The organism is Acinetobacter sp. NBRC 100985 (assembly GCF_000241225.1).
Classification (GTDB): domain Bacteria; phylum Pseudomonadota; class Gammaproteobacteria; order Pseudomonadales; family Moraxellaceae; genus Acinetobacter; species Acinetobacter venetianus.
The window spans coordinates 56,759-100,533 of sequence record NZ_BAEB01000004.1 but is presented as its reverse complement, the minus strand read 5'-3'; the positions used below and the strand labels follow the sequence as shown (position 1 = coordinate 100,533).

45 protein-coding genes, 2 tRNA genes and 1 riboswitch (1 of these 48 cut by a window edge) are annotated in these 43,775 nt (G+C 40.3%); of the genes, 26 read left to right on the top strand and 21 right to left on the bottom strand.

Translation table 11 applies throughout. The features are described 5' to 3' along the window. Positions 1 to 563 (bottom strand): NAD(P)/FAD-dependent oxidoreductase (locus ACT4_RS01495; RefSeq protein ID WP_007479176.1); only part of this gene is annotated, 563 nt, incomplete at its 3' end. 188 nt (positions 564 to 751) lie between these two features. Between ACT4_RS01495 and ACT4_RS01490 the strand changes: the two genes are divergently transcribed. The 5 genes from ACT4_RS01490 to ACT4_RS01470 all read left to right on the top strand — a co-directional run bounded on the left by ACT4_RS01490 (position 752) and on the right by ACT4_RS01470 (position 5,192). Then, positions 752 to 1,375, top strand: a complete 624-nt coding sequence (locus ACT4_RS01490) for a DUF1285 domain-containing protein (RefSeq protein ID WP_007479174.1) — start codon at positions 752 to 754, stop codon at positions 1,373 to 1,375. 47 nt (positions 1,376 to 1,422) lie between these two features. Beyond that, positions 1,423 to 2,295 carry a glutamate racemase gene (gene murI, locus ACT4_RS01485; protein WP_034604431.1) on the top strand — a complete coding sequence of 291 codons (873 nt, stop codon included), beginning with the start codon at positions 1,423 to 1,425 and terminating at the stop codon, positions 2,293 to 2,295. 110 nt (positions 2,296 to 2,405) lie between these two features. Then, entirely contained in the window at positions 2,406 to 3,434 is a 1,029-nt protein-coding gene (locus ACT4_RS01480; protein ID WP_007479170.1) for a DUF4062 domain-containing protein, read from the top strand. Positions 3,435 to 3,502: 68 nt separating this feature from the next. After that, positions 3,503 to 4,519 (top strand): ferrochelatase, encoded by a 1,017-nt coding sequence (gene hemH, locus ACT4_RS01475; RefSeq protein WP_007479168.1) that lies wholly within the window; start codon positions 3,503 to 3,505, stop codon positions 4,517 to 4,519. Positions 4,520 to 4,547: 28 nt separating this feature from the next. After that, on the top strand, positions 4,548 to 5,192 hold the full coding sequence (locus ACT4_RS01470) for an MBL fold metallo-hydrolase (protein WP_004876592.1): 645 nt from the start codon (positions 4,548 to 4,550) through the stop codon (positions 5,190 to 5,192). On the opposite strand, the gene ACT4_RS01465 is transcribed toward ACT4_RS01470, so the two are convergent. Beyond that, a complete protein-coding gene (locus tag ACT4_RS01465) occupies positions 5,189 to 5,380 on the bottom strand; it encodes a DNA gyrase inhibitor YacG (RefSeq protein ID WP_007479167.1) in 192 nt (63 codons plus the stop codon). The two genes, ACT4_RS01470 and ACT4_RS01465, sit on opposite strands and share 4 nt — an antisense overlap. Positions 5,381 to 5,465: 85 nt before the next feature. Between ACT4_RS01465 and ACT4_RS01460 the strand changes: the two genes are divergently transcribed. From ACT4_RS01460 to ACT4_RS01440, 5 genes are all read left to right on the top strand, one after another. Then, positions 5,466 to 6,119, top strand: coding sequence for an SAM-dependent methyltransferase (locus tag ACT4_RS01460; protein ID WP_171054753.1), 654 nt, complete (start codon positions 5,466 to 5,468; stop codon positions 6,117 to 6,119). Next, on the top strand, positions 6,109 to 7,302 hold the full coding sequence (locus ACT4_RS01455; RefSeq protein ID WP_007479163.1) for a TIGR03862 family flavoprotein: 1,194 nt from the start codon (positions 6,109 to 6,111) through the stop codon (positions 7,300 to 7,302). The genes ACT4_RS01460 and ACT4_RS01455 overlap by 11 nt, the downstream gene beginning before the upstream one ends. A 71-nt stretch (positions 7,303 to 7,373) precedes the next feature. Next, a complete protein-coding gene (locus ACT4_RS01450; RefSeq protein WP_007479161.1) occupies positions 7,374 to 8,033 on the top strand; it encodes a hypothetical protein in 660 nt (219 codons plus the stop codon). 131 nt (positions 8,034 to 8,164) lie between these two features. After that, on the top strand, positions 8,165 to 8,575 hold the full coding sequence (locus ACT4_RS01445; protein WP_004876599.1) for a GFA family protein: 411 nt from the start codon (positions 8,165 to 8,167) through the stop codon (positions 8,573 to 8,575). 67 nt (positions 8,576 to 8,642) lie between these two features. Then, on the top strand, positions 8,643 to 9,245 hold the full coding sequence (locus tag ACT4_RS01440) for a flavin reductase family protein (RefSeq protein ID WP_007479158.1): 603 nt from the start codon (positions 8,643 to 8,645) through the stop codon (positions 9,243 to 9,245). Between the two features lie 48 nt (positions 9,246 to 9,293). Here ACT4_RS01440 and ACT4_RS01435 read toward each other — a convergent pair whose 3' ends face one another. Then, positions 9,294 to 10,541: a winged helix-turn-helix domain-containing protein gene (locus tag ACT4_RS01435; RefSeq protein WP_007479156.1), complete on the bottom strand. Its 1,248-nt coding sequence runs from the start codon at positions 10,539 to 10,541 to the stop codon at positions 9,294 to 9,296. A gap of 126 nt (positions 10,542 to 10,667) precedes the next feature. Beyond that, positions 10,668 to 11,000, bottom strand: coding sequence for a HopJ type III effector protein (locus ACT4_RS01430; RefSeq protein WP_034604442.1), 333 nt, complete (start codon positions 10,998 to 11,000; stop codon positions 10,668 to 10,670). A 137-nt stretch (positions 11,001 to 11,137) separates the two neighbouring features. On the opposite strand from ACT4_RS01430, the gene ACT4_RS01425 reads away from it, so the two are divergent. The 3 genes from ACT4_RS01425 to ACT4_RS01415 all read left to right on the top strand — a co-directional run bounded on the left by ACT4_RS01425 (position 11,138) and on the right by ACT4_RS01415 (position 12,988). Further along, on the top strand, positions 11,138 to 11,995 hold the full coding sequence (locus ACT4_RS01425) for a DUF2071 domain-containing protein (protein WP_034604440.1): 858 nt from the start codon (positions 11,138 to 11,140) through the stop codon (positions 11,993 to 11,995). Positions 11,996 to 12,053: 58 nt separating this feature from the next. After that, positions 12,054 to 12,134: riboswitch (Fluoride riboswitch) on the top strand. Between the two features lie 126 nt (positions 12,135 to 12,260). Continuing rightward, positions 12,261 to 12,641 carry a fluoride efflux transporter CrcB gene (gene crcB, locus ACT4_RS01420; RefSeq protein WP_007479149.1) on the top strand — a complete coding sequence of 127 codons (381 nt, stop codon included), beginning with the start codon at positions 12,261 to 12,263 and terminating at the stop codon, positions 12,639 to 12,641. A gap of 17 nt (positions 12,642 to 12,658) precedes the next feature. Next, positions 12,659 to 12,988, top strand: coding sequence for a DUF190 domain-containing protein (locus ACT4_RS01415; RefSeq protein WP_034604429.1), 330 nt, complete (start codon positions 12,659 to 12,661; stop codon positions 12,986 to 12,988). An 89-nt stretch (positions 12,989 to 13,077) separates the two neighbouring features. Here the strand turns inward: ACT4_RS01415 and ACT4_RS01410 are convergent, their stop codons facing one another. The 4 genes from ACT4_RS01410 to ACT4_RS01395 all read right to left on the bottom strand — a co-directional run bounded on the left by ACT4_RS01410 (position 13,078) and on the right by ACT4_RS01395 (position 16,873). Continuing rightward, entirely contained in the window at positions 13,078 to 13,332 is a 255-nt protein-coding gene (locus ACT4_RS01410) for a type B 50S ribosomal protein L31 (RefSeq protein ID WP_007479144.1), read from the bottom strand. 139 nt (positions 13,333 to 13,471) lie between these two features. Continuing rightward, the gene (locus tag ACT4_RS01405) at positions 13,472 to 14,767 is read right to left on the bottom strand and encodes an AarF/ABC1/UbiB kinase family protein (RefSeq protein WP_007479141.1); all 1,296 of its coding nucleotides are present in this window, start codon (positions 14,765 to 14,767) and stop codon (positions 13,472 to 13,474) included. 249 nt (positions 14,768 to 15,016) lie between these two features. Next, a complete protein-coding gene (locus ACT4_RS01400) occupies positions 15,017 to 16,366 on the bottom strand; it encodes an MATE family efflux transporter (RefSeq protein WP_007479139.1) in 1,350 nt (449 codons plus the stop codon). A gap of 45 nt (positions 16,367 to 16,411) precedes the next feature. After that, positions 16,412 to 16,873, bottom strand: a complete 462-nt coding sequence (locus tag ACT4_RS01395; RefSeq protein ID WP_007479137.1) for a DMT family transporter — start codon at positions 16,871 to 16,873, stop codon at positions 16,412 to 16,414. A 116-nt stretch (positions 16,874 to 16,989) separates the two neighbouring features. On the opposite strand from ACT4_RS01395, the gene hemW reads away from it, so the two are divergent. After that, positions 16,990 to 18,144 (top strand): radical SAM family heme chaperone HemW, encoded by a 1,155-nt coding sequence (gene hemW, locus ACT4_RS01390; protein ID WP_007479135.1) that lies wholly within the window; start codon positions 16,990 to 16,992, stop codon positions 18,142 to 18,144. A gap of 124 nt (positions 18,145 to 18,268) precedes the next feature. On the opposite strand, the gene ACT4_RS01385 is transcribed toward hemW, so the two are convergent. The 5 genes from ACT4_RS01385 to ACT4_RS16850 form a co-directional block, all read right to left on the bottom strand. Next, a tRNA-Lys gene (locus ACT4_RS01385) sits at positions 18,269 to 18,344 on the bottom strand. A 121-nt stretch (positions 18,345 to 18,465) separates the two neighbouring features. Further along, positions 18,466 to 18,541: transfer RNA gene (locus tag ACT4_RS01380), tRNA-Lys, on the bottom strand. A 120-nt stretch (positions 18,542 to 18,661) separates the two neighbouring features. After that, positions 18,662 to 20,503, bottom strand: a complete 1,842-nt coding sequence (locus ACT4_RS01375; protein WP_007479134.1) for a long-chain-acyl-CoA synthetase — start codon at positions 20,501 to 20,503, stop codon at positions 18,662 to 18,664. A gap of 192 nt (positions 20,504 to 20,695) precedes the next feature. Next, positions 20,696 to 24,049, bottom strand: a complete 3,354-nt coding sequence (locus tag ACT4_RS01370) for an Rne/Rng family ribonuclease (RefSeq protein ID WP_034604427.1) — start codon at positions 24,047 to 24,049, stop codon at positions 20,696 to 20,698. 161 nt (positions 24,050 to 24,210) lie between these two features. Further along, positions 24,211 to 24,378 carry a hypothetical protein gene (locus ACT4_RS16850; protein ID WP_227502882.1) on the bottom strand — a complete coding sequence of 56 codons (168 nt, stop codon included), beginning with the start codon at positions 24,376 to 24,378 and terminating at the stop codon, positions 24,211 to 24,213. Between the two features lie 460 nt (positions 24,379 to 24,838). On the opposite strand from ACT4_RS16850, the gene ACT4_RS01365 reads away from it, so the two are divergent. The 4 genes from ACT4_RS01365 (at position 24,839) to ACT4_RS01350 (ending at position 27,925) form a co-directional block, all read left to right on the top strand. After that, positions 24,839 to 25,771, top strand: coding sequence for an RluA family pseudouridine synthase (locus ACT4_RS01365; RefSeq protein ID WP_007479130.1), 933 nt, complete (start codon positions 24,839 to 24,841; stop codon positions 25,769 to 25,771). After that, positions 25,768 to 26,442 carry an HAD-IA family hydrolase gene (locus tag ACT4_RS01360; protein ID WP_007479127.1) on the top strand — a complete coding sequence of 225 codons (675 nt, stop codon included), beginning with the start codon at positions 25,768 to 25,770 and terminating at the stop codon, positions 26,440 to 26,442. Before ACT4_RS01365 ends, ACT4_RS01360 begins: the two co-directional genes overlap by 4 nt. Positions 26,443 to 26,566: 124 nt before the next feature. Beyond that, complete coding sequence (locus tag ACT4_RS01355) at positions 26,567 to 27,265, top strand: YafY family protein (RefSeq protein WP_007479125.1); 699 nt, start codon at positions 26,567 to 26,569, stop codon at positions 27,263 to 27,265. Between the two features lie 51 nt (positions 27,266 to 27,316). Continuing rightward, a complete protein-coding gene (locus ACT4_RS01350) occupies positions 27,317 to 27,925 on the top strand; it encodes a glutathione S-transferase family protein (RefSeq protein ID WP_007479123.1) in 609 nt (202 codons plus the stop codon). A gap of 37 nt (positions 27,926 to 27,962) precedes the next feature. Here ACT4_RS01350 and ACT4_RS01345 read toward each other — a convergent pair whose 3' ends face one another. Next, positions 27,963 to 28,871 carry a LysR substrate-binding domain-containing protein gene (locus ACT4_RS01345; RefSeq protein WP_007479121.1) on the bottom strand — a complete coding sequence of 303 codons (909 nt, stop codon included), beginning with the start codon at positions 28,869 to 28,871 and terminating at the stop codon, positions 27,963 to 27,965. 388 nt (positions 28,872 to 29,259) lie between these two features. On the opposite strand from ACT4_RS01345, the gene ACT4_RS01340 reads away from it, so the two are divergent. Continuing rightward, complete coding sequence (locus ACT4_RS01340; protein WP_007479119.1) at positions 29,260 to 30,312, top strand: MBL fold metallo-hydrolase; 1,053 nt, start codon at positions 29,260 to 29,262, stop codon at positions 30,310 to 30,312. Here the strand turns inward: ACT4_RS01340 and ACT4_RS01335 are convergent. The 3 genes from ACT4_RS01335 to katG all read right to left on the bottom strand — a co-directional run bounded on the left by ACT4_RS01335 (position 30,299) and on the right by katG (position 33,435). Beyond that, positions 30,299 to 30,703, bottom strand: coding sequence for a DoxX-like family protein (locus ACT4_RS01335; protein WP_007479117.1), 405 nt, complete (start codon positions 30,701 to 30,703; stop codon positions 30,299 to 30,301). The genes ACT4_RS01340 and ACT4_RS01335 overlap by 14 nt on opposite strands. Further along, complete coding sequence (locus tag ACT4_RS01330) at positions 30,700 to 31,140, bottom strand: thiol-disulfide oxidoreductase DCC family protein (RefSeq protein ID WP_007479116.1); 441 nt, start codon at positions 31,138 to 31,140, stop codon at positions 30,700 to 30,702. The genes ACT4_RS01335 and ACT4_RS01330 overlap by 4 nt, the downstream gene beginning before the upstream one ends. A gap of 90 nt (positions 31,141 to 31,230) precedes the next feature. After that, on the bottom strand, positions 31,231 to 33,435 hold the full coding sequence (katG, locus tag ACT4_RS01325) for a catalase/peroxidase HPI (protein ID WP_007479114.1): 2,205 nt from the start codon (positions 33,433 to 33,435) through the stop codon (positions 31,231 to 31,233). Positions 33,436 to 34,039: 604 nt separating this feature from the next. Between katG and ACT4_RS01320 the strand changes: the two genes are divergently transcribed. Next, positions 34,040 to 34,498, top strand: coding sequence for a hypothetical protein (locus ACT4_RS01320; protein WP_007479113.1), 459 nt, complete (start codon positions 34,040 to 34,042; stop codon positions 34,496 to 34,498). Positions 34,499 to 34,571: 73 nt separating this feature from the next. Here ACT4_RS01320 and ptsP read toward each other — a convergent pair whose 3' ends face one another. After that, a complete protein-coding gene (gene ptsP, locus ACT4_RS01315) occupies positions 34,572 to 36,866 on the bottom strand; it encodes a phosphoenolpyruvate--protein phosphotransferase (protein ID WP_007479111.1) in 2,295 nt (764 codons plus the stop codon). A 93-nt stretch (positions 36,867 to 36,959) separates the two neighbouring features. Continuing rightward, the gene (locus ACT4_RS01310; RefSeq protein ID WP_004876647.1) at positions 36,960 to 37,436 is read right to left on the bottom strand and encodes an RNA pyrophosphohydrolase; all 477 of its coding nucleotides are present in this window, start codon (positions 37,434 to 37,436) and stop codon (positions 36,960 to 36,962) included. A gap of 183 nt (positions 37,437 to 37,619) precedes the next feature. Here ACT4_RS01310 and ACT4_RS01305 point away from each other — a divergent pair, with 183 nt between their 5' ends. After that, positions 37,620 to 38,270 carry an HAD family phosphatase gene (locus ACT4_RS01305; protein WP_007479109.1) on the top strand — a complete coding sequence of 217 codons (651 nt, stop codon included), beginning with the start codon at positions 37,620 to 37,622 and terminating at the stop codon, positions 38,268 to 38,270. A gap of 98 nt (positions 38,271 to 38,368) precedes the next feature. Beyond that, positions 38,369 to 39,118 (top strand): hypothetical protein, encoded by a 750-nt coding sequence (locus ACT4_RS01300; RefSeq protein ID WP_007479108.1) that lies wholly within the window; start codon positions 38,369 to 38,371, stop codon positions 39,116 to 39,118. Here ACT4_RS01300 and ACT4_RS01295 read toward each other — a convergent pair. After that, positions 39,115 to 39,978, bottom strand: a complete 864-nt coding sequence (locus ACT4_RS01295) for a LysR family transcriptional regulator (protein WP_007479106.1) — start codon at positions 39,976 to 39,978, stop codon at positions 39,115 to 39,117. The two genes, ACT4_RS01300 and ACT4_RS01295, sit on opposite strands and share 4 nt — an antisense overlap. Before the next feature lie 117 nt (positions 39,979 to 40,095). After that, entirely contained in the window at positions 40,096 to 40,314 is a 219-nt protein-coding gene (locus tag ACT4_RS01290) for a DUF2061 domain-containing protein (protein ID WP_029424871.1), read from the bottom strand. Between the two features lie 77 nt (positions 40,315 to 40,391). On the opposite strand from ACT4_RS01290, the gene ACT4_RS01285 reads away from it, so the two are divergent. The 4 genes from ACT4_RS01285 to ACT4_RS01270 form a co-directional block, all read left to right on the top strand. Next, entirely contained in the window at positions 40,392 to 41,066 is a 675-nt protein-coding gene (locus ACT4_RS01285) for a hypothetical protein (RefSeq protein ID WP_007479103.1), read from the top strand. 122 nt (positions 41,067 to 41,188) lie between these two features. Then, the gene (gene leuC, locus ACT4_RS01280; RefSeq protein WP_007479101.1) at positions 41,189 to 42,607 is read left to right on the top strand and encodes a 3-isopropylmalate dehydratase large subunit; all 1,419 of its coding nucleotides are present in this window, start codon (positions 41,189 to 41,191) and stop codon (positions 42,605 to 42,607) included. A 12-nt stretch (positions 42,608 to 42,619) separates the two neighbouring features. After that, positions 42,620 to 43,267, top strand: a complete 648-nt coding sequence (gene leuD, locus ACT4_RS01275) for a 3-isopropylmalate dehydratase small subunit (RefSeq protein ID WP_007479099.1) — start codon at positions 42,620 to 42,622, stop codon at positions 43,265 to 43,267. 149 nt (positions 43,268 to 43,416) lie between these two features. After that, positions 43,417 to 43,775, top strand: partial view of a hypothetical protein gene (locus ACT4_RS01270; protein WP_007479098.1) — the 5' portion only. Its footprint extends 217 nt past the window's final position; the window shows 359 of its 576 coding nt (coding positions 1-359); the start codon lies at positions 43,417 to 43,419; its stop codon lies off the right edge, out of view.

The following is a 43,775-nucleotide window of genomic DNA, read 5'->3' as shown; positions in this document are numbered from 1 at the left end:
AATGTATATTTAGCGTGAAGTTCATAACCCGGCGTGAAGTTATGTGTTGGCTCACCATTTTTACCAATCCCCATATCACCTGTTTGAATGCCTTTAACGGTACCATCTTCATGGTAAAGCACTTCAGCAGCAGCAAAGCCTGGGAAGATAGAAACTTCTAATTCTTCAGCCTTTTGACCTAACCAACGCACGACATTACCAAGAGAAATGACATAGTTCCCTTCGTTGTGCATTGATTTAGGAACCATCCAATACGGCATCTTTTGTGCTTTGGTATCAGACAATAAGAAATAAGTTTCGTCGCCCGTAACAGGAACATTCAGCGGAGCGCCTTCTTCTTTCCAGTTCGGGAACAATTCATTCATGGCACGCGGTTCAAGTACAGCACCAGAAAGGATATGCGCACCAACTTCAGAGCCTTTTTCAACCACACAAACAGAAAGATCTGGTAGGTTGTTTTCAATCGCTAATTGACGAATTTTAATCGCAGCAGATAAACCCGCAGGTCCAGCGCCTACGATCACTACGTCAAACTCCATCGCTTCGCGTTCGATGTGTTCCATGTAGGACTCCTCATATTTTAAGGGTGGCAACCGTAATCATTGCTATTCGGTGCTGCCATGAGTGTTCTTAATTGCCAAGCACAAAAACTAGCTATTGCGCTTGCAAACGTTTGGGATAGTATAGTTTTAAACCTTGATCTCGCCAATTGGCTGAGCGGTCATATTTTCTCGTCAGCAAGGCATAAACTATGATAAATGAAAATGATTCTCCACAAAACTCTTTAGAAAATCAGGGAAAAACCGTGTTGTCTGATGATAAAAACTTAATGAACATTACACAATACTTAAAAGATGTACAGCAAAGTCACAAAAGGTCAATTCCACCTTTAGACCAATGGCATCCAAAGCATTGTGGCAAAATGGATCTACGCGTAAAAGCTAACGGAGAATGGTGGCACGAAGGTCAATTGGTCAAACGCCAAGCACTGTTAGATCTGTTTAGCAAAGTGCTTTGGAAAGAAGATGGAAAATTCTACTTAAAAACCCCTGTTGAGCAGATCGAAATTGAGGTAGAGGATGAACCTTTATTGATCAATCAGGCTGATCAAGTTGAGATTGAGGGTAAGCTTTATTTACAGTTGACCACAACCAATCAAGATGTCGTGATCGTAGATGAGGAACATCCGATTTTTATGCGGGAATATCAAGGGGAATTGCGTCCATATGTGCATGTACGCTTTGGTATAAATGCATTAATTCAACGACAAAGTTTTTATCATCTCGTGAATTATGGCTGTCTGTCAGAAACTGAAAATGGTGAAGCTGTTTTAACGTTAAAAAGTGGTGATTTGGTATTGCATTTGAGCACCTGAGGTTTAAGCTAAAAAGAGTGAATTAATCATTGTGTCAATATATCTGTATGACTGCCGTTCAACCTATTACTGAAGTACTTCATCCTATGCCACATGCATCATCAGATGCACCAATTGGGGTTTTTGATTCAGGAATAGGAGGGCTTTCGATAGCACAGGAAATTGCACGACATCTGCCAAATGAGCGCATCATTTATTATGCAGATACGGCGCACGTTCCTTATGGTGCACGTTCTGACCAAGAAATTCGTGAATTAACGGCACATGCAATTGAATGGTTATATCGGCAAGGCTGTAAGATTGCTGTAGTTGCTTGTAATACCGCATCTGCGTTTAGTTTGGATTATTTGCGCGAACATTATGGGGAAAATTTTCCTATTGTTGGATTAGTACCAGCGCTAAAGCCAGCTGTATTGCAAACACAATCTAAGGTTGTCGCTGTGTTAGCAACCCCTGCAACGTTTCGTGGTCGATTGATCAAAGATGTGATGACCAAGTTTGCTGAACCTGCAGGGGTAAAGGTGTTAACCGTGACCAGTTTAGAGCTTGTTCCGTTTGTAGAAGCTGGGCAGCAGATGAGTGATGGTTGTTTAAGCGTATTACGACAGATATTAGAACCTGTTGTACACCAAGGCGCAGATTTTCTCGTACTTGGTTGTACGCACTATCCATTCTTGAAAGATGCTATTCATCAAATTTTTGCTGAAAAGCTGAAATTAATTGATTCAGGACAGGCAGTTGCGCGACAAACAGCATATATTTTGATAAAAAATAGGTTATTATGTGACAAAATAAGTCATAATATTACACGTATTGAATGTTTTGTTAGCGGTCAAAATGCGGTTGAGTTGGAGCCAGTACTCCAACATTTGATACCAGAACAACTGACATGGACGATTCAAGATCTGGTTGAAGTTTAGTTTTTGGATTCTGAATTTCTAACCATAATTAAGATTTTATGGGGTTATCTGTTCATAAATTACAGGCTCAAGGGCTTGGGTTTATAGATAAGTAAAATGAGGCTCAGCCTATGCAAGATACTCGTTATCAAGTTTTTATTTCTACGTCTGGCAATGAAATGCAACCAGAGCGGGCAGTATTAACTCAAACTTTGGTTGGAATGGGGTTCTTTTCGTGGGGCTTGGAACAGCGCACACCTTTAAGTACCTCGATTGCACGTCGTCAGATTGATGACTGTGATTATGTCGTGATCCTGCTGGGTAGTCAGTACGGTGAGCAGTCAGTCTCAGGTGTTGGCTATATGCATCTAGAATATATCTATGCAATGACCAAACAAAAACCAGTGATTGTTTTCATGCATGAAGATCCTGATTCACGTGAAACTAGTTTGCATGATAATAAACCTGAGCTGAAAGAAAAATTTAAAGAGTTTAGAAAGCAACTTCAGCATGAGGTTGATCAAGTTTTCTGTTATCGGACATTGAGAGATTTAGAGCTTGCTGTGCGTTCGAGCATGCCACAAATGTTGGAGCGCTATCCGGTTGTGGGTTGGGTTCGTCCTCAAAATACTCAAGTCTTACAAGACGAAATTGATGCATTACGTACCAAAGTCAAACAACTCGAAGCAGAAGTTGGTGGGCGTGAAGCTGATCCAATTGCTTCCGTACCAAAAGTTTCTATGCATGAACTGTATTCATTTGAATATCGTATGCATGCTTACCAAGATGGCAATTTCAAAGAAATAAAAACCTTTCGTAAAATAACTTGGGCACAACTACTCAATGTCTTAGGTGCGTCGTTTATTATTCCAACACCAGAAGAATATTTTTCAAAACGTATGAATGAATACTTAAATGAAACTGGTTTGGATGATGCTCGAAAAGAGATGCCACGAGCGCATGCTGTATCTCGCGCGCAGATTAATATCCGTGCTTTGCATGAGATCAAATTGCAGATGCGACAAAATGAGTGGATTGTTCCTGCTGGGCGTGATGATCGTCAACGGATGTTATGGCAGCTGACGCACAAAGGCCAGAAGCTATTGGAAAGTAATATGTTGGATAGTAATCGGGTTTTTCAGTTTAAGACCATGCATTAAACCCATTTAAAAAAAATCCTAAAACTGCTAAAGTAATGAGAGAAATTTACTTATAGCGGAAGCGGTTAATGTCAGCGATACAAAAACCAAAAGTCACTGTGGTTTTGGCTAATTTAGGTACGCCAGATGAAGCCACTGTGCCAGCAGTGCGTCGTTTCTTAAAACAATTCTTATCTGATACGCGAGTGATCGAAATTCCCAAACCAATTTGGTGGGTGATCTTGCATTTATTCGTTCTGACGTTTCGCCCAAAGCGAGTGGCTGAAGCCTACGCCTCAGTATGGTCAAAAGATTCACCGATGCGGGAAATTGTGCTTGAGCAAGCGCAGTTGGTCAAACAACGCTTACAAGATGAAAATCATCAGTTTGATTTAACGGTTGTACCTGCCATGACTTATGGTCAACCGAGTATTTATGGCGTACTGGATCAATTAGAAAAAGATCCACAAGAACATGTCATTTTATTACCATTATTTCCGCAATATTCAGCAACGTCGACAGCACCACTTTATGATGCTTTTGCAAAATGGATTCCTAAACAACGCCATTTACCTGGCTTGACGTTGATTAAAGATTATTATCAGCATCCACTATTTATTCAGGCACTTGCTGAAAGTGTTCTTGAATATCAAACGCATCATGGCAAAGCGCAGAAACTACTCATGTCTTTTCATGGTATTCCTCAGCCTTATGCTGATAAAGGCGACCCGTATGCGGATCGTTGTCGAACTACAGCACGTTTAGTCGCTGAAGCGTTGCATTTAAATGATGATGAGTGGGCGATTAGCTTCCAATCGCGATTTGGTAAGCAAGAGTGGGTAAAGCCTTATACAGATCAATTGCTGCAACAATGGGGTGAGCAAAAAGTAAAATCTGTACAGGTACTTAGTCCAGCATTCTCAGCAGATTGTTTGGAAACACTTGAAGAATTAGCCATGCAGAATAAAGAAATTTTCCAACATGCAGGTGGTGGAGAATATGCATACATTCCTGCCTTGAATGCGCAACAGTCGCATATAGATTTGCTTGCGAGCCTTGTTCAAGCTAATCTTGATGCTCTTACTCATACCTTAGCCCATCGTTAAATCGACGCTTATTTCGCCAGAGGTTTTTATGCTGCAAGTCAAAATTGTGCCCGTAACTGCATTTGCTCAAAACTGTTCCATTGTTTGGGATAGTGAGAGTAAAGAAGCTGTTTTGATTGATGCGGGCGGTGATGCAGCGGTACTCAAAAAAGAGGTGGAAGCATTAGGTTTAAAGGTCAAGGCACTTTGGCTAACACATGGGCATCTTGATCATGCAGGTGCGGTGGGTGAGTTGGCTGAGACATGGAAAATTCCTGTGATTGGGCCGCATAAAGAAGATCAGTTTTGGTTAGATATGATCCAAGAAGTATCGGCACGTTATGGCTTCCCGATTCCTCAACCTGTCAAAGTTGATCAGTGGTTGGAGGGTGGAGAAGTCCTTAAACTGGGTGATGATGAATTTGAGGTTCGCTTTGCACCAGGGCATACTCCTGGTCATGTGATGTTCTATAACGCTCAACATGGTTTGCTTTGGACAGGAGATGTACTGTTTAAGGGTTCGATTGGACGTACAGACTTTCCGAAAGGCAATCATCAACAGTTACTTGATTCGATTCAACGTGAGTGCTTTAGCTTGCCTGATGAAACGCAGTTTATTTCAGGTCATGGCCCAATCAGTACCATCGGTTATGAAAAGCAATTTAACCCGTTTGTTGCGAGCAAAGCGGGCTAATCCTCATAGTCATCTTCGTGACGCTGTAAGCCTGCTTGAGGTGCATCTTGAGTAGGCAATTTATATTCTTCACTTGCCCAAGCACCTAGATCGATTAATTTGCAGCGCTCAGAACAAAATGGGCGAAATTCATTGCCTTCCCAAGTACTAGCTTCACCACAACGTGGACATGGAAATGTACGAGGCATAGAAAATTCCTACAGCAAAACTAAATACATTAGGCAAAAGCAAAGTGACTTGTTAGACTTATGCCCGATTTATAGATAGTTTGATGTGATTATGTCGATTCGTCAATTTCAAGCGCATAGAATGCAAGCTCCACGAGATTTTCAGCAAATTCCAAATACACCAATTTGCGTTGAAATTGGTGCTGGTAAAGGTAAGCATGCCTTACTTTTTACAGGACAAAATCCTCAAACCACGTTATATGCAATTGAGCGTACTAAAGAAAAATTTTTGGCGATGCAAAAACAGCATCAACTTGAAGTGCGTGAATATTTAAACCCGATTCATGCGGATGCATTACCGTGGATCGTCCATGCTTTATTTCCAGCACAAGTTGGACATTTCTTTATTCTCTATCCCAACCCAGAACCTCATAATCCAGCACAACGCTGGTTAAATATGCCTTTTTTTGAGTTTCTAATTTCGCGCTTAAAGCCGAATGGCACGATTACACTTGCCAGTAACATTCCCGAATATATTGATGAAGCGGAACAGCAACTGATTGAAATATGGAAGCTGCCATATGAAAAACAAAAAATTGCTAGTGATTCGGCACGTACACATTTTGAAATTAAGTACTTAGAACGCGGTGAATTATGCCAGCAATTGCTAATGACTAAGCCTCAGGAATATGTCACGCGTTTTGATGATTTCATGCCATTACAAGGGCAGATCAGGTCTGAGAGCAGTGATGCCGAATAAGCGCATTGCCATTATTGGCGCTGGCCCAGCAGGTTTGATGGCAGCCGAAGTACTCAGTCAATATGACTATACGATTGATGTGTTTGAACAAAAACCTTCTGCTGCACGTAAGTTTTTGATGGCAGGTAAAACAGGACTGAATATTTCCCATAATGAGCCTGTCACGGATTTTATTCAACGCTATGATCAAGCGGAATGGCTTGCGCCTTGGATCAAACAGTGGGATGCAGCGTGGATTCAAAATTGGATGCATGGTTTAGGCATCGAATCCTATATTGGCAGCTCTGGACGAGTTTTCCCCGTTGAAATGAAAGCAGCGCCTTTACTTCGCGCTTGGCTAAAACGTTTGATGACAGCGATGGTAAAATTTCACTATCGCCATCGCTGTGTAGAATTATCTAAAAATGAACTCACGATTGAAAATCAGACTCAGCGTTTTACGGCAAGTTATGATGCGATAGTTTTGGCCTGTGGTGCGGTGTCTTGGGCACAGTTGGGCAGTGATGGCTTATGGCAAGATTGGTTAGCACAGGACGAAATTGAAACTTTTCAACCCAGCAATGTTGGAGTACTGAAAACATGGTCGCCATTCATGCAAGATTGTTTTGGGCAACCCCTTAAACGCGTTGATGCATGGGTGAATGCAGAAAACAAAACGCATGGTGATATTGTGATTACACACTATGGTTTGGAAAGTGGTGTGATCTATAAGTTAGGGCGTGATTTAAGAGACTTAAATGCCAACCATCAAGTCTTACAACTTTATTTGGATTTGCTGCCCGATGTCAGTTTGGCGCAGTTAGAAAATAAGTTACAAGGCAATAAAAAGCAGTCTTTAACTAATATTTGGCGTAAAGCGGGCTTAGATCAAGTCAAAATCAATTTAATTCGTGAAGTCATTACTAAAGCACAGTGGTCTGATGCTAGACGAATGGCGCAACATATCAAACAGTTATGTATTCCTTTGGATGGATTCCGTCCTATTCAAGAAGCCATTAGTTGTGCAGGCGGCGTGAAGCAAGAGGCACTGTCTCCGCAGTTTCAATTGCGATCTAATCCTTATATCTTTTGTTGTGGTGAAATGTTGGATTGGGATGCACCTACAGGTGGCTATTTGCTGACAGCCTGTTTTGCAACGGGGCGAGCAGTAGGACAAGGTGTTCATCAACTTTTGAGTGACTGAAACAGCTCACTTTTTTACGCTATATCCGATATTATTTTGATTAAAAATATTCTAATTTATGACGAGCCGATATGAATACTGAACACACTTTAGAAGAGCAAAACATAGAAATTATTCAACCATTTCAGCCAAAAAATTTATTCAATTTATTTTTTAAACCGAAGACATTTTTTTCTCAATCGAATCACTATCACCATAAAAGTATTATGCTGATGGCTTATTTGATTGGTGTTGTCGCTGTAATGGATCGCATTGATCAGAAGCTATTAAGTTCTGAGCTTGGTCAATCTTCATCGTTTACAGATTCCTTGACAGAGACATGGTTCGCATACTGGCTTTGGGTGCTGGGGATGGGCATTTTGTCGGCTGCATTGGCTTGGGTCATACAAGGCTGGTGGTATAAAAAGCGTCTGCAATTTTCTGGTGTTCAGGATGCTGATCCGCAACTTGCTCGACATGTGTTTGTTTTGCAGGCATTAGTTTATGTATTGCCGATCATTGTTGTCACTTTGATTCAAACATTTCTCTATAAAAATTATGTCGATGCCTATAATAATTCGACGTTTTTAGCTGTCATAACAATTCCATTTTTATTGCTTTCATGTTGGGTAAGTTATCGTGGAGCGACACAGGTTTTTAACACCAATGCTTGGGCTAAATTTTGGTTCTTGGGCATGCCTGTCGTTTTCTACATTACGATTGGTGGTTTATTTGCAGCATTAGTCAATTAATTTAAAACGTAATGCTTTTCAAAGTTCTAAACATAGCATTCAAATTTTCAATACTTTTGTTTTTACCATTTGCTTGTTATTTTAATTTTATTAATGCTAATTTTTAGAAAACTTTGATTTGGATAATAACTATGTCTTTAGCTGCGCCGATTTTTCAAGGAAGCTGTTTGTGTGGTGGTATTCATTATGAAATCCACGGGGAGATCGGTGATGTTATACAGTGCCATTGCCAGCGCTGTCGTAAAGCTAATGGCACAGCTTTTGCGACCAATGCACCGATCAGCAGCACAGCATTTAAAATTACTCAAGGCGAAAATTTAGTTAAAAAATTTGCAACATCAGGTGTATATCGTTGGTTCTGTAGTGAGTGTGGTTCACCCTTGATTAGTTCTCGAGATGCACAACCTGAGTTATATCGTTTAAGAATAGGGACCTTGGATACACCTTTGCAGCAAAAGCCTCAGATGCATATTTTTGTTGGCTCTAAAGCAGAATGGGACTGTATTGCAGATGATTTACCTCAGTTTGAGGAGCGCCCATAAAGCAAGCATTGCTTTTTGATGATTTGGCAATGTATTTGATTTCTTGGTCCTTGTTTTGGGTATAAATATGATTTTTGATACGGCATCACTTTCGCCAACAGAAGTTTATCGGTTATTGGTTGGAGGCATCACACCAAGACCCATTGCGTGGATTAGTACCTTATCTACTGAGGGTGTAGCCAATATTGCCCCTTATTCTTTTTTCAATGTTGCAAGCTGTAATCCTCCGATTCTGTGGTATTCACAAGTCAATCCACAAAGTGGTCAAGATAAAGATACTTTGAGAAATTTAATCGCAACGAAGCAATGTGTGATTCATATTGCCAATACTGAATTATTGGAAAAGATGAATTTATCCTGTGCACTGTTGCCGCCAGAACAGAGTGAATTTGAATTCGCTAAGATTGAATCTTGTGAGAGTCATTCTGTTCAGCCATTGGCTGTAAAAGATGCACCGATTCGATATGAATGCCAATTAAGAGAAGTTTTACAACTGAGTAGTTTAGCTTCTGGCGGTACAGTTGCATTGTTAGATGTAAAGGCAATTTATGTGGCTGATCATCTTTGGGATGGCACAATGATCAATCAACAGAGTTTACACAGCGTTGGGAAAATGGGTGGGGATTTTTATAGCTTAACCAATGAATTGCATAAGTTATCTAGACCATAAAACTCAATTTCAGAGTTAATAAAGCAGGAAATAATCCCTCTTAAATGATTATTTTGCAGTGAAAGCATTACCTTCAAAGTTTACTTTTTCCCAGCCAATTGTCAGAAATTCACGAACTACACTGGATAGTGCTGGCGGGCTAATCTGCGTGATTTCAATAGATTGGCACTGATTAAACTGAGCAAAGCGTTGTAAAGTATCAAGAAATGGCGGCAACCAAGATGACGTGTCAATCTGTGTATTTTCGATATGCAAATGAATAAGTTCAAATCGACCACTTTTACGATGTGCTTTGCAATCTACTCGACCAATAAAAATATCGCCAAATAAGATCGGCAAACAAAAATATCCATACTTACGTTTGGCTTGTGGTGTGTAGCACTCAAGACGAAAATCAAAGTCAAAATGGGTTTTGATTCGTTCACGATGAATAATGGCGTTGTCAAAAGGCGAAAGCAGTGACAGGTTGCTATGCGGGGTATTTTCGATTTGATCTTGCAAACCAGTCAGGACGTAGATTGTAGGAAATTTAGCAATATTTAATTTTTGGATTACACCTTCTTCAAGCATGTGCTGTATAACCAATACAATATTTTTCCGCAGGATCGGCTCGGTTTTTAAATGGGTGATTTGTTTGATCGTCGTAAAGCCATAAGCGCGTAAATAGGTCTTAACCAAGTATTCAGCATATTCAAGCGGGTCTGGACATGTGGTATTAATATGATTGGGCAACACTCTTTCGCTCAAATCATAGACTTTCTCGATGCCGTTTCGAGCACTAATCATCAAATCACCTTGCATAAAAAGCTGCTCAAGCGCCATTTTGGTTGGTTTCCAATTCCACCAGCTGCCTTGCTTTTTGCTTAAGCTTTCAAAGTCTCTCGCTTTTTGAGCGCCTTCAATGCGGATTCGATCATAAACATGACGCATGACTTGTGCGTCCGCTTGATAATAACGTGATTCTCGATTTTTGATGCTGTGCATTTTGGGCAGCGCGTATCTAAAATCTTGTATCGGCAAATAAGATGCTGCATGAAACCAATATTCAAAAATCTGCCCCTCTGCAACCAATTGGTCGAGCCATTGCGGTTGATAGTCAGGAATACGTGTCCAAAAAGTGTGATGATGTGCTCTTGCCACCATGGATAAGGTATCAATTTGCACATAACCCAATTGTGTCAGTGTTTGAATGACGGCTGCCTTATCTGTTCCAAAGGCTGATTTTTGATGAAGGCCTTGTGCTGCTAAAGTGATGTTCCTGAGTTGTTGTAATACATTGTTTTGATTGATCAGCATTATTTTTCTCAGATTATTTTTAAAATTATGCAGTGGACAATATAAATGCTCAAGGGAGCATCAAAGCAGAGCAGGCGAACAGTGTTCGCCCCCTAGCGTCATGGCTGTCTTGAGCCAATAAGATCATTATTTTGCAGTTAAAGCTTCGCCTTCAAACTTTACGCCATCCCATCCATTTTGCATAAACTGACGAATGTTTTGATGGTCTGTTGCTTCTGGCGTCGCGAGAACAGATGCATAATGTTCTGCAAATAAGCTCAGCGTATCTTGTTGATTTAAACCTTCTAGCTTTGCAAAAGTGAGTACTTTAGCACTGCCTTGATTTTCGGTTGCGGCATTGAACTGTGCGCCATTCTGAAAGGTCGTAGGGGTGTGTTGGTAACGTGCTTCAATAAACGCCAATACATCTGCAAACTTTGCAGAACCATCTTTAAGTTGAGCCAATAAGCTTTGAGCCATTTTAAATTCCATGTCCACTTCACTGAATGCAAGAATCATATCATTGAATGGTTGAAATTGATGAGTCGATGTGACCAAACTGGACGTATTGATTGAAGATGATTATGCTCATCGCAATGATGAGTGATATGACAACAATGAATAGACATCGTTTTAAGCCACCTAAACAAAATACACTTTTTCAATTGCTTGCCAAATTTTTGAGTTGTCGTTTGATTTTGCAGTTGCGCCGACTGTTGATGCGTTGTATTCCATTTATGCGTTTAGAAAGTCAGGTCAAAGATATTGTCTATTTATCTTGGCTGGTAGATGTGGAGCAGGTACGTCAGCATTATCCTTCTGATGTACCACTTTGGGAGAAGCAAGGTAAAACAATTTTTACGATTTTAACCTATCAACATCAGCATTTCGGTTTTCGCTTTTTAGGTGGGTTACGTCAATGGATGCCGTCGCCACAGCAAAGTAATTGGCGATTTTATCTAGATCATACTTATCCGAAGACTGTGATTTTTGAGCAAGTGCTTTTAGATCAGTATCTCTATGTGATGGGTGGACGACTAGCCAGTGATGTGATGCCTGCACAGTATGCGCCTGTATTTCAGCATCAGTTTAATCCACAGCAGCAAAGTATTCAGACAGATGTTTTTGTTGATACAGACTATTCATTTAACAGTGATGTAAAAATGACACAGGAAAAAACACTCACACCAACATGGCAACAGATGTTTGATTCATGGGATGAGGCGGTACAATTTTTGGTGGATCAAGATCACGCTTGGGCAGAATGGGTTGATCGACCTGAATGCATTTCGCAGGGTGATATTGAGATGCCTGTTCAGTATGAAGATATACGAGCTGCTCAAATCTTGTCTCTTAACGCGCCTGCATTATTAAAGAAATTTGGCGTGGAAAGTGACACAGATGCTTTTACATTTGTTGTCCCTGCTTTAGATTTTCATGTACTCGGTGAACGGATTTTAGAAAAATCGAACTAGATTGTGGATAACTTTATGTTTATACACAGTGTTGAGTTGTCTAAAAATTATGTTATTTTAGAGCAAAGGAGATGGCATTCCTCCTATCACAAACCGCTCCATTTTTTACTAGATGAGAGCTAATGATGCCTACGTTTCCCTGAACAGGGGCGTAGGTTTGTGCGTGCTCTGTTCTTTAATTTGGAGTTCGCAGATGATCAGTCCTCAGAAAAATAAACCCATGTTGAATGTTTATTTATCTCCAAATCAGTGTTTGGAGTGAGTCATGTATTATCCTTTAATTTCGATTGCATTAGGTTCAATGTTTGGTGCTTGGTTGCGCTGGTTTATTGGACTCAAACTCAATCCAATTTTTCCTAATATTCCATTGGGAACAGTCGCCGTAAATTTTGTTGGTGGTTTTATCATTGGATTTGCAATTTCATATTTTTCTCAAAGTTCACTCAGTCCCAATTATAAACTTTTTGTGATTACAGGCTTTTGTGGCGCGCTTACAACATTTTCAACCTTTTCAGCTGAGATCGTGACCTTGCTACAAAGTGGTAAATTGGGTTATGCATGTGCCGCAATTGCGATTCATGTTTTAGGCTCATTGTTATTTACGATTTTAGGAATGAGTTTACATCAGTGGTTAAGCGCGGCTTAGTTGGGGGAATAGTCAAAATGAATGGATTTTTAATTACTTTTTATACTGCCCAAAATCGAACTTATCAGGGACAGTCCATGAATGAGTGGTTGTTTAGTGTCGCGAAGAAAATGAATCTACGAGGTGCAACGATGTTAAGTGCTGTCGAAGGTTTAGACCATCATGGTCAATTGCATTCTGGACATTTCTTTGAGCTGGCGGATCGTCCAGTACAAGTTCAGTTTGCTGTGACAGAGGATCAAGCAAAGGAATTGTTAGATTATTTGAATAGCAAAGAAATCTCTTTGTTTTATGTCAAAGCACCCATTGAGTTTGGTTTCGTTGGACAATCTGAAAATGAGATTTGAATTTTAGGCATAAAAAAAGAAGTCTAAGCGGAGGAGATTGCCTTAGACTTCGAATAATTACAGCCTAATGGGTGAAACTTAAAATAAGATTAACCCTTGCGGTTAAAACGACCAAAGCGTTTATTAAAGCTTGCAACACGACCTTCATTGCTCGCCTGACGTTGCTCACCTGTATAAAACGGGTGTGATGCACTTGAAATATCCAGCGTAACGTATGGATAAACTTTACCTTGATATTCTTTCGTTTGCTTGGTTTGAAGCGTACTCCCAATTAAGAAATAAGCATCCGCATTGGTGTCATGAAATAGAACTTGTTGGTATGTAGGGTGGATATCTTTACGCATTTTTAAATACTCCTAATTTATATAGAAATGTTATAACATAACAATATATGGAGTCAATTCATGAAACTTCAAGCTGTATTATTTATACATTTAAATAATACAGCTTCTTTGAAATTCGCCGATGAAAAGTAGGATGGGTTTAATAATTCGGTACCAGTTCTTCAAAAAGATCATTCAAATTGTCATGCACCTTCAGATGAATGAGATTCCAGTAATGTCCTGAAATCGTTCGATTCACCATCAGCGTATCAGGTGATGGTTTAAAGACATCCCAATATTTTAATGATTTCTTCACCAGTCTCATGCCATCGTGATGAGATGAATTTTCAGCAAAATCGTAATGTGTGCTTAATGGACGCAGTAGGATTTCGATCCACTGGACATAAAGCTCGCTTGGAAATTTTTGCTTTTCAGCGATTGAATGTAGCTCAACCAGTAGATTTTCAACCTGATTAATATCTTCTTGGCGAGCTGCATTTACCAATGCTTTAAAATGCTGAATGATTTCAGGTGAAAGGGTTTTTACACTGCCGTAGTCATAAATGATGATACTGCCATCTTCTCGGAATGCAAAATTCCCTGGATGGGGGTCACAGTGAAAACGTTTTAAGAAAAACATTTCTTGCCCCAAAGCACGAATTAAACGTCGACCAATTTGATTGCGTGTTTCGACTGACCATGTGCTTGCAGTTTCAATGGACTCGCCTTGTTCTAAGCTGAGTGTAAGAACGCGACGAGAAGAATATTCTTTATAGACCGTCGGTATAATGACTTGGTCATCGAGTTTTTCATGAAATGTTTTAAAGACTTCGAGGTTTTGTGCCTCAATTTCATAATTAAGTTCAGCAGATAAACTATCTTGAATTTCTTTAAAAAGTTGGTCTTGTAATTTTTTATCAATTTTTAAAACACCCATGAGACGAAGTGCAAGACGGACTTGTTTTAAATCACTTTCACATGCATCGTCGACCCCTGGATATTGCACTTTGACCACAACTGATTGACCATTCGGTAGCACTGCACGATGTACTTGTCCAATCGATGCAGCAGCAAAAGGCTCTGCTTCAAAAGAGCTAAATACTTCAGTTAAGGGTTTACCTAGCTCTTTTTCAACTTGCTGTTTAATTGCAGCGAAAGGCATTGCTGGTGCTTGGCGTTGTAGTTTGGCAATTGCTTTAGCGACTTCGGGTGGGAAAATATCTTTGTACTGTGAGGCGATTTGACCGACTTTCATTACCGCGCCTTTCATTTCACCTAAGGTATCAGCAATTTGTAATCCGATATCTTGAAAGAGTTGGCTTCGTGCTGCATTTTTTTGTTCTTCGTCTGCATTGAGATTGCGAATGGAGTTGGCGACGCTTTTGGTCGCAATACTTGCGGTCATACCAGCGAGTTTTAGAAAACGTTTACTGGGTGAACTTGCATGCTTCGCCATTTCGCTTGACCTCATACGATCCAGTTTTAAATTGATACTTTGATCATAGGCGACAAAACTTAAATTGCCTATAACAAAATGTTAAGTGATGTAATTTAAAAATCTCCCCTAAATTATCTTTAAAAGAGGGGAGTGCTTGAGCATCTAAGGTGATTTTAGGTTGTTGAGTACATTTTATTTTTATTCTTCTTGATATTTTAAATCTCTTGAGAGCTGTAGTGAGACTTACAGCTTCACTAGGAAAAATATCTAAAGGAGGTTGGCTAAGCGTTTATTGTTTAAATACAATCGCCCAATAAGTAATACACATGCGATGGTTAAACCAATAATCAATCCTAACCAAACACCTGCGACACCCCAAACGGTATAGCGTGCTAAATACAGACCAATTGGAAAGGCGATTACCCAATATGCCATCAACGTAATCCACATTGGTGCTTGTGTATCTTGCATCCCACGTAAGCATCCTGCGGCACTGACTTGCCACGCATCCATGAGCTGATATGCCATCGCAAACCAAAGTAGATACATAGCAACAGGAATTACTTGAAGATCATCTGTGTAAATTGCCACGATGTATGGGCGTGCAACCGCGATCAATGCCATCGTACAGGCTGCAAAGAATGTTGCACTTAATAGCCCGACTTTTTGTACTTGTCGCATGGCAAGCCAGTTTTTTTCACCATAATACATTCCCACACGAATGGTGAGTGCAATGGCTAGAGACAATGGAATCATGAACAATTGAGAAGTCACGGAAATGGCAATTTGATGTGCAGCAATTGCATTTTCGCCTAATGGGCTGAGGACCAATGCGCCTGTACTGAAAATACTAACTTCGAAGAAAACTGCGAGTCCAATTGGAAAACCAAGCTTGAGTATTCTTTTGACCCAATACGGATCAATTTTTTCCCATTGAGTGAAAATAGGTGCTTGTTTATATGCTTTTGCTTTAGAGATGTAGATCGCCAAAGTGATGAACATTAACCATTGTAGAATTGCTGTAGCAAAACCGCATCCAGCACTCCCCAATGCAGGAATTGGCCCAAATCCATACATAAAGATAAAGTTCAGTGGGATGAGGACGAGTAAGGCGATTAGGCTAATTGCCGTAACAGGACGTGGATGGCCTAAGGCCTCGGAGTAACTGCGTAATGCTGCATACATCATTACAGCTGGCATACCAAAGCCAATCGCATGCAAGAATAAGCTCGCTTTAGGTAATAAGGCTTCTGGTACGCCGAAAAGTGGCAGTAGCATTGGCATCGCCTGCAAGATCAGCATTGCCAAAATACCGAGGATGAAAGCGACCCACAAAGATTGGCGAGCAATCGTTGGAATTTTTTCAGGTGTTTTCGCACCACGCGCTTCCGCAACGAGCGGCGTAGCGGCAATCATAATCCCTGCAAACAGCAACATAACAGGAATCCATAAGCCGACACCAACAGCAATCGCTGCAAGGTCAGCAGCGGAAAGATGCCCTGCCATAATGGTATCAATCAGGCCTAAACCAGCTTGAGCAAATTGAGTAATCAGAATAGGAAGCATCAAATGGAATAATTGCTTCAATTCATAGCGCGTCGTGGAAGTGTGAGACACAAAAAATACTCTTATAAAAATAAAGGAGAGTTAGGGGCTATATCCCTAACGCTGTAAGGTGAGTAACACACCGATAAAAATAACAATACCGCCAAGCAAGCGTTGCCAGTTTATAGGCGTTTTGTCCGTACCTATCCAGCCAAAATGATCAAGTAACATTGAAATCACCAATTGCCCAAAAATGACTAAACCAGAAAAAGTCAAAAAACCGAGCTTAGGCGCAGTATAAATGCTCATACTAATGGCATAAACCCCAAGGCAACCGCCAATCCATAAATACCACGGAATATTTGAAAGTTCACTTAAACTTGGTTTAGATACATCCTGAAAATAGACTAAAAAAGCCAAAATAACTGTGCCAACAAGAAATGAAAGAAATGCGGCCTGAAGCGGAGAATGTAAATGTTCTCGGAATTGAGCATTGATTGCTGTTTGAAATGCCATTGCAATTCCAACACCTAACGCAAGGGGAAGAATAAATAGCAATTGGCTAGAGATTTTCATCATATTATCAATCTAATTGTTCTTTGTAATCACAGTCTAACTGAATCGTGAAGTGATGATAATAAGCTGATTGAGAGAGTCATGTTAAAATAGAAAAGTTCTGTTATTGAGCTTTTACTTTGAGTCATTTAAATCCAGCAAATATTCCACTTTCTCTGTATATCCATATGCCTTGGTGTGTGCGTAAATGTCCTTATTGTGATTTCAATTCGCATGCTGTTCCTGATGGGCAGTTATCAATGGATTTGGAGCAACAATATCTTGCGGCTTTGGTGGCTGATTTTGAAACACAGATAGAAATGGCTCAAGGTCGTGCAATTCATAGTGTGTTTATTGGTGGTGGAACGCCATCTTTAATCTCAGCACAAGGCTATCAGTGGTTATTCGATCAACTTAAAACTCGATTGGATTTTGAAGCCGATTGTGAAATTACACTGGAAGCCAATCCGGGAACAGTTGAGCATGATCCTTTTGCAGATTATCTTGCGACTGGAATTAATCGTTTATCGCTCGGTGTACAAAGTTTTGATGCTGATCATTTACAGCGCTTAGGGCGGATTCATTCAGCAGATAATGCTTTGGATGCAATTCAGCAGGCGCGTCAGGCAGGCTTCGAGCGTGTCAATGTCGATTTAATGCATGGTTTACCAAAGCAGACAGAAGAACAAGCGCTCACAGATCTAAAGTTAGCTGTAACGCATGGAGCGACGCATATTAGCTGGTATCAGTTAACCATTGAGCCAAATACTGTTTTCTTTAGAACTCAGCCTATATTGCCACAAGATGAAGTTTTAGAGCATATTCAGGAGAAAGGTGAGGCCTATCTTATTGCAAATGGCTACGTAAATTATGAAGTCTCTGCATGGCGTAAGGAAAAGCCATCTACACACAATCTAAATTATTGGCAGTTTGGAGACTATTTGGCGATTGGGGCTGGGGCACATGGTAAAGTGACGCGTCCTGATGGGATTTACCGCTTTCAGAAGACACGCTTGCCCAAAGATTACTTAGCTAAAGTTCCTGCTGATCATGTGCAAATGAAACGAATTGAAGCAGACGAATTACCCTTTGAATTTATGATGAATGCGCTACGCTTAAATGAAGGTGTGCCTGTTGAACTTTATGAACAACGGACAGGTTTAGCGTTGCGTGATTTGGATGATGTTCTAACACAATTACGCGACAAAAAATTATTGCTTGAAGACCCTGCTATCTTAGCTTGCACAGCCCAAGGGCATATGTTCTTAAACTCAGTCTTAGAAGCATTTTTATAATCTAATGATATGAATGCTTTGAGCAAGGATGCTTAAAGCAATTTAAATTTATTTGTCATCATTTGGAAAAATAGTTTAGACAAAATAAAAAGCCTCATCATTTATGATGAGGCTTTTTAGAATATGGTGGGTCGTCCGCGACTCGAACGCGGGACCAACGGATTAAAAGTCCGCTGCTCTACCAACTGAGCTAACGACCCTGAACGAGGATAAGTAAAATATTTTTTACTTTGTCGTAAAAGAAAATCTATGATTTTCTATGACGTTAAATCTCTTACAGGCATTTGTAAAATACATTTTACAAACTAACAAAACATTAAATGGTGGGTCGTCCGCGACTCGAACGCGGGACCAACGGATTAAAAGTCCGCTGCTCTACCAACTGAGCTAACGACCCATCTCGTTTTGATGTTGCGTATTCTAGCAACTTATTCAGCTAACACAAGAGGAAATTTAAAAACATGTGCATGATTGTTTATAAAAAGCACGATTTCCTCTTGTTTAGCTAAAAAATAAACTAGAAACGGTATTGATAACTTTGAATATTGTCAAAAATCTCAGTACTTACATCACAATAACTTGTTGCACTCGGTAATAAAACCAATAAACGTTCAGAAGTTTTGCTTGGATTAAACGCTTCTTCTTTGAGTTTATTCTTTTGGTATTTGAATGTACCTGTCGTTTCAACTTTTGCTTGTATGCGTAAGAAAACAGGAATTGCGTATGACGGTAAGCATTTTTTAAATACGTTCACCATCTCTGCTAAATCTGTTTCATTGAGCTCTACGCCGTCAACAAGTGTGATTGCTGCCATACCAGCACGACCATTGGTATTTGGAATTTCAACACCGTATACGACAGCCTCAGCGATCTTGTCATATTCGCAAACCATGTTTTCAACTTCGGTTGTAGAAACGTTTTCACCTTTCCAACGGAAAGTGTCGCCAAGACGATCTACAAATTGTGCATGGCGGAAGCCGATATCGCGAACTAAATCACCTGTATTGAAATATGAGTCACCTTTGGTGAATACATCTTTCAAAATCACAGATTTGTTTTTCTCAGGGTCAGTATAGCCGTCAAAAGGAGAACGGCTAGTGATCTTACCGATAAGTAAACCAACTTCGCCTGTTTTCACTTTCTTGCAGTAACCTTTTTTGTCACGGACAAGTTCATTTTTCTCTTTATCAAATTCAACGATTGCATAAGGGGTAGGGGAGAAACCTACAGTATTATCAAAGTTGAAAATATTACTGAAGCCAACGTTACCCTCGCTTGATGCATAGAGTTCTAGGACTTCTTGAACACCAAAACGATCTTTGAATTTACCCCAGATGTTTGGGCGCATACCGTTACCAATCATTTTGGTTACACGGTGAGCACGATCTAATTCTGTTTCAGGTGCATCAATCAAGTATCGGCAAAGTTCACCCACATAGCCAATAGCTGAAGCATTGAATTTTTGAACATCTTTCCAGAATGCGCTAGTCGAGTATTTACGACGTACTGCAAGTGTTGCACTGCCCGCAATTACACCACACCAGCACACAACAACACCCGTTGCATGATAAAGCGGTAGCGTTACATACATTACATCATCTTTACCAAGGTTCAAGATGTGGCCATACGTACCGTATGCCAATGTCCAGCGACTATGCGTAAAGATGACCGCTTTTGGTAAACCAGTTGTACCCGAGGTGTAAATATAGAATAAACCGTCTTTACCCGTAACCGTACGTGTGGTTGATGGATTGAACTTTGGAAATTGATCAATTTGTTGAGCAAGGTTGATATAGCCTTGAGGGGCAGTACCTGCATTTTTACGCGTTTCTTGATCTGCAAACCAATGAAAACGATCTGGAGCAACATTTAAGTCTGTACGGGTTTCGTCTATCGCTGCACGAACTTCTTCACCTGCAATAACTGCAATTGGATTAACCAAGTTAATGCTGTGAGCGAGTACTTTGCCAACTTGTGATGTGTTGACTAATGCGATGGTCACACCGATTTTGGCTAAAGCCACGATTGATGCAATTAGCTCAGGACGGTTTTCAACCATCACTGCAACGACATCACCTTTTTTAGCACCAAGAGATAAATAATAATGTGCAATTTGGTTTGCCCATTCATTTAATGCTTGATAGCTGTAGCTTTGATCTTCAAATAACAGTGCGATACCTTGTGGATTACGTTTTACAGCTTTTTCAAAGGCAATCCCCAAACCCGCTGGAGAAGTTGGTGTTCGCAAGTATGCTTGTTTAAGACCATTCAGGATATGAGGTACTTTAGTGATGAAGTTTGGAAGTCGAGTTGCGACATCACCAAGAGTAATAATATCGGTCTGCGTAGTTTGGCTCATATCAATCCTATTTATTTTTCGATCAATCCAAAAAATGGCTATCTGTATAGAACACAACCATTTAACATCATTGTTGTTGATGCTGTTTTTAATGGTAAGTCCCTAGAGCAATCAACCTAATTTGACAAAATAACAAAAAAGCCTAGTCATCGAAATGACTAGGCTTTTGCTTATTGTGTGCAATTTAGCAAATTACTCATTGCTAGCGGTGCTCTTTTTCGGTGGACGACCACGCGGGCGGCGAGGGCGGCTCGATTTTTCTTTCTCGATTTGAGCAGCTTCGTCTTCAGCATCCACCTTTTCAGTAACGGCTTCAGATTTCTCTTCAGCTTTTACTTTTTTGGGTGCTGCTTCTACAACCACAGTTTCTTCGACGACAACTTGTTCTTTAGCCGTCTCTTCTTTCGTTGCTGCAACTTCAGTTTCTGGTGCTTTTTCTACATCAGTTGTTGCTAACTCTAGAGGTTGTTGCTCTGGTGCTGCTGGCTCTGCAACCACTTCAGTTTCAGCTACTACTGGCGCAGGTGCTTCTTCCTTAGCCTCAGTGCTTTCGACTGTTGCAGGTGTAGCATTTGAAGCGATATGAGCTTCTTTGGCTTGTTCCGCAGCGAGTTTTGCCAAACGACGACGTTCGCGTGGATCATTCGCAACACGAGCAGCTGGCGCTTCAGGAGGTGTTAATGCAAGCACTGGTGCAGGTTCAACGTCCTCAGTCGGTTTTTGACTAGGAAGCTCAGCATCACGAGTTACAGGACGTTTTTCTTCAGCTACTGTTGTTTCAGCAACTAGCGTACTTGCATATTGTTCAGAGAACTTTTGTAAAGCACGGTTGAAGGTTGTAACAAGACCAAATTGCTCAATCAAAATTGTGCAATCTTCACCATAGACATGACGAATCAAGCTACCAAGTGTGTATTGACCCAGCGTAGGAATTTGCGATGGCGCAACTTTCGCAGCGGCTTTTTGCTCAGTTTGAGCGCCACGTTGACGGCGACGAGAGCGTGGATCGTTACTTGCACGTTTTGCAGGCGCTTGTGCTTCTTCAGGAGCAGGCGTTGTTTCAACGACAACTTGTTCTTCTTGAACAGGTGCAGTCTCAACGGTCTCGACTACGGCAGGAGCAACGGACTCAGCTTTTGGTGCAGCTTTTTCCACAGCTGGTTGTTGTGGGTTAATTGCCACAATTTCACTTTGACCTTGGTCAATATTCACGATCAAGGCAGTGTTCATTGACTCTGCACGTGGCGCATCAACAACATCAACTTTTACTTGTTGAGGATTGTTTGTTGATTCTGCTTGAGCAGGTGTCTCATTTAAGACACTTTGATCGCGATGACGGTTTGGACGACTTGGTCGTTGCTGATTATTACGATCACGACGTGGCACTGGCGCAGCATCATTACCGTTTGCAGCTTCATGATGCTGTTGCTGGTTTTGCGGTTCGTGCTGTTGTTGACGTTTTTGCTGACGTTTTAATTCACGTTGCTCTTGACGCTGTTCTTGGCGTGAAAGCTGAACAACTTCTTCATGAACTTGATTTTGTTGCTCATGTGCTTGTGAATGTTGTTCACGCTGCTCTTTGTGCTTACGTTTTTTCTGGTTTTGATTTGGACGATGTGGTTTTTCGTCTTTTTCAAATTGCTCACGCGTTTCTTGTTTAGCTGGCGCTTGAGCCATGTAAGCATTGTTGTTCCCTGCTGGAGCAGCAGTTTCTGTTATCGCTGGTGTATTGACTTGACCAAATTGACCGCGGCTTACTGCGCCGTTGTTGATCATTTGCTCAATCGCTGCTGCTGCATTTTGAGCAGAACGTGATTGGTCAGTTGTTTGAGCTTGTTTTTGAACAAACAAATTCTCTAACCATGCACAAGGGCTAGCTGATTTTTGAGTTGCCGCTTGGTTTTGTTTAGGCTGAGCTGTTTGCTGCTGTTGAGCAGCTTTCTTTTGTGGTGCTGCATTGTTTTGAGCAGGTGCAGGGTGGTTGTGCTCAGCATCTTCTAAATGCCATTCAGAAGATTCATACCCCAATTCTTTTTCGCTTGAACGAGTCGCTTCAGTACGTTCATAGCTAGATGGTGCAAAGCCTGCTGGGTTGTATTGAATTTCGTAGTGTGGCGTTTCTAAATGCGGATGAGGAAGTACCGTTACACGTACATTAGAAGTTTGTTCTAAGTAAACAAGGCTGTGACGCTTTTCATTCAATAAGAATGCAGCAATCTCTACAGGCACTTCAACTTGCACTTCACCTTGACGCTCACGTAACGCGATTTCTTCCACTTTACGCATAATTGAAAGTGACAACGAACGTAAGTCACGAACCATACCTGTACCATGGCAGCGTGGGCATACATAACCTGTTGCTTCTTCCAAAGATGGACGCAAACGTTGACGGCTCATTTCCATGAGACCAAAACGTGAAAGTTGACCAAACTGGATACGTGCACGATCACTTTGTGTTGCTTCACGAAGTTTCGCTTCAACCATACGTTGATTACGATCTTTGGTCATATCGATGAAATCGATTACGACTAAACCGCCAATATCACGTAAACGAAGTTGACGTGCGATTTCTTCGGCTGCTTCTAAGTTGGTATTTAACGCAGTTTCTTCAACATCATGTCCGCGTGTCGATTTCGCAGAGTTAATATCGATAGACACCAGTGCTTCAGTTTGGTCAATTACGATTGAACCACCAGAAGGAAGTTTTACTTCACGTTCATAAGCCGTTTGAATTTGACTTTCGATGCCAAAATGAGCAAATAAAGGCTCATTCAAGGTATAAGTTTTTAATTTGTCGAGCTGACGAGGCATCACTGCTTTTACAAAGTTATAAGCTTCGTTATAGGCTTGCTCGCTGTCAATTAAAATTTCTGCAACGTCATCACGTAAGTAATCACGAATAGCACGTGTCACTACACCTGCTTCTTGATGAACCAACATCGGAGAAGGGCCAGAACTTGCAGAACTTTGAATTTGAGCCCAAAGGTCTAACAAATGTTGTAAGTCGAGTTGTAACTCTTCTTGTGTACGACCGATACCAGCAGTACGAACGATCACACTCATGCCACGAGGAACATTGAGTGATGCTAAAATTTCTTTTAACTCTTCGCGTACTGAACCTGAAATTTGACGGCTGATACCGCCACCTTTCGGATTGTTTGGCATCAAAACGAGATAACGACCAGCAAGTGAAATGAACGTCGAAAGCGCAGCACCTTTGTTGCCACGTTCTTCTTTTTCAACTTGAACCAGTAGCTCAGTCCCTTCAGTGATCAATTCACGAATGTTTGATGTTTGACGAGGATCAGCTTTGAAATATGAGTTTGCGATTTCTCGCATTGATAAAAAGCCTTGACGCTGTGCGCCGTACTCAACGAAAACCGCTTCTAAAGATGGTTCAACGCGAGTGACATGGCCTTTATAGATATTTGATTTTTTTTGTTCACGAGTACGATTCTCTAAATCGAAATCGTAAAGACGATTACCAGTGATAAGTGCAACGCGAACTTCTTCGGCGTGAGTTGCATTAATCAACATACGTTTCATGGGTGTGACACCTAATAGTGATGCACACAAACAACGGGCTCATTACGTTTGAGCAAACATCAAATTGGCGCGATCAAGACTCAGAAGCAACTTTATGTACGATGCTCTGAAACCACTGACTGTTAGTATCCAGTTTGGGCTTTGATACCGTTATTTCGATGTTAGCAATATTGCTTCAATCTTAGGGTAATTGATATTTCATCCATGTTTTGCATCTGTGAAATATCACTCAACCCGACATAACCAAAGTTTCCTGTACGCTTCACTGGCGGGTGAGCGGTGCATTGGATGGTGACTTTCACTGTCATTAAGCATTGAAGTCGATCCATCTGGAAGTCTCGATACGGAATGATCATCGTATCTCTGCCTGGCAGTTCCAATGCATCAACGCTTTAGCCTGAATGCGACATCAGGGAGCAAATTGTCTGATGTGGATCAGTTTACGTTTAATAACCAGCAAATTGCTGGCGACATATTTTTTCTGAACAAACTGTATGTGCAGATGCACAATTAAACGCAACAGTTTGCCATTTTGCCGATATAATAAGCCTTCGGCGTCGGCATAATTCTTTAGGACCTATCCGAGTTGTTGGTGAATATCTCTTCGATTTAAAATTTTATCTAAAATAAAATTTCCGATTTGATGCTCACTTACGGTGGTATCCGTGCGCTGAATATACCAAACCTTGCAGCATCTGCCTATGGGCTAAGTTTAGGTTTCTTGTGAAATAACTTAGCTAAATGATCATTTTTTAATCATATTTAGCAAATCTTGGATTAATCGAGCGTATGAATTCTACACAACAATGGCAAAGTGTCACTTGGTTTGACGTGGATGAGCATCAAGACGGGCAGCGAATAGATAACTTTTTATTTACCCGATTAAAAGGTGTTCCAAAAAGTCGAATCTATCGTTTGATTCGTGAAGGACAAGTACGCGTTAATAAAAAAAGAATAAAAGCAGAGACTCGTTTAAGTATTGGTGACCAGATCCGTGTCGCACCGATCCGTTATGAACAAAAAGACGAAACAGCTGCACCAGTGAGTGATAGTGTGGCACAAAGCCTACTCAGCCGAGTCGTGTATGAGGATGAAGGTCTTTTAGTCGTGAACAAGCCTTCAGGCATTGCTGTGCATGGTGGTAGTGGTGTGGCTTACGGTTTGATTGAAGCTTTACGCGCTGCGACAGGGAAAAAGTATTTAGAACTGATCCATCGTATTGACCGTGATACTTCTGGTTTGGTGATGATCAGTAAAAAGCGTAGTACGCTGAAATTACTGCAAGATTTACTTCGTGAACATAAAATTAAGAAAACCTATGCTGCAATTGTTAAAGGTCAGGTCAGCTTAGATCAGCAGTTGATTGATGCACCTCTGTTGCGTTATGAGCTGGCCAATGGCGAACGTCGTGTGCGTGTCAGCAAAGACGGTAAGCCAAGTAAAACGGAATGGAAGGTCATTGAACGTTATAAGGCAGCAACCTTAGTACATGCTTCACCATTATCAGGACGTACACATCAAATTCGTGTGCATGGTTTAAGTATTGGTCATCCACTGGTGGGTGACGATAAATATGGACATAACAGTGCCTATACAGGGCCAGAAGCAAGACGTTTATGCTTACATGCATTGCGTTTAGAAATCCCTAATTATCCTGTGATTGAAGCACCAATGCCTGATGATATGCAGCAAGTGGTCGATGAGTTGAGAAAGCAGAAATGAGTCAAAAAATCGAACTGGTGATTTTCGATTGGGACGGAACCTTATTCGATTCGGTTGGGCAAATTGTGGCAAGTCTGCAATATGCAGCACAACAATTTCAACAACCACTTACGGATGAAGCAGCTAAAAGTATTATTGGTCTAGGTTTACCTGAAGTAATGCAAACATTATTTCCGCAAGTACCACATTTGCACCAAGAGATTTTGCAATGCTATGCCGATCATTATGTTGCCAATTCTAAAGGCGATGCTTGGTTTGCAGGTGTGGCTGAATTACTGACTGAGCTTAAGCAGCAGGGTTTAAAGCTTGCGGTTGCTACTGGAAAAAGTCGTAAAGGTTTAGATCGAGTGTTAAGTCAAACGGAGAGCCATGACATTTTTGACATTACTCGTGCTGCGAGTGAAACCAAGTCGAAACCTGATCCATTGATGTTAGAGCAAATCTTAACTGAATTAGATGTGGTTGTTGATCGTGCGATTATGGTGGGGGATACCAGTTATGACCTCGAAATGGCACAAAATCTAAATATGCCACGTATTGGCGTGAGCTATGGTGTGCATAGCATTGCAACCTTAGAGCAGTATCAGCCATTAACGATTGCAAACTCTGTCTCTGAGTTACATCGTTATTTACAAATGACTATACAAGCTACAGTATTAACTGAAGCCTAATATATTCGATATGAGGCTTGTTTCATCATTTTTATAAGTCATTCATGATGGAACAAGCCTAAAAATAATAACGATGGAGAGGAACTTCCATTTTCAGCTTTTGAATAATAACAATAGGAATTTCATGTCACGTTCAATTCGTTTGCTCAATCTGCTGCAACTTTTAAGAGAATATCGTTATCCAGTCACAGCACAGGTGTTAGCAGAGCGATTGCAGATCAGTCAGCGCAGTGTGTATCGAGATATTGAGACCTTACGTGATCAAGGTGTGAATATTGATGCGGCGGCGGGTTTAGGCTTTCAGCTTAAAGAAGATTTTTTGTTGCCGCCAATGACCTTGAATGAAACCGAAATTGAGGCCATTTTTCTAGCGTTAAATTGGCTAAATGATATTCCAGATCAAGCTTTAAAATCTGCTTCCAAAGCCGTTCTAGCGAAGTTAAATGCCGTGTTACCTGAACACTGCCAGCATTTATTAGAGCAAACCACATTGAGATCAATTACAGCATGGCTACCTGTCAATGAAATGCTGGTGGAACAAGTTCGTTTAGCGATTCGACAACAAGTTAAAATCACCGTGGATTACGCTGATGAACAGCAAAGAATCAGCTCTAGAGTTTTGTGGCCTTTTGCTTTAGGTTATTTTAATGATCGCATCGTCCTTGCAGCTTGGTGTGAACTGCGTGATGGTTTTAGGCACTTTCGAATTGATCGCATCCAGCAATTGAGCCTCAGCCAAGAACTTTACCCACAATTTAAACACCAATTATTTCAACAATGGTGGACACAAGAAGTTTGTCGTGCGACTACTGACAAAAACTGACAATCACAGCCATTAAATTTAAATAAAACCAACAAACAAGGAAATATCAAAATGGCACTTAAACTTTATACCAATAATATGTCTCGCGGTGTAGTTGTAGACTGGTTACTCATTGAATTAGGTGTTGAGTGTGAACGCATTGAGGTGGCTTATCAGACAGAAATGAAGTCACTTGAATATCTAAAAATTAATCCATTTGGCAAAGTCCCTGTTTTGGTCGATGGCGATGTGGTGGTGTATGAACTTGATGCAATTTGTGCTTATTTAGCAGATAAATTTGCAGAGAAGGGTTTAGCTCCAGCATTAAATGATCCAAAACGTGGGCTATATTATCGTTGGTTATTCTTTATCTCGGGTCCTTGGGAAGCCGCATCTACCAATAAAATGCTGGGCATTGATGTGAAAGCAGAGCAAAAAATGTCTGTCGGTTATGGTGACTATGAAGATGCCTATAATGCTTTTGTGCAGGGACTGGGTGAGGCGAGTCCTTATTTATGCGGTGAGCAATTTACCGCAGCAGATGTTTCGGTAGCGGCAATGCTATTTTGGCAGTTAAAAATGAATGAAGTGCAATCACATCCAGCGATTGAACGTTATTTAGAAAATATTTCCAAACGACCAGGTTTCCAAAAATTTGCTGCAGTTTTTAGCAATGTTTAAGTGATCATCAATCAAAAGCCGACGAAGTCGGCTTTTTTTAACTTGCATAAAGTGGAAATTGATCCAAATCAAAAACGAGCCGAATTTCTTCTAAGAATTGTTCAGTCGTTTCGTTCGATGAGATTTTATTGAAGCTCATAAATACATCTAAGCAAGGTAATGCATGATTTAAGGCTTTCACTACGACCTTCTCGGTTGCCAATGCTTGCATGTATGATGGCAAAATAGCACAACTTTGCCCTGAATCCACGGCTTCGATGCTTTCCGCAATACCGTTGGTTTCATGGATAGTTTTGAACTTAATTTGATGCTGATCGATAAACTGCAAAATCGTTTTCGCGAGTGGTTGAGATAGTTTGTGTGAAAGAATCGTAAGGTCTAAGCCGTTGAGTTGATCCGTTGTGATTTCATCTACATTTGCTAGAGGATGTCGTTTGGGGAGCATAAAAATCAAAGGCTCTTTCAGGACAAGCTGACTTGCAAAGGTATCATTTTGAAAGTCTTGATTTATAAAAATAATGTCTAAATCGCCTTTCTTTAATTCATTAATTTGATCACTTTCTTTTAAGTTAAGTGTTCGGATTTGAAGCTTAGGAATTTTGACTCTCAAGCGTGGGATAATATAAGGAAAAATCCGTATTTCAGCCGATGGCACAAAACCGATGCGAAGAAACTGTACTTTTGCCGCTGCGACTTGGCGAGCCATTGTTACCGCTTTATCTGCTTGATTTAAGGTTAAGCGAGCTTGTTCCAAAAATACATGACCCTCTTCGGTCAGCTCTACTTTGCGTTTGGTACGATGAAACAACTGCACACCAACATCATCTTCCAGATCTTTGATTTGCTGGCTCAAAGATGGTTGAGCGGTGTGAAGTTTGATTGCAGCTTTGCTAAAACTAAGTTCTTCTGCAACGGTGATGAAATAGCGTAAATGTCGTAATTCCATAAGACTGATCCAAGTATGTCTTACTGTTATTTTTAAAAGTATGGTATTCGAAAGTCGTTCTGTGTGGCGGATTATATAGTAGCTGCTTTTTTATACAATATGCTTCATTTTAAAATATAAAAAATGTATTAAAAAATTAAGCATTCGATAGGAGTAATCTAGATGATGAAGCTTAGCAATAACTTAAATTTGTATTGATTCAAGTAAAGAAAATCAGCATAACTAAAAACGTTATGTTAGGATCAAATTTGATCGTTTGACTGTAATCAAACCCTCTCAAAACTCATACAATAGATTGATTTGAAAAAAGTTAGAGTGATAGTCCGTTATCATTTTAAGTTTATTCATTGATGCTAAAGATGATCAGATTTCATTATAGAAGAAGTACATGAAAGATAAGCCGACATTAACCTATCAATTGCCGACCCAATCTTGCTTGAGCCATACTTTTGGGAAACCTCCATTTCCACATGAAACATCTGATCATTGTGGTGTTGATCGCTTTTATAATTTGGAAAAGCGTCTAACGCCTTTTGATCGAAAAGGATTACTGACTTGGCTTGCGACACGTAAATCTTATACGTGGAATGTTGACCGTTCGCATGAATGGAACATGCGTAACCATATGTTGGAGCTTCCACAAGATCGCCCCGAAGTAGACCTCAATAACTGGCAAATCTGGTTTGTTGGTCATGCTACAGTCTTGATTCAAATTGGGCCATATAACTTTTTGACTGATCCAGTTTGGTGTGAATATGTGAGTCCTAAACAAGGGCAAGGGCCGCAGCGTGCTTGTCCTGCTGGAATCGCACTTGAGCATTTACCTACGATTCATGGCGTACTATTGAGCCACAATCACTACGATCATATGGATCTTGCGACTTTAGAATGGTTGCATGAAAAATTCGAGATGCCAATCTACACAGGCTTAGGCAATAGTCACTATATGCCCAAACATTTGCATGTGATCGAAATGGATTGGTGGCAAGAAATTCCGTTCCATGATGAGTTGAAGATTGCATACACACCAGCACAACACGCGTCAGGACGGGGAATCCGCGATCAAAATCGAGCACTTTGGGGTGGATTTTCGTTATTGGCAAAAACTGGACACTGTTTCTTTGCAGGTGATACCGGTTATGCAGGCCACTTTAAACAGATCCACGAGCGTTATGGAGATGCACGAGTTGCGCTACTACCAATCGGGGCGTATGAGCCACGAAAATTGATGCGTTATGTACATATGAATCCACAAGATGCGTTCCATGCACATTTGGATTTACACGCACATCGTTCCTTGGCGATTCATTATCGAACTTTTCAGCTTACGGATGAAAAGCGCGATGCGCCAGAGCATGAACTACAGCAAGCGATGAAGTCTTCTTCAAAATTGGTTAATCCTTTTTATTGTATTCGTGAAGGTCATTTTATTCGGGCTTAATTTTTTGAGCATCAATGCACCAAAGTGCGATGACTGAGAGACTACCTAACCCCAAATTCATAACGACAGGATTGAATGCTTGATAAATCCTGTCTGGATAAATCAATAGAACGCAGAGCAATAAGAGGGTCAAACCCAATAAATTCAGATAATGTAAATACTGATGTTTGATAAATAAGAATAGACTTCCAAAAATAATTTCTGCAATCCCTGATAAAACAATCATATCGGTGATATAGGGTGTCGGGATATGTATGAATTGCCATAATACCTTTTCATCAGTGACTTGAAAGATGAATTTGGGAAATAACCCTTGATAAATCCAAAGTAGCGCAATCATCAACTGACAAAATTTTAAGATACGATGAAGCGCCATTTCAGCATTCTTCATTTTAATTTCTCATCTAATAAAAAGTGCGATTCCACATCTGAACCAACAACATAGCAGTGCTCAGTTTTGCCAAATAGCCGATAACGATTTAATGCGATGCGACGATAGGCAAAGTCGCGTAACTTTTTTGGAAGCAGTTTGCCATATTTTAAACTGGAATAAGGGAAATCGAGACGCTGCATGATCCGTAAAAAAGCAGTTGATTCAGTATAGAGTTGACCTTTTTCTAGCAAAATCATGGTTTCAAAATGATCTGTTGGGAACTGATATTTTCTAAGAATGTGTTGTCCTAACTGAGACTGAACAGAGACTAATTTGAATTGAGTTTGATGGTCATGTTTGATCATGAAGTCAGCCCAAGCGGAGCAGAGCACACACTGCGCATCGAATAGGATCATGTCGTGTTCTTGAATCAATTGTTCGATTTGATTTGGCATGATTATTTTTCTACTAATATTTTGAGTTTTATATAAAAATAAAGAACCGCGAGGGTTCTTTATTTTCTTTCACTTAAAATATCACATGGATTAGGCGAGATCAAAACGATCTGCATTCATCACTTTGACCCAAGCTTTAACAAAGTCTTTTACGAATTTCTCTTTGTTGTCATCTTGTGCATAGACTTCAGCATAAGCACGTAGAATGGAGTTTGAACCAAATACTAAGTCCACACGACTTGCTGTCCATTTTACTGTGCCGCTGTCACGCTCAACGATGTTGTAGCTGTTACGGCCAGTTGGTTTCCAGTTGTATTGCATATCTGTCAAGTTTACGAAGAAATCGTTGCTGAGCACACCAACGCGATCTGTGAGTACACCTTGAGGGTTGTCGCCGTAGTTCGCACCAAGTATACGTAAGCCACCAACTAAAACAGTCATTTCAGGTGCAGTTAATCCCAAAAGTTGAGCTTGGTCTAGCAATAACTCTTCTGGTGTCGTTGCATAGTGTTGTTTCTGCCAGTTACGGAAACCATCATGTAACGGTTCTAAAGGTTCAAATGAATAAACATCTGTTTGTTCGGCAGTTGCATCGCCACGACCTGCTGCAAATGGCACGGTAATTTGAACACCAGCTTTATGTGCTGCTTGTTCAACAGCCGCTGTACCACCAAGTACGATGAGATCAGCAATACTTACTTTCTTGCTTAAGCTGGCTTGGATTGACTCCAACACTGCCAAGACTTTTTGTAAGCGTTCAGGTTCATTAGCTACCCAGTCTTTCTGTGGCGCTAAGCGGATACGTGCACCATTTGCGCCACCACGGAAATCCGAACCACGATAAGTACGTGCACTATCCCAAGCGGTTGTGATGAGGTCACTAGCCGATAGACCACTTGCAAGTAACTTCGCTTTGAGTTCCGCGACTTCACTATCAGTTAAGGTGTAATCCACGGTTGGAATAGGATCTTGCCAAATTAAATCTTCTGCTGGTACATCCGCACCTAAATAACGACTTTTTGGCCCCATATCACGATGCGTCAGTTTGAACCAAGCGCGCGAGAAAACTTCTGCAAGATAGGCTGGGTCACGATAGAAACGTTCAGAAATCTTACGGTATTCTGGGTCAATTTTAAGTGCCATATCCGCATCAGTCATGATTGGGTTGCGGCGAACATCCGGATTGTGGGCGTCAACTGGTTTATCTTCTTCTTTAATATTGATCGGTTCCCACTGATGCGCACCCGCAGGGCTTTTACGCAATTCCCAATCATAAGTGAAAAGTAAGTAGAAGAATTCATTATCCCATTTGGTTGGATGAGTCGTCCAAGCACCTTCAATACCACTGACCATGGTATTACCAGCATTGCCTGTGCCTTCTGAGTTATGCCAACCTAAGCCTTGGAATTCAACATCAGCACCTTCCACATCAGCGCCTAAGTTTTCTGCTTTACCATTACCATGTGCCTTACCAACAGTATGACCACCCGCAGTTAAAGCAACCGTTTCTTCGTCATCCATCCCCATACGGTCAAATGTGGTCCGCATATCTTGTGCAGTACGCAATGGATCAGGTACACCATCTACACCTTCTGGGTTGACATAAATTAGACCCATTTGTACTGCTGCGAGTGGATTTTCAAGGGATGCACGATCTTGATCGTTGTCATAACGGTTTTTAGTTGCATCTAACCATTTTTTCTCACTGCCCCAGTACACATCTTTTTCAGGTGCCCAAATATCGACACGGCCGCCTGCGAAACCAAAGGTTTTTAATCCAGCAACGTCATATGCCACTGTACCTGCGAGTACGATTAAATCGCCCCATGAGATTTTGTTGCCGTATTTTCTCTTGATTGGCCATAACAAACGGCGGCCTTTATCTGTATTGACGTTATCAGGCCAGCTGTTTAATGGCGCGAAACGTTGATTACCTGTATTTGCACCACCGCGACCATCTTGTTTACGATAGCTTCCTGCAAGGTGCCATGCGGTACGAACCATCATCCCGACATAACTGCCCCAATCCGCTGGCCACCAATCTTGGCTAGTATTGATCAATTCGCGTAGGTCTTGTTTAACCGCTTCTAAGTCAAGCTCAGCAAATGCTTTGGCATAATCAAAATCTGGATCCATTGGATCAGTTTTTTTATCGTGTTGATGTAAAATGTCGAGGTTTAAAGCATTCGGCCACCATGCCATTGGGCCACCGCTCATTTCCGTATTGCCGCCGTGGAGAACAGGGCATTGTCCTGAGGACGTTGTATTTGCTTGTACTTTATCGTCTTGGCTCATGATCTTTCTCCATCAAAATGACTTGTGAGCGAAGTCACTTCAACTATTTACCGTTCAAAATTATGAATGTTTTAGTGATTCATCCTGCAAATTGGGTATCGAGTTAAGAGATGCCTAAATTTGGTTTCACATGAATCAGTTCACATTCTTTGTACTTTTACTCTAGGTTTATGAAACCTTTTTTTCCAATGGATTAAAGTTGATGTCTTAAATGCTTTATTCGATTGAAGTTGCATAAATCTTAAACATGAACTGTGTTGTTGTGGATGTATAAATTGTTAAAAAAAGATAAAACATAATGAAAAATAAAGAATTATTGAATTATTTTACTTTCGTCGAGTATCCGTCGAAGCTAAGCCGAGAATGCTTTAAAAATATTTGGCTTTTTAAAATAATAATGGCTGTCATCTGTTGCAGTTATGTAAAAGTCAGCTATTTTCATCGAGCTAGGAACTAATTCCATTATCTCAAGTGATTCGTTACAAATAGTCTGCTGAGTAGATATTTTAATTGTTGATGATGCTTTGAGTTGAAGATGTGTAAGTGGAGCAGTTTTTGGAGTTGGTTATGGTATTTTTGTTTGATTAATTAAGAGATTTCAAAAATGAAAAAAATAGCACTGAGTCTTGGTCTATCTTTGACAGCTTTAACGGGTTGTAGCTCTATGCCACAAACAGATCATATCAAAGCAAATCACTCTAACGCCGTAACGGTAGAATTTGTTGGGCAAGGAAATTACAGCGTTCAACCACAACAGGGCACAGTAAGTCTATATGCTGTCGAAAGCCGTATGGCGGATGTCCCAGCAACCCTGATTCAACAAAAGAAAGTTCAAGTATCACAAGTCCCTTTTCGTGTTGAATTGAGCTTACCTACGGATCATCTGAAGTTGATTCGACCACCAGTAAGAAGTGATGCGGAAGTTACTTATTACGTGACATGGGAGTCTGATATGAAGAATCTCTCAGGTAAAGATGCAATTGTGATTGATTATGATCGTAAGTTTCCGCGAGTTACATTGAATGGGACTAAGCAGCAAATCTACTTACGTGAAACTAAGTAAAATTTAAATACTGATATAAAAAAGAGCGATATTCTAAGAATAATCGCTCTTTTTCTTTATTTTTAAAAATGCGTTAGGCACCGACTAAACGGTTGGATTTAACCATATCGCCAAGCCCATGTGTCTTAAAGTAATGTTCTAACCAACTTTTTACGACCAGAGGATTATTCATTTGCAGAACATCATCTAATAATCTTTGAGCATCTGTCATAGGCACATGACAAATTGCTTTGCGTACACGCAAGATGTTACTCGAACTCATAGAGAGCGTATTAAAGCCCATCGCCATTAATAAAATTGCTGATAATGGATCACCAGCCATCTCACCGCAGACGCTTACAGGTTTTTCATGAATATGACATTCTTCAACTAAACGTTTTAAGGCACGTAACACAGAAGGGTGGAAGTGCGAATATACGTTAGCAACATGCGGATTATTACGATCTACAGCAAGTAAGTACTGAGTCAAATCATTTGAACCCACCGAGAAGAAATCAACCAGTTCGGCAAACTCACCAATTTGTAATAGTACGCTTGGTACTTCAACCATAATTCCGATTTTAGGACGTGTGATTTTGACTTGCTCTTCTTCTTGGACCGCAATCCAGTCACGCTCAAGTAAATACAACACTTCTTCTACTTCACTGACACTAGTCACCATCGGAAGAAGAATATGTAAATTATTCAAACCAATACTGGCTTTGAGCATCGCGCGAATTTGTGCTGAAAAAATCTCAGGATGATCGAGGGTGAAACGTAAACCACGCCAACCTAAAGCAGAATTTTCCTCTTCAATGCTGAAATAAGGAAGGTCTTTGTCCGCGCCAATATCCAGTGTACGCATAATCACAGGTTTATTGGCAAAATGGCTGAGTTGTTGGCGGTAAATGGCGCGTTGTTCTTCTTCACCTGGGAAGCGTTCACGTAGCATAAATGGAATTTCACTACGATATAAACCAACACCTTTTGCACCACGTTGTACGCCGCGCACAACATCGATCATTAAACCCGTATTGACGAATAACGGAATAGCAACACCATCAGGCGTTACAGCATCTTTAGTTTCGTACTGCTTTAAATCTTTTGCAATTTGTTCTTCTTCTTTTTGAACTTCTTTATAACGTTGACGTAAACGACGTGGTGGATTGACAAAGACACGTCCTTGATACGCATCCACAATCATTTCAATATCATCAAGCGTCGTGATTGGGAGCTCAGTCACACCAACAACCGTTGGAATACCGAGAGCGCGCGCCACGATCACCATATGTGAATTGGCAGCACCTTCAGAAGTTACAATTGCAGCAATATTATCGACAGGAAGCTCGACCAACGCAGCAGTACTGATTTCTTCGCCGATCAGGATACTATCTGGACTCAGTTCTCGGTGACTAGAATCGGCTTCTTGTAAACATGCGAGAATGCGACGACCAAGATCTTTTAAGTCGGAAACACGCTCACGTAAATAGTCATCTTCCATTTGCGCAAATAGCGCAATATGTTTATCGATAACTTTACGCACAGCACCTTGCGCCCAACTTCCTGCTCGAATGTGCTCTTTAATTTCACTCGGCAAGACATTTTCATCCAACATTCGTAAGAACACGCTAAACAATGCACGTTCTTCTGACATGAGTGAGTCTTGCATTTTTTCATCTAAAGATTGAATTTCAAGACGAACAGAAGCGATGGCTTGATCTAAAAGTTCTAATTCATCGCTGATATCTTCAGCTTCGCGATCAGGAATTGCAGTTAGATCGGCTGGGGGATATAGCACAATTGCTCGACCTAGCGCGATACCGCCAGCACCCGAAACCCCTTGGAATGTTTTATAGGTTGATCCGTTACTCGGTTTACGAAATACATCAATATTACCGACTGCATGAGCATGTGCGATCACACCAGATAGTTGTGCGCAAAGGGTAACAAGGAAGGATTCTGCGGCTTCGCTAAAGTCTTGTGATTCTTTATTTTGAACGACTAAAACGCCCATTACTTTACGGCGATACATTACAGGAACGCCAAGGAATGAGTTATATAGTTCTTCACCTGTCTCGGGTAAATAAGCAAAGCGTTCATGCTTTGGCGCATTGTCTAAGTTGACAATTTCTTCTCGTTGACCGACTAAGCCAACCAGACCTTCACCAACATTTAAGGAGACATTGCCGACAGCTTCTGGTTTTAAACCTTTCGAAGCCATAAGCACATAGCGGCGATTTCGTTCATCCAATAAATAAATAGAGCAGACATCAACATGCATTGCTTCAGCCACATGATTGACCATAATGTCCAAAGATTCATGCAAACTGACGGACGCATTAATTTCTTGTACGATGCGTCTAAGCGTGTCGAGTTGCATGTTTGACATGGATGTTTACTCCAATTTATTGAATCGTTATAGGCCTAGTTATAACAGCTCTAATGCCAAAAATCATTGCTTAAAATGATGATTCTACGACAATTAACGCTGAGGTAATTGTAAACACAACTCCATCATGGCTTTGCGGTAAACATCTCGTTTGAAGTTGACCACTTGACCCAATGGGTACCAATAACTCACCCATTGCCATTCATCGAATTCGGGTGGGTCTGATAGGTTTAACTGAATATGATGAGGCGATGCCGTTAACTTCAGTAAAAACCACTTTTGCTTTTGTCCAATACATACCGGATCTGAATCTGACCGAATGTACCGATGTGGCAAACGATAACGCAGCCAACCTTTTGTTTGCGCTATAATTTGGACGTGTTCGGGCAATAAGCCGACTTCTTCTCTCAGTTCACGATAAAGTGCCTGTTCAGGGGTTTCTCCAAACTGGATACCTCCTTGTGGAAATTGCCAAGCATTGTGACCAATGCGCTTTGCCCATAAGACTTGTCCGTCATCGTTTGCCAAAATGATCCCGACGTTGGGTCGGAAACCTTCTGAGTCGATCATTTGGCTACCTAAATTTTGTCTATATCGTTGACTTTGATCTCGGGGACAGTCACTCTTCACGTCCAACTCGAAAAAGGTCAAAGTAAAATGTTTAAAATTGCTATGATCTTAACGAATTTCTATCGACTAGCGGAGATAGATTTACATTTTTTTTCTTAATTTTCAGTTTAAACGAGAAATTCTATGCAATTGGCTTTGTTTGATTTAGATCATACGCTGTTAAATACTGACTCTGACCATTCATGGGGTGAATTTTTGGTCAATGAGGGTTTGGTTGATCCAGTTCATCATCGTCAAATGAATGACAAATTTTATGAAGATTATAAAGCGGGTCAGCTTGACCCGATTGCGTATAATGAATTTGTTTTTGAGTTTTTAACTAAACACGATAATCAGTATTTAACTGAGTTACATCAATTGTTTATGCAGAAAGTCATCCGCCCGAAAATGAGACCTAAAGGTTTTGATGCAATTAAAAAACATCAAGACTTAGGCCATGCGATTGTCGGGATTACTGCGACGAGTGATTTTATTACCGCACCTATTTTCCGTGAGTTTGGGATTACTGAAATTATTGCGACCAGTGCAGAAGTCATTGATGGACAATACACGGGGAAAGTCACAGGTGTTCCTTGCTATCAACAAGGTAAATTGACGCGCTTAGATCAATGGCTAGCTGGTCGTACCGTTGAGGAGTCTTGGGCTTATTCAGATTCAATCAATGATCGCTTTTTACTTGAATACGCGAACCATGCGATTGCGGTGAACCCAGATGACCGTTTGGAAAAACTCGCGCAAGAACAGGGCTGGGAAATTCAAGATTGGTCAATCTAACTGAGTCAGCATAATTTGAATGAATTATTAAAACCTCCCTTTCGTCAGGGAGGTTTTTTTGTCATATAAATGTCACTTTTAAATTTTAAGATGTCAGTATGAAAATAAAAATAAATCAAGAAGCACAAACTTCCAATCAACTCAGCGAATTGCTAAGATTAAAAAGACAACAGCCGATTATAAAAACACGTTGGATCATTTTACCTTTTATCATATTCGGATTGATGTATGCGTGGCAGCAGCAATTTTGGACAGCTTGGGTGATTATTCCAATACTTTGGTGTGTGCTTTTTGTCAATATTTCATTGCTTACCCGATCTCAACGCGCTCGATTACAGGCGATTGAACAACTAAAAATAGAGCCGATTTTTTGGAATAAACTTCGCCAGTCTCATCCTGAGCTGACTTTGAAACAACGACAATTAATAGAAGTGGGTTTTAAGGATTATTTGGCGCTGCATGTTATGCAAAAGCAAGCTTATGCAATGCCATCAAATGCGGTTGATGCACTTTGGCATGTCATGTTGGAATTCCCTCAGCAGTATCAGCAATTATGCCATGCAACACTTGGTCGAATTCTCAACCACAATCCATATCATTTAAATACTGAACCAGAACAACAGCAAAAACAGTTATTCGAATCATGGAAAATAAGCTGTAAATTACTTGGATTCGAACCCAAGCATAGTACTGTCATACCTCGTTTGTTTGTGATAGATCAAGCCTTAGGTTGGGTTGATGGTCAATACTTTGACTTAGATGAAATGAGCAAAGACTATTCTAAATACCAACAAGCCCAGTCTTCTTCAAGTTGTGGAAGTAGTTGCAGCAGTTGCGGAGGCGATTAATCTTTTTGCATCATTTGAATGAGTTCTTCTGCTGCTTTAGATTGAATACGTGCAGGATGCCAAACCATACCCAGTTGGCGATTCATATTTAATTGTAAGTCGAGCTGTTTCAAATCCTGATTGAGTAACGTCTTTGGTAGAACTGACCATCCCAGACCAATCGAAACCAACATCCGAATTGATTCTAAAGGATTGTTACTCATGGTGATTTTAGGCTTTAGCCCTTTGTTTTCAAATTCAGCTAAGGTGATTTGACTGGTATAAGTATGTGCTGATGGCAATAAGCTCGGATAAGCAATTAAGTCTTCTAATGTAAGATTACTTTGTTGCGAGAGTGGATGAAATGGTGATGCAACAAAAACTAAAGGGTCATTCCAAATGGTTAAATAATTAAGTCGATCATCTCCCGTTGGTGGGAGAGTCAGGAAAGCGAGTTCTAATTCACCTGCAAGTACCTGTTCATGTGCTTGTTCTGAATCAACAAAATGTACATCTAAAGTGACTTGAGGGAAGAGTTGTACGAAAGCTTTCAGTGGCTCTGCGAGATGATGTAAACCGATATGGTGACTTGTACCAATCTTTAAACGACCTTGTACCTGTGCTTGTTCATGACTTAGTGTGTGGTGGATTTCACCAAGCTCATTGAGCCAAGTTTTTACTTTTGGAAGCAAAGAGTGCGCCGCATGAGTTGGTTGAATACCTCGGCCTGCGGATTCAAATAATTTCACACCAAAATAATCTTCTAGACTATGAATCCGTTTCGTTACCGCTGGCTGAGTAATGAATAGCTGTTCGGCAGCAATGGAAATTGAACCCGTTTCCATCACTTTAACAAATGCTTCAAAAGCGGCAAGATTCATAATTTAGGCTCGAAAATCATTAAAATTTAGATGTTTGTTCTGAGACATATATAGCTGACTATTTTAGGTAAAAGCGCTGAACAAATATAGTTTAAGCTGTATTTGTATAATTAAAAGTTAGACTTTTTGCTCAGTTCTATTCCAAATTTTTTCATGGAAGAAGAATGCAAAGGCTTGTACTGTAGGTTCAAGCAAGCTCAAAGTCACTGCCATGATCAGATTTCCTGTTACAACATAGGCAACCAGCATTGCTACTGTGATATGCATGAAGTAGTAACTTAACGTTTTTTTTAAAGTTCGTTGATTGTTAATCACGAATTGCTGAATATTTGCCATCGCTGTCACCATCTTAAATCTTATTTATATAAATAATAATCATTATCATTTAAGAAGTAAAAAAGAAATTTCAATTGATGATGATTGGATTTCTAGATAATTTAACTAAATTTAAAATAACAAACCGTGAGAAAGCATTGATTAGAAATTTAAAAGTGTTAAGTGAAGAATGTCTTACTTATGAAACAGCTAAAAAATACATGTATTCAAGTAAGAATAGAATTCTTATAAAAATAATATGTCTTGCTTCATTGATTGTTCTTTACTTGAATTTATATAAATTCATGTATTTTTTAATTTATTCAAAAATGAGTATAGAAATTGGTATTTTCTCTTATATGGGGGTAGGCGTTCTTATTGGTGTATTTATATGGATAATACTCCGAAGGAATGATGCGCATAATTTAAAAGTAAAGTTAATATTTAGTTCTAATTCAAAAAAATTAACGATATATCTGAATAATAAGAAAAAAGCTGACTTCTATCCTAATTTTATTGAAGCAAAATATGACTACATTCCAGCTATGTCTCGAAGCAATCAATTACCTACTCCTATCTTTTGTTTGAATTTATATAGTCTTAACAGGGCTAAAAAGTATTCGCTGGTGACAATTGATTGTACTAATATGATCATAACTAAAAATTTATTTGATCAATTTATTCTCGAGTATCAGCCTTTGATTGAATGGCTTAATTTACCTGTGCATAAGAATGGCAATCCTGAGCTGATGAAATATTATTTTCGAGATTAATCATTCCTAAAAGTTTATTAATTTATAAAAATGATAAATTAGATTTATGTGAAACGATTGCTATAATCAATTTAAGATTAAGAATACCCAGTCCAATGACAAGCACGATGGAGAGCGATGACATGGCAGGCAAGACATTGTATGACAAATTATGGGATGACCATTTAGTAAAGCAGCGCGACGATGGTTCGAGCTTGATTTATATTGATCGTCACTTATTACATGAAGTCACAAGTCCTCAGGCATTTGAAGGCTTACAGCTTGCCAATCGTCAACCATGGCGCTTAAACGCTAACGTTGCAACTCCTGATCATAACGTTCCAACTTCTAAAAAAGAACGTGAACAAGGTATTGCAGGGATTGAAGATGATACCTCGCGTATCCAAGTTCAAACCTTAGATGATAACTGTAAAACTTTTAATATCACTGAGTTTGGTATCAACGATATTCGTCAAGGGATTGCGCATGTAGTTGGGCCAGAGCAAGGTTTGACCTTACCTGGTATGACCGTTGTTTGTGGCGATTCACATACAGCAACACATGGCGCTTTTGGTTGTTTAGCACATGGTATCGGTACATCTGAAGTTGAGCATGTATTGGCAACACAATGCTTAGTACAAAAGAAATCTAAGAACATGTTAGTGCGTGTTGATGGTGTATTGGGTACAGGCGTCACGTCAAAAGATGTTGTTTTGGCAATCATTGGCAAGATTGGTACAGCGGGTGGTACTGGTTATGCGATTGAGTTCGGTGGTCAAGTCTTCCGTGATATGTCGATTGAAGGACGTATGACAGTATGTAATATGGCAATCGAAGCGGGTGCTCGTGTAGGCATGGTCGCTGTAGATGATAAAACGATTGCTTATGTCAAAGACCGCAACTATGCGCCACAAGGAGAAGAGTGGAATCAAGCAGTCGAGTATTGGAATACGTTGCATTCAGATGAAGATGCCGTATTCGATGCGGTTGTTGTATTGAATGGTGCAGAGATCGAACCACAAGTGTCTTGGGGAACTTCACCTGAAATGGTAATTCCTGTTTCTCAAGCTGTTCCGACCTTAGAACAAGCAAAAGATGATGTGCAGCGTAATGATTGGACGCGTGCTTACCAATACATGGGCTTAACTGCAGGTCAGGCATTGGCAGATATCCAATTAGACCGCGTGTTTATTGGTTCATGTACCAATTCTCGTATAGAAGACATTCGTGCTGCTGCTGAGGTTGTGAAAGGTCGTAAAGTCGCGTCAAGTATTAAACAAGCGATGATCGTGCCGGGTTCAGGGTTAGTAAAACAACAGGCTGAAAATGAAGGTTTAGACCAAATCTTCTTAGAGGCTGGTTTTGAATGGCGTGAACCTGGTTGTTCAATGTGTTTGGCGATGAATGCAGATAAATTACAACCAGGTGAGCATTGTGCATCGACTTCAAATCGTAACTTTGAAGGTCGTCAGGGTAATGGTGGGCGTACACATTTAGTAAGTCCAGCGATGGCGGCAGCGGCGGCGATTGCAGGTCATTTTGTTGATGTTCGTTCATTCTAAGGGAGCAAAGTCATGGAAAAATATACTGTAGAACAAGGTATTGTTGCGCCTTTAGACCGTGCCAATGTCGATACGGATTTAATTATTCCGAAGCAGTTTTTGAAATCAATTAAACGCACGGGATTTGGCGATAACTTATTTGATGAGTTACGTTATTTAGATGAGGGTTATTTAGGACAAGATATTAGTAAGCGTCCAAAGAATCCTGACTTTGTTTTGAATAAACCACGTTATCAAGGTTCAACTATTTTATTAGCTCGTACCAATTTCGGTTGTGGCTCAAGTCGTGAACATGCACCTTGGGCACTCAATGAATACGGTTTCCGCACCGTGATTGCACCTAGCTTTGCTGATATTTTCTTTAACAACTGCTTTAAGAATGGCATGTTACCTGTGATCTTGTCAGAGGAAATCGTTGATCAGTTGTTTAAAGAGTGTGAACAAGAAGGTTATCAACTTACGATTGATTTAGATGCACAAGAAGTGCGCACACCGAAAGGCGAAGCATTTAAATTTGAAATTGATCCATTCCGTAAACACTGTTTGTTAAATGGGTTAGATGATATTGGTTTGACTTTACAAGCTGCGGATGACATTCGTGCTTTTGAAGAAAAAGCAAAGCAAGCACGTCCTTGGGTATTTAAGGACATTAAAGCTTAAGTCTCACTTACATTTTTTAAATGTAAACATGACTAAATGTCGAGGGACATTTTAAACATAGCCGTAGCGCAGAGATTGAACTCTTGTTAACATGCTAGCGAAGAAGATTTGCTTGCATGTTTGCATGATATGAGGACTGGGCTTGAATAATGAAAACAAAATTCGCTCGCAGTATTTTGCTGTGTTTAAGTGTGGGTACAACGTTAACTGCGTGTCAAAACACAACGACTGTGGTTGACCAAGTTCGTATTGCACAAAATACATTAGAAGACAAAGCGAACAATGCGACTTTATATTGTTCAGGCGTGGATAATTGTGAATTCGAAAGAATTAATGATATTGGTGTGATTGATGCTAAATCGCATCGTGTAAGCCAACAAGCCATAGAAAAAGGCATTGTTCGGTTACATGGTTCGATTTTAAGCCGAAATCAACAGGTTTACTTAAGTGTGCCTGCTAAGCAATATGAAGTTGTTATTCGTTTTTATCCAATTTCCCCAGATCGTGC

What these genes read in the sequence shown, in the direction of transcription:
- ACT4_RS01450 (WP_007479161.1), top strand. Translation starts at nt 7,374, where the DNA reads ATGAATACTGAACACACTTTAGAAGAGCAAAACATAGAAATTATTCAA.
- crcB (WP_007479149.1), top strand. Translation starts at nt 12,261, where the DNA reads ATGTATTATCCTTTAATTTCGATTGCATTAGGTTCAATGTTTGGTGCT.
- ACT4_RS01290 (WP_029424871.1), bottom strand. Translation starts at nt 40,314, where the DNA reads ATGGCAAATATTCAGCAATTCGTGATTAACAATCAACGAACTTTAAAA.
- ACT4_RS01465 (WP_007479167.1), bottom strand. Translation starts at nt 5,380, where the DNA reads ATGCCTCGTACATTTCCATGTCCACGTTGTGGTGAAGCTAGTACTTGG.
- leuC (WP_007479101.1), top strand. Translation starts at nt 41,189, where the DNA reads ATGGCAGGCAAGACATTGTATGACAAATTATGGGATGACCATTTAGTA.
- ACT4_RS01470 (WP_004876592.1), top strand. Translation starts at nt 4,548, where the DNA reads ATGCTGCAAGTCAAAATTGTGCCCGTAACTGCATTTGCTCAAAACTGT.
- ACT4_RS01395 (WP_007479137.1), bottom strand. Translation starts at nt 16,873, where the DNA reads ATGATGAAAATCTCTAGCCAATTGCTATTTATTCTTCCCCTTGCGTTA.
- ACT4_RS01355 (WP_007479125.1), top strand. Translation starts at nt 26,567, where the DNA reads ATGTCACGTTCAATTCGTTTGCTCAATCTGCTGCAACTTTTAAGAGAA.
- ACT4_RS01295 (WP_007479106.1), bottom strand. Translation starts at nt 39,978, where the DNA reads ATGAATCTTGCCGCTTTTGAAGCATTTGTTAAAGTGATGGAAACGGGT.
- ACT4_RS01490 (WP_007479174.1), top strand. Translation starts at nt 752, where the DNA reads ATGATAAATGAAAATGATTCTCCACAAAACTCTTTAGAAAATCAGGGA.
- ACT4_RS01335 (WP_007479117.1), bottom strand. Translation starts at nt 30,703, where the DNA reads ATGAAGAATGCTGAAATGGCGCTTCATCGTATCTTAAAATTTTGTCAG.
- ACT4_RS01375 (WP_007479134.1), bottom strand. Translation starts at nt 20,503, where the DNA reads ATGAGCCAAACTACGCAGACCGATATTATTACTCTTGGTGATGTCGCA.
- ACT4_RS01425 (WP_034604440.1), top strand. Translation starts at nt 11,138, where the DNA reads ATGAATAGACATCGTTTTAAGCCACCTAAACAAAATACACTTTTTCAA.
- ACT4_RS01340 (WP_007479119.1), top strand. Translation starts at nt 29,260, where the DNA reads ATGAAAGATAAGCCGACATTAACCTATCAATTGCCGACCCAATCTTGC.
- ACT4_RS16850 (WP_227502882.1), bottom strand. Translation starts at nt 24,378, where the DNA reads ATGGATCGACTTCAATGCTTAATGACAGTGAAAGTCACCATCCAATGC.
- ACT4_RS01345 (WP_007479121.1), bottom strand. Translation starts at nt 28,871, where the DNA reads ATGGAATTACGACATTTACGCTATTTCATCACCGTTGCAGAAGAACTT.
- katG (WP_007479114.1), bottom strand. Translation starts at nt 33,435, where the DNA reads ATGAGCCAAGACGATAAAGTACAAGCAAATACAACGTCCTCAGGACAA.
- ACT4_RS01350 (WP_007479123.1), top strand. Translation starts at nt 27,317, where the DNA reads ATGGCACTTAAACTTTATACCAATAATATGTCTCGCGGTGTAGTTGTA.
- ACT4_RS01320 (WP_007479113.1), top strand. Translation starts at nt 34,040, where the DNA reads ATGAAAAAAATAGCACTGAGTCTTGGTCTATCTTTGACAGCTTTAACG.
- ACT4_RS01365 (WP_007479130.1), top strand. Translation starts at nt 24,839, where the DNA reads ATGAATTCTACACAACAATGGCAAAGTGTCACTTGGTTTGACGTGGAT.
- ACT4_RS01310 (WP_004876647.1), bottom strand. Translation starts at nt 37,436, where the DNA reads ATGATCGACTCAGAAGGTTTCCGACCCAACGTCGGGATCATTTTGGCA.
- ACT4_RS01305 (WP_007479109.1), top strand. Translation starts at nt 37,620, where the DNA reads ATGCAATTGGCTTTGTTTGATTTAGATCATACGCTGTTAAATACTGAC.
- ACT4_RS01405 (WP_007479141.1), bottom strand. Translation starts at nt 14,767, where the DNA reads ATGGCGAAGCATGCAAGTTCACCCAGTAAACGTTTTCTAAAACTCGCT.
- murI (WP_034604431.1), top strand. Translation starts at nt 1,423, where the DNA reads ATGACTGCCGTTCAACCTATTACTGAAGTACTTCATCCTATGCCACAT.
- ACT4_RS01445 (WP_004876599.1), top strand. Translation starts at nt 8,165, where the DNA reads ATGTCTTTAGCTGCGCCGATTTTTCAAGGAAGCTGTTTGTGTGGTGGT.
- ptsP (WP_007479111.1), bottom strand. Translation starts at nt 36,866, where the DNA reads ATGTCAAACATGCAACTCGACACGCTTAGACGCATCGTACAAGAAATT.
- ACT4_RS01330 (WP_007479116.1), bottom strand. Translation starts at nt 31,140, where the DNA reads ATGCCAAATCAAATCGAACAATTGATTCAAGAACACGACATGATCCTA.
- ACT4_RS01370 (WP_034604427.1), bottom strand. Translation starts at nt 24,049, where the DNA reads ATGAAACGTATGTTGATTAATGCAACTCACGCCGAAGAAGTTCGCGTT.
- ACT4_RS01440 (WP_007479158.1), top strand. Translation starts at nt 8,643, where the DNA reads ATGATTTTTGATACGGCATCACTTTCGCCAACAGAAGTTTATCGGTTA.
- ACT4_RS01435 (WP_007479156.1), bottom strand. Translation starts at nt 10,541, where the DNA reads ATGCTGATCAATCAAAACAATGTATTACAACAACTCAGGAACATCACT.
- ACT4_RS01430 (WP_034604442.1), bottom strand. Translation starts at nt 11,000, where the DNA reads ATGGCTCAAAGCTTATTGGCTCAACTTAAAGATGGTTCTGCAAAGTTT.
- leuD (WP_007479099.1), top strand. Translation starts at nt 42,620, where the DNA reads ATGGAAAAATATACTGTAGAACAAGGTATTGTTGCGCCTTTAGACCGT.
- ACT4_RS01285 (WP_007479103.1), top strand. Translation starts at nt 40,392, where the DNA reads ATGATGATTGGATTTCTAGATAATTTAACTAAATTTAAAATAACAAAC.
- ACT4_RS01455 (WP_007479163.1), top strand. Translation starts at nt 6,109, where the DNA reads ATGCCGAATAAGCGCATTGCCATTATTGGCGCTGGCCCAGCAGGTTTG.
- ACT4_RS01360 (WP_007479127.1), top strand. Translation starts at nt 25,768, where the DNA reads ATGAGTCAAAAAATCGAACTGGTGATTTTCGATTGGGACGGAACCTTA.
- hemH (WP_007479168.1), top strand. Translation starts at nt 3,503, where the DNA reads ATGTCAGCGATACAAAAACCAAAAGTCACTGTGGTTTTGGCTAATTTA.
- ACT4_RS01300 (WP_007479108.1), top strand. Translation starts at nt 38,369, where the DNA reads ATGAAAATAAAAATAAATCAAGAAGCACAAACTTCCAATCAACTCAGC.
- ACT4_RS01410 (WP_007479144.1), bottom strand. Translation starts at nt 13,332, where the DNA reads ATGCGTAAAGATATCCACCCTACATACCAACAAGTTCTATTTCATGAC.
- ACT4_RS01415 (WP_034604429.1), top strand. Translation starts at nt 12,659, where the DNA reads ATGAATGGATTTTTAATTACTTTTTATACTGCCCAAAATCGAACTTAT.
- ACT4_RS01480 (WP_007479170.1), top strand. Translation starts at nt 2,406, where the DNA reads ATGCAAGATACTCGTTATCAAGTTTTTATTTCTACGTCTGGCAATGAA.